The organism is Frigidibacter sp. SD6-1 (assembly GCF_030143255.1).
Classification (GTDB): Bacteria; Pseudomonadota; Alphaproteobacteria; order Rhodobacterales; family Rhodobacteraceae; genus TMP-24.
On record NZ_JARJNR010000001.1, the window covers coordinates 615,073 to 671,715 of the forward strand.

Genomic DNA, 56,643 nt, shown 5'->3' on the forward strand with positions numbered 1-56,643 from the left:
TTCGAAGACGACGATCGACGCCCATGCCCGCGACCTGCTGATCCGGCTGGCAGAAGCTTCGCATGTCGCCTCGAAGCGCGATGCGATGTTTCAGGGCGAGAAGATCAACGAAACCGAGGGCAGGGCGGTCCTGCACACCGCGCTTCGCAACCTCGACGGAGCCGTCACGGTCGACGGCAAGGATGTGATGCCAGAGGTCCGGCAGACCCATGCGCGAATGCGTGCCTTCGCGGGTGATGTGCGGGCGGGCCGGTTTGCGGGGCAGGGCGGACGGATCAAAGATGTTGTGAATATCGGCATCGGCGGATCCGACCTCGGGCCCGCCATGGCCTGCCTCGCGCTGTCGCCCTATGCCGACGGGCCGCGCGCGCATTTCGTCTCGAATGTCGACGGCGCGCATGTGCATGACGTTCTGAAGGGCCTCGATCCGGCGACGACGCTGGTCATCGTCGCCTCGAAAACCTTCACCACCATCGAGACGATGACCAACGCGCAGACCGCGCGCGCCTGGATGGCGGCGAAGGTCGCCGATCCCGGCGCGCAGTTCGTCGCCGTCTCGACCGCCGCCGACAGGACCGCCGCCTTCGGCATCGCGCCTGATCGCGTCTTCGGCTTCGAGGACTGGGTCGGCGGGCGCTATTCGATGTGGGGGCCGATCGGCCTCTCGCTGATGCTCGCCATCGGGCCCGACCGGTTCGACGACTTCCTGAAGGGCGGCGCGGCCATGGACGCGCATTTCCGCGAAGCGCCGTTTGGGGAAAACCTGCCCGTCCTTCTGGCCCTTGTCGGCATCTGGCACAACCAGATCTGCAGTCATGCGACCCGCGCCGTCCTGCCCTACGACCAGCGCCTCGCGCGGCTGCCCGCCTATCTTCAGCAGCTGGAGATGGAGAGTAACGGCAAGCGCGTGGCGATGGACGGAACCGATCTGCCGTTCCATTCCGGTCCCGTCGTCTGGGGCGAGCCGGGGACGAACGGCCAGCATGCCTTCTACCAGCTGATCCATCAGGGCACGCGGGTGGTTCCGTGCGAATTTCTACTGGCGAGGGAAGGGCACGAGCCCGATCTTGCCCACCAGCATCTCCTCCTGATGGCCAATTGCCTTGCGCAGTCCGAGGCGCTGATGAAGGGCCGCTCGCTCGACGAAGCGCGCGCGATCATGGCGAAGAAGGGCCTGACCGGCGCCGAACTGGAACGGCAGGCCCGCCACCGGGTCTTTCCGGGCAACCGGCCCTCGACGACGTTGCTTTACCCCAAGCTCACGCCCTACCTTCTGGGCCAGACCATCGCGCTTTATGAACATCGCGTCTTCGTCGAGGGCGTGATCCTCGGGATCAATTCCTATGACCAGTGGGGGGTCGAACTGGGCAAGGAACTGGCGCTCGCGCTGCAGCCGGTGCTGGAGGGGCGCGTAGGCGACGCGGGCAAGGACGGCTCGACCCGTCAGCTCGTGCGCTATCTGCGGGGCGGCTGAGGCGCCGCCCGTTCTTCCTTAATCGAATCTTCAGCCCGCGCGCGGAAAGTCCCAGGCGGAACCCTGCCCTTGGGACGAGGCTTGAATGCGCGCGCTCGACGATCTGAAGCTTGCGGTGAAGCTACCGCTGATCCTGGGGACGATGGTCGTGGTGGCGATGCTCGCCATCGGTTACACCGGATATCACGCCGCGCGCCAGGCGCTGATGGAGGCGGGCGTCGCGCGGATCAATACGGCGCTCGATTCCAAGCTTCTGGAGTTCGAAGCCTGGTTCGAGGGCGCCGGATCCGATCTCAAGGCGACGGCGGCAAGCCCGCTCACGCTCAGGGCGCTGCGGGATTTCACCTCGGCCTGGGAAAAACTCGGATCAGAGGCGAGGAGCTATGTCCACGACCAGTATATTGACGGCAATCCCAACGCCTTCGGCGAACGATACAAGCTCGACCGGGTCACCAACGTGTCAGACTATTCGGTCGCGCACGCGCGGTATCATCAAGGCTTCGTGTCGATCTTCAGCGAAAAGAACTATCACGATGTGATGCTGGTCGCCGTGGATGGAACGATCCTCTATACCGTCGCGAAGGAAGAGGATATCGGCGAGAACCTCCTGACCGGCTCGCTGCGCACGACAAGTCTCGCGCGGACCGTGCGGCGGGTCCTGCAGGCGGCGGACACGCCGATCCTGTTTTCCGATTTCGCGCCTTATCCGGCATCGGACGGCAAGCCCGCAAGCTTTGCGGCGGCGCCGATCACCTCGGTCGACGGCCGTGTTCTCGGCGCACTGGTCTTTCAGATTTCGACCGACCAGATGAACGCGATCCTCGCGCGGCGGCATGGCGACGGCATCGCCCTGACCTCCTATCTGCTCGGTACCGACCGGCGGTTGCGCTCCGATCTCGGCGCGGCGCCGGACGTGCAGGCCTATACGGGAAAACGAACGCCGGATGCGATGAAGACCGCATTCGATGTAGAGCATGTCGTTTCGCAGGAGCCGGGCATCGATGGTCGTCCCGCCCTTCTGATGACCGGCAGGATCGAACTGCCCGGGTTCAGGATGGCGCTGGTGCTGGAACAGCCGGAGGAGGAGCTTGTAAGCCCCGTTCTGCGGATGGTGCGGTCCATGCTGTTCGGCGCTGCCGTCTCGACTCTTGCGATGGGGTTGATCGTCTTCCTCGTCGCGCGCAGCCTGTCGCGGCCATTGGCGGGGGCGGCGGAAGCGATGGAACGGATCGCTTCGGGCACCTACGACTGTCCGGTCAACGGTACGGCGCGCGGCGACGAGATCGGTGCGATCGCCCGAACGCTGGAGACCTTCCGCAATGCCCTGAGCCTCGCCGCCGTTACTGCGCGCGAGAATGCGGTGAACAGCGCGGCCCTCGCGGGGTCATCCGCCGCCCTGATGGTTCTCGACGAACGGGGGCGCATAACCCATGCCAACAGCGCCTTGACGGCCCTGTTCCGCACGCATGCGGCAGAGATCGGCCAGCGTCTTGCGGACTTTGACGCCGACGGCCTTGTCGGCAGGGGCGTCGGTTCTCTTCTGGAGGGCGAAGGCGGTTTTGCGACCCTCTTTCAGGCTGCAGACCTCTGGCCTGTTGTCGCCGAGTTGCGCTTCGGGCAGGCGCGATTCCGCCTGGAGGCGAACGAAGTGCTGGCCGAAACGGGCGAGCGCATCGGCTTTGTCGCGGAATGGCGCGAGGTCACCGAGGAAAGGATGAACCGCGCGCTGCTCGGCGCCATCGACCGCGATCTCGTGACGCTGGAATGCGGGGGGGACGGATCGGTTCTTGCCCTGAACAGCCAATTTTCCGCGATGGCGGGGCGTGCCGCGGCGGACTGTGTTGGCCAGCCTCTGGGCGCGGTTCTTTCCGATGATACGGGCGTGCCTCTGAACTTCGGGCGGATGGCCGAACAGCTGTCCCGCGGGCAGGCGGTCTATGGCCGGTTCTTCGCGCGATATGGCGAGGGCAGTGGCAGGGTGGTCGAAGGCGGCTTCGCACCGGTCAGCGATAGCGCCGGGGCGCTTCTCAAGGTGGTTTTCATCGGCTCGGACGTAAGCGAGGCCGAGGCCGCGCGCCGCGCCGCCGAGGCGCAGCGCCAGGCCCTGCAGGAGGCGCAGGCTGCGGTGGTGGAGGCCCTGCGCGTCGGCCTCCGACGCCTGTCCGAGGGCGATCTGACCACCCGCTTGACCGACGCATTCGCCGAGGATTACCGGACCTTGCGAGAGGATTTCAACAGGACGCTCGACCGGCTTGAGGATCTGGTGCGGACCGTCGTTTCGAATGCCTCGGCCATCGAGGCAGAGGTCCATGAGATTGCCGCCGCCGCCGACGATCTGTCGGGGCGGACCGAGCGGCAGGCCGCGACGCTCGAACAGACGGCGGTGGCGCTGGACGAGCTGACCGTTTCGGTCCAGTCCGCCGCCGAGGGCGCGGGCGAGGCCAACGCCGTCGTGACGGCGGCCCGCGCCTCGGCAGCTGCCTCGGCACCGGTTGTGCAGCAGGCGGTCGAGGCGATGGGCGCGATTGAGCGTTCGTCGGAGAAGATCGCCAAGATTGCTTCGGTCATCGACGATATCGCCTTCCAGACCAACCTTCTGGCGTTGAACGCGGGCGTCGAGGCCGCGCGCGCGGGCGAGGCGGGGCGCGGCTTTGCGGTGGTGGCGAACGAGGTGCGCGCGCTCGCGCAGCGTTCCTCGGAAGCCGCGCGTGAGATCGACGTGCTCCTGAGCGAGGCGGCGCAGGAGGTCAAGCGCGGGGTGGGCCATGTCAACCAGACCGGCGTCGCCATCGAGGCGATCGTCGGATCGGTCGGCCAGATCTCGCAGCGCATGGCCGATATTGCCGCATCGGCACGCGAACAATCGACGGGCCTTGCCGAGATCAACCAGGCGGTGAATCAGATCGACCATGCGACACAGGAAAACACCGCGCTCTTTGCCGATACGGCCCTTGCAAGCCAGCGCCTGACCGAAAGCGCCAGGGCGCTCAGCGCCACGGTCGAACGGTTCAGCGTGCGCAGCCGTCCGACCGGAGGAGAGGCAGTCGCGCAGGACGGCTGGTCGGTGGCACGTCAACCGCCGCCGCCGCCGGGTCCGGCCAGGCCGCGCAATCCGGTTGCGGGCCGCGCGGCCGGCACCGTCGCCCTGGCAGCGCCCGATACCGCAGCCGAGGGGCAGGCCGATGGCTGGGAGGAATTCTGAAGCGGCAGCGAACGCGCCCGGCGCCGCTCGGGTGCGCGTGATGGTGGTCGACGATTCGCCCACGCAGCGCCGCTTGCTGGCGCATCACCTTTCGGGCGACGGGCGGCTCGCGCTTGTGGCGAGTGCCGCGGACTGCGCCGAGGCGGCTGTCCTTCTGCCAAAGGTGCGCCCCGATGTCCTTCTTCTCGATATCGAAATGCCGGGCTGCGATGGTCTGACCTTCCTCAGGCGGCTCATGGGCGACCGGCCGATGCCGGTGGTGATCCTGTCTTCTCTCGCGGCGGCGGGAAGCGCGGCGGCGGTGGAGGCCCTGGCGCTTGGCGCCGTCGATTGCCTGGAAAAGGTGGCCGGGAGTTATGCGCGCGGGCCGCAGGGACTCGTCCAGCGCCTCATAGCCGCGTCTTCGGCGGCACCGGCACTGGCGACCCGCCGCCTGACGCTGGCGCGTGCCGCCCGGACGGCGGCGCGCAAGGCGCCTGCCGTCGCATCGGCGACGCGGCACTGGGAACGGATCTGCCTTGTCGGTGCATCGACCGGTGGCGTCGCGGCACTGGAAGAGATGCTTGCGGTGCTTCCCGCAGACGGCCCGGCCCTCGTGGTCGCGCTGCACATGCCGCCCGTCTATGTCGACCGGATCGCCGAACGCCTGGAACGTTCGTTCCTGCCGCGCGTGACCATCGCCCGACATGGCGAGCAGATCGTGCCCGGCCGTGTCTATCTCGCGCCCGGCAAGGGATCGCATGTCGAACTGCGGCCCCTGGCGCCATTGACGCTTGCGGTGCTTCCCACAGAGGGCTCGTGCGGCCACAGTCCCTCGGTCGAGCGGCTGTTTGCCTCGGGCCTGCCGCATGCCGGCGCGATCACCGCGGTGCTTCTGAGCGGCATGGGCCGGGACGGCGCCAGGGGGATGCTGGACCTGCGTGCCCGGGGTGCCCGCACGCTGGCGCAGGACGCAGAGACGAGCCTGATCCACGGCATGCCCGGCGCCGCTGCTGCGCTGGGGGCGGCGGAGGAACTGCTGCCACCCGTGCGGATCGGCGAGCGCCTGCTTTCGCTTTGTGCCGTCGGCGCGGGCCCGAGAACCGGCAGCCGACGCACCCAGGCCGACGGCTAGAACCAGGAGACCTCGCCGCTGGGCGCGGGCTCGTTGGTCTGTGTCACGCCGCCCGCGCCCGGTGGTTCGACGGCGGCCACGTCCATCCCGAACAGCCGGTGCGCCAGATCGCGCAGGATCAGCCCGTCCGCGAGCGGGGGCGTCGCGATCGTGGGGGAGGGGGTCAGCTGGCCGGCAAGCGCGGCGAGCAGACGGGAGAGGTCGCCGAGATTCTGGGTGATCCGGTCGATGGCCTGCAGACCGGCCAGGGCCTCGTCCGGCGCCTTCCGGGCGACCCCCGAAGCCGACAAAGCGTCCTGCAGCCCGAGCGCGAGCCCGGCCAGCTGGTGAAGCTCGCCCGCGACCCGCGAAGCAAGGGCGGCGACCGTGATCTCGGCGTCGACCGTGCCCGCGTCGGGTCGGGCGGCGCGTAACTGTGGCGCGCGAAAGGGCTGTGCTGTCCCGGTCATCCCGTCCCTCCGCCACCGCTGCGATAGACGGTCTGGCCAAGCGCCTGCAGGCGCGCGGCGGCGCGGCCGGTCGCCCGCTCGGCATGGCCGAGGAGGAGCCAGCCGCCGTCGGCGAGCGCGTCCGCCAGCCGCGAGATAAGACGCTCGCGCGCCCGCGGCTCGAAATAGATCAGCACATTGCGGCAGAGGATGGCGTCGAAACCCTGTGCGGCTCGCCAGTCGGCATGAAGGTTCTGCGTCCGGCATCGGACCAGCCCGCGCACCGCATCCGAGAGGGTGAACCCGTCGGCTGCGGGCTGGCAGTGGTGCCGGAAGGGGGGCGGGATCTCGTCGAGCGCGGCGGCTGGATAGAGGGCGCGTGCGGCGCGTGCGGTCTGGGTCGCGTCGAGGTCGGTCGCGAGGATTTCGATGTTCAGTCGCGCCGCATCGGGCGCCAGGTCGAGGAGCGTCAGCGCCAGCGAATAGGCTTCCTGCCCGGCGGCGCATCCGGCCGACCAGAAGCGAAGCCTGCGCCCGGCCCGCGCCTCGGCGATCAGGGGCGGCAGCAGGTTTTCGCGCATCATCCGGAAATGGTGCGGCTCGCGGAAGAAATGCGAGACATGCGTGGTCAGCAGGCCCAGAAGCGCCAGACGTTCCGCCGTGCCCTCCGGCCCGTCGATCAGGCGCAGATAGTCGCGGTAGGAACCGAGATCGAGCCGCGCGAGCCGCCGCTTCAGCCGCGCCTCGATCATCGGATAACGCGCGGGCGGCAGAAGAATCCCCGCCTCCTCCTCGACCCGCCGTGCGATGGCGGCGATGTGGAACGGCGCCCGGTCGCCCGGCGCGCCCCTGATCCCGGCGCGCAGCGTCATGTGGTATTTCCCTCCGGCCCGGGGGCGAGGCGGGCAGGGTCGAGCACCCGAAGGACGGTGCCCGCCTCGACGGCAAGCGCCCTGAGGAACGTGCCGCCGGGCCCCGCGGCGCAGGCGGGTGGCGGTTCAAGCGCCCGGTCGGCGATCCGCGTGATGTCGCGCACACGCGCGACTGCGATGCCAAGCGGGCGGCCCTGATCCTCGACCACGACAATCACCGGGCGCGCGCCAAGCGTTCCGGCATCGTCGTCGGCGGCGAGCCCCAAGCGGCGGCCGAGGTCGATGACAGGCAGGATCGTGCCGCGCAGGTTGACGACGCCCAGCACCCAAGCGGGTCGGTGCGGCAAGGGCGTGGCGCGTCCGAAGCTGCGAATCTCGCGGATCGCGCTGAGCGGCAGGACGAAATCCTCGCCGCCTGTCGAAAGGCCGAGATAATCGGTGCTGGTTTCGGTCAGGGCAGCGGTCTGCATGGTCTGGGCGCCGGTCATGAGGCGAGCCTTTCGGGCGGCGGTGCCTGCCGGTCACCGGCAGCGGCGAGATCGATGAGTTCGCCGGGGTCGAGGATCAGGGCAACCGTCCCGTCGCCGAGGATCGTTGCCGCCGCCGCACCGGGGACCCGGCCGAGGCCCGCGCCGAGCGGCTTGACAACGATCTGGCTCTGGCCCGTCAGCTCATCGACGATGAGGGCGAGGCGCCGGTCCGCCTCGTCGGCGAGGATCACGGCGAGTGCTGCGCCCGGGCGGGCGCGTCCGAGGCCGAGAAGCGCCGCGGCATCGAAAAGCGGGGTCTGGCGCTGGCGCAGGCGGATGAGCCGCTCGCCGCGCGCGAAACGGTCAAGATCCGGCGCGCCGAGCCGCGCGGCCTCGAGCGTCGCGGCGAGCGGCAGGGCGAAGACATGGCCGCCCGCGCGGACCAGCATCGCCTCCATCACCGCGAGCGTCAGGGGAAGCGAGAGCGTTATGCGGGTGCCCCGGCCCGGGCCGGACCAGAGCGACAGGCGGCCGCCGAGCGCCGCGACCGCCGTCTGCACCGCATCCATGCCGACACCACGGCCGGAAAGGGCGCCGACCGCGCGCGCGGTGGAAAAACCCGGGCGGAAGAGGAGCGCGTCGGTCTCGGCCTCGGTCAGCGCCGTGTCAGATGTGATCAGCCCCTTGGCAACCGCGGTGGCGCGGACCCGCGCGCGGTCGATCCCGCCGCCGTCATCGGCCAGTTCGATGATCACGCGCCCGGATCGGTGGGCGGCGGAGAGGGTGATCCGGCCTTCGGCGGGCTTTCCTGCTGCCGCGCGCCGCGGAGGCTCCTCCAGCCCGTGGTCGACGGCATTGCGGATCATGTGGGTGAGGGGTTCGACCAGCCGTTCGGCGATCGAGCGGTCGATCTCGGTCGCTTCGCCCTCAAGGCAAAGCCGGGCGGGCTTGCCCGCCCGCGCCGCCGCCTCGCGCAGGATGCGTGCCATGCGCTGGAAGAGCGGCTTGACCGGCTGGGTGCGGAGCGCGAGGACCGAGTCCTGCAGGTCGCGGCCGAGGGTCTGGACCTCCTCAAGTGCGGCTGCGGCCGCCGAGCGCCGGTCAAGTCCCGCATCGGCGAGTCGCCGGGCGAGAATTGCCTCGGCGATCGCCAGTTCGCCCACAAGGTTCAGCAGCCGGTCGAACCGGTCAAGATCGACGCGGACCGTGGGCCGCTCGGGCGTCGCGCCGCGCGCTGCGGGTTCCGGGTCCTTCGGCGAGGCGTCGTCGGGCCCGTGGCCTGCCACTTCCGGCCGTGACGGGGGTGCTTCTTCCAGGCGCCCGATATGCAGGTCGCAGATATCCTCGACGAATTCGAAGGTCTCGCGGATGGCGCTTTCATCGACCGAACCGGCGAGATCGACGGTCCAGGAGAGGTAGCCTTCCTGCGGGTCGAGCATGTCGAGGGATGGCAGCGCGCCTGTGTCGCAGGAAACCGAGGCCTCGCCCAGGTCCATGAGGGCATTGATCAGGTGAAGCGCTTCGTTCCCGGACTGGAAGAGCGCGGCGGCGGGCCGGAAGAGGATGCGCCAGTTGCCAGGCGCCGCTGGATCGGGTTCGCCGCCCCCCGCATCCCCGGTCGGTCCGGCGGTTTTCGCACGCTCGACGGCCTGTGCCAGTTCGTCGGCAAAGGCCTGCATCGCGCCCAGGGTGGCCGCATCCGGCGCTTCATCGGCGCCGCGCAGGCGGTCGAGCTCGCTTTCGAAGACATGTGCCGTTTCGGCGAGCGCCTCATAGGACAGGGAGGCAGCGCCGCCCTTGATCGTATGGACGGCGCGGAAGGCGGCGTGGATCGCCTCCGACCCGGGGAGGGCGATGGAGGGATCGGCGAGCGAGTCATCGAGCCGCCCGAGCAGGTCTTCGCATTCGGCAAAGAAGCCGGCCCTGATCTCGGCGAGGGGATCGGCGGATGCGGCCATCCGTGTGTCCTCAGCCCGCGATCATCTGAAGCGCGCGCACGAGCTTGTCGGCCTCGAACGGCTTGACGATCCAGCCGGTGGCGCCGGCCGCACGGGCCCGCGCCTTCAGTTCCGGCGCGCTTTCGGTGGTCAGCACCAGGATCGGCGTGGCGCGGTGGCGGTCCTGCCGCCTGACCGCCTCGATCAGGCCAAACCCGTCGAGGCGCGGCATGTTGATGTCGGAGATGATCGCGTCGGGCGCGGCCTCCGCCAGCCGGTCGAGCGCCTCCTGCCCGTCCTCGGCCAATGTGACCTGATAGCCCGCGCCGGTCAGCGCCTGTTCCAGAAGATCGCGGATCGTGCGGCTGTCGTCGACGGCAAGCACCCGTATGGCCATCACTGATCCCCCTCAAGCGCTGAGAGCGGCAGGGCGAAGCTGGCAAGAGCCGCATCGAAAGCGGCCGAGCGCGGAGCGATGCGGAAGGGGCGGACGTCACCGCGCCAGGCCGCTGCCGCCGCGAGCAGCACCTGCAGGCAGAGACCGCCCAGAAGCGCCACCTCGCTTGCATCCACGCGCACCGGCTGGCCCCGCAGCGCAAGGAGACGCGCGCGCAGCGGCGCGGCCGCCGTCAGATCGAGCCTGCGGTCGAGCATGACCGGCGCGGCCCCATCTGCTCCCCCGTCAGCATCCTTGTCCGTGTCCATGGCGCATTCGTCCTCTGCTCCGGGAAAAGGACTAAGGCCGCGCGGTTAAGATTGGCTTGACGGAAGAGCTTCAGCCGGCGATCCGGCGGCCGATATGATCGGCGCAGCCTTCAAGGGCGGCATAATCATCCTCGACCACATGTACGGCGAACTCGCCCATGAAGTCGGAAAAGCGCCCCTTGTCGCGGAACGCGTCGGCAAAGCCCTGATCGGCGAGATGGGGCGCGAAGGCGCGCGCTACACCACCCACCAGATAGATGCCGCCGAAAGGCAGATGGTCGAGCGCCAGATCGCTTGCCACCCGCCCCAGAAGGGTGACGAAATGCCTGCAGGTCGCGTTGGCGGCGCCCTCGCCGGGCTTGCCGATCCGCTCCATGATCTCGGCGGCCGACAGGTCGGTCCCTGCGGCGTGGAAGCTGTAGAGCCGTTCGAGACCCCGGCCCGACAGCACATCCTCGACCCCCGCGAACCCGTGCGCCTTCTCGACATGACGGGCAAGGCGCAGGTCTTCCTCGGTGCGAAGGGGCAGGGTGGCATGACCGCTTTCGGCGGCGGCGACGAGGAGGGCGCCGCCAGTCCGGTGGACGGGCGCGGCGTTGAAGCCGGTGCCGACGCCGATCACCAACCGCGCGCCGTCGCGCTGCGCAGGCGGGCCGGCGATGATGGTGCGCAGGCTCTCGCCCGAAAGCCGGTCGAGCGCATGGCCCTGTGCCTGCAGGTCATTGAGGATCGCCACGGTCCGGGCGCCGGTCGCACCCGCCACGTCCTCGCGGGTGATGCGCCAGGCGAGGTTGGTCATTTCGGCGACGCCGTCCTGTACGGGCCCCGCGACCGCGATGCAGGCGCCTGCGCAGGCAGGCGAGCCAAGGGCGCCCAGATAGTCCCTCAGGATGGCTGGCAGATCGACGCTTGTCGCGTTCGCATAGCGGCGGATCGTATCGCGCGCGACCCGGCCGCCACGGGCAAGCGCAACGCGGGTATTGGTGCCGCCGATGTCGGCGAGAACGAGCGTGGCGTCTAAGGGCAGGGGGCGAGAGGTCATCTTGCGGAGAGGGTCCGGGGCAGGAGCATGTGCTGGAAGGCCTGATAGGACCATTTCGGGGTCCGCTTCAAGCTTTCAAAATCGACATGGATCAGACCGAAGCGCTTGTCATAACCGAGCGCCCATTCGTAATTGTCCATGAGCGACCAGTAGAAATAGCCTTTCAGCGGCACGCCCGCCGCGATGGCCGCCCGGCAGGCCGCGAGATGGGCGTCGACATAGGCGATGCGGTCGGGGTCCGCCACTGCGCCGTCCGTTATATGGTCGTCGGCGCTCATGCCGTTTTCGGTCACGCAGAGCGGCAGGCCGGGGAAGAGCCGCGCGAGTTTCACTAGCCGGTCGGACAGGCCGTCCGGGTGGATTTCCCAGCCCATCGTGGTCTTCGGCAAGGGGCCTTCGACCTCTCGCGTCGCGGGCCAGGGCGTGCCGGGGACGGCGGCCTTCAGTGCGCGGCGGTAGTAGTTCACGCCGAGCCAGTCGAGCGGCGCGGCAATGGCGTCGAGATCGGCCTGCCAGCCCTTGGGCAGCCAGCATTCCAGGCCCTGAAGCGCCTTGGCCGGATAGCGGCCAAGCGCCAGCGCCTCGGCGAACCAGCGGTTGAAAAGCGCCTCTTCGGTCGCGGCCGCGCCCTCATCGGCGGGGGAGGCCGGGTCGACATGTTCGAAATTGAGAACGATGCCGAGGTTCTTCGCGCCTTCGGCGCGCAGCGCCGCCAGCGCGCCCGCATGGGCGGTCAGCGTGAAATGCATGGCGCGCGCGGCGGCCGAGATGTCGCGCAGGCCGGGCGCATGTGCCCCGATGAAATGCGAAAGCCAGGCCACGCACCAGGGCTCGTTCAGCGTGGCGGTACTGGCAAGCCGGTCGCCGAACCTTCGTTGCACCGTCAGCGCGTAATCGGTGAACCAGCCGGTTATGTCGCGGTTCGCCCAGCCGCCGCGATGGGCGAGGGCCGTGGGCAGGTCCCAGTGGTAGAGGGTAAGGAAGGGTTGCAGGCCCCGGGCGCACATGCCGTCGATCAGCCGGTCGTAGAAGGCGAGCGCCGCGGGGTTCGGCTTGCCCGTGCCCTCGGGCAGGAGCCGCGCCCAGTTGATCGAGAAGCGGTAGGCATCGAACCCGGCGCCCGCGATCAGATCGAGGTCTTCCTCCCAGCGGTGGTAATGGTCGCAGGCCCGCGCCGCGGTCTCGCCACGGACCACGTTGCCAGGGGTCAGCGCGAACGTGTCCCAGTGCGAGGCGCCCGCGCCGCCGAAAGCCGTGCCTTCGATCTGTGTGGCCGAGGTCGCGGCGCCGAAGAGAAAGTCTTCGGGGAAGTCGGCGCGACGGTGGGAAAAGGCCGGTTGCATCACCGGGGCGCCGGACCGGTCGAGGCGCCGACGATCAGCGCGGCTTCCAGAGGCCGGGTCTGCGGCGTCAGGTCTGGGTCGGCGATCAGCTCGAGAAGCATCGCCGCCGCCTGCCGCCCGGCCTCGCGCACCGAGGATCGGGTGGCGGTGAAGATCGGCACATCCTCGCCATTGCGGAAATAGCTGAGTTCGTCGTCATGGGTGACGATCGAGATGTCGCGGCCGAGCTTCAGGCCGCGTTCCTCGACGGCGCGGCGGGCGCCGATGGCGGAAATGTAGGAGGAGGTCAGAAGCGCCGTCGGCGGTGCCGCGAGGTCGAGCAGGCGGCGGGTCGCCTGATAGCCGTTCGCCTCGGTCATCTCATCCGACACCATCAGCTGCGGGTCGGGCGCGAGCCCGCGCGCGGCAAGTGCGGCCTCGTAGCCCTTGCGGCGGCGGAAGGCGAAGTCCATCGTCTCGAGCCCGTTGACCAGCGCGATCTGGCGGTGGCCGAGATCAAGGAGGAACGACGTGGCACGCTCGAAAGCGCGGCGGTTGTTCACGTCGAGCCAGGAATAGGGCAGCGTCGCCTCGGAGGAGCGGCCATGGACGACGAACGGCAGGCCGATCTCGTGCAGAAGCGCGATGCGTGCGTCGTCGACCTTGGGGCCATGGACGATGATCCCGTCGACCGTGCCCTTCGCGCGCAGTTTGCGGTAGGCATCGGCCTCGTCGGCGTCGGAAACGACGGTCAGCACCATGTCGTAATCGGCGCCGGAATAGGTCTCTCCGGCGCCCGCGATGAAATCGGCGAAGACCGGGTTGACGATCTCGTGCTTCGAGGACACCGGAATGACATGGCCGATTGCCATCGTCCGCCCCGTCGCCAACCCCCGCGCCCGATTGTTCGGCCGGTAGTTGTAGCGCCGCGCCGCCGCCTGCACCTTGGTGCGCGTCGCCTCGCTGACCTCGGGAAAGCCGTTCAGCGCGCGGCTGACGGTCGTCTGCGACAGCCCGAGCCTTTTTGACAGTTCCTTCAGGTTCATCGGTCTTTCCAAAGCGCTTTAGTTTCGTGTGGACTGAACCATGGCGGCGGTGCCCCGTCAATCTCTTCTTTTTTGCATGCACATTCCATTCATCTGCGCAGATTATTGACTCATGGCGCCAGCGGGCGCATGGTGAATAAGTCAAAGCGCTTTGGAAATCTGATTCCGGCGCCTGATGGCTCGGGCGATGGCCCAAACGGGAGGAGATCATGAAAAAACTGCTGGCCGGAACGGCCTTTTTCGCACTTCTGGCGGGCGGTGCGCTCGCGCAGGATCTGAAGTTCGCGCCGGGTGAGGATGCGCGGTTTAACTGGCAAAGCTTCACCGACTTTTCGGAAGAATACAACCTTGACGGGCAGACGCTCACCATCTTCGGACCGTGGCGGGGCGAGGATCAGGTGCTGGTCGAAAGCATGCTGGCCTATTTCACCGCGGCGACCGGCGTGAAGGTCAACTATTCCTCGTCCGAGAACTATGAACAGCAGATCGTCATCGATACCCAGGCGGGCTCTCCCCCGGACATCGCTGTGCTGCCGCAGCCCGGCCTCATCGGCGATCTCGCCTCGAAGGGCCTTCTCGTGCCCCTGGGCGATGAAACCACCCAGTGGCTGAAGGACAATTACGCGGCGGGCGACAGCTGGGTTGGCCTTGGCAGTTACAAGGGCAAGGACGGGGCGTCCGCGCTTTATGCCTTCCCCTACAAGATCGATGTGAAGTCGCTTGTCTGGTATGTGCCCGAGAATTTCGAGGATGCGGGCTATGAAATTCCCCAGACGATGGAGGAGCTGAAGGCCCTGACCGAACAGATCGTGGCCGATGGCGGTACGCCCTGGTGCATCGGGCTTGGATCGGGCGGCGCCACCGGCTGGCCTGCGACCGACTGGGTCGAGGACATGCTCTTGCGCACGGCAACGCCAGACACCTATGACAAGTGGGTCACTAACGAATTGCCCTTCACCGATCCGGCGATCGTCGGCGCCATCGATGAATTCGGCTGGTTCGCGCGCAATGACACGTTCGTCGATGGCGGCGCGGCGGCGGTGGCCACCACCGATTTCCGCGACAGCCCCAAGGGTCTCTTCGCCTCGCCGCCAAAATGCTACATGCACCATCAGGCGTCCTTCATCCCGTCCTTCTTCCCCGAAGGGACCAAGCTCGGTCAGGATGCCGATTTCTTCTACATGCCAGCCTATGCGGGCAAGGATCTGGGCAAGCCGGTCCTCGGTGCGGGCACGCTTGCCATGATCACCAAGGACAGCGAGGCGGCGCGTGCCTTCATCGAATGGCTGAAGACGCCGATCGCGCATGAGGTCTGGATGGCCCAATCGGGCTTCCTGACGCCGTTGAAGTCGGTCAATGTCGAGGCCTACGGCAATGACGCGCTGAAGAAGCAGGGCGAGATCCTTCTGAACGCCACCACCTTTCGCTTCGACGGGTCGGACCTGATGCCCGGCAAGATCGGCGCGGGTGCCTTCTGGACCGGCATGGTCGATTATGCGGGCGGCAAGTCCGCCGCCGATGTCGCCGCACAGGTCCAGAAGGAATGGGACGCGATCAAGTAGGTCGCCTGTCCCTCATCTGAAATGCTGCCCGGGGGCACATGCGGCCCCCGGACCAACCGATGACCGGCCGGGGGAGGGGCGGAGATGGAACAGGTCTGGACGGCGCTTTTCACCATCGTCCTTGGCATCTTCGCGGCGATCAGCTGGTTCTGGGGGGCGAATTTCTGTCTTGACCGGCTCTTGCCCGCGCGCACCGGCGACCCGGCGCAGAACGCGCGCAACATCCACCGCGCGGGCCTGATCCGGCCCTGGCTGTTCCTCGGCCCGGCGATCCTCGCGCTCGGCCTCTATCTCGTCTATCCGGTCTGGGAATCGCTTTTCCTTTCCTTCCACGGCAAGGCGGGTCAGGAGTTCGTCGGCACCGCCAATTACCGCTGGCTGCTGGCCGATGCTGGCTTCCGGGAGTCGATCTTCAACAATTTCCTCTGGCTTCTGGTCGTGCCCGCCGCCTCGACCTTCCTCGGGCTTCTCGCGGCGGCGCTGACCGACCGGATCGCCTGGGGCAATATCGCGAAATCGCTGATCTTCATGCCGATGGCGATTTCCTTCGTCGGCGCGGCGGTGATCTGGAAATTCGTCTATGACTATCGCTCGGGCGATGACGCGCAGATCGGCATCCTGAATGCGCTTGTCACCTGGGCGGGCGGCGATCCGCAGGCCTGGATCGCGCTGCCGTTCTGGAACAACTTCTTCCTGATGGCGATCCTTGTCTGGATCCAGACCGGCTTCGCCATGGTGATCCTGTCGGCCGCGCTGCGCGGTATTCCCGAGGAAACGATCGAGGCGGCAGTGCTCGACGGGGCCAATGGCATCCAGATCTTCTTCAGGATCATGGTGCCGCAGATATGGGGCACGATTGCCGTGGTCTGGACGACGATCACCATCACGGTGCTCAAGGTCTTCGACATCGTGCTGGCAATGACCAACGGCCAGTGGAAATCGAACGTGCTGGCCAACCTGATGTTCGACTGGATGTTCCGCGGCGGCGGCGATTTCGGCCGGGGGGCGGCGATTGCCATCGTGATCATGGCGCTCGTGACGCCGATCATGATCTGGAACATCCGCAATGCCAGGGCCGAGATGGAGGGGCGCTGAGATGGCCAACAATCCCTACCGCTGGGCCGTTCATCTGTCGGTCGTGCTGTTCGTTGTGCTCTGGACGCTGCCGACCTTCGGGCTTTTCGTCACTTCCTTTCGTGACAAGGACCAGATCGCCGTATCCGGCTGGTGGACGGCGCTCGGCTCGGCCACGCGCAACGACATGTTCCGCGCACCTGAAGGCGAGGGAGAGGTCGAGGAAGCGGGGCGTTTCACCCTGACCGGATCGGTCTTTGTGGGCACGAGCGGGCATGTGACGGCCTTCGGCATCTCCTCGAAGGCGCCCGATGCTTTCGCGGCGGGGGAGACCGCCGATCTGGGCGACGGCGAGAGCCTGACGGTGGCGGAGGATGGCAGCTTTACCCTTTCCGGCCCCGAAAGCTTCAAGGACAAGCGGGGCCAGCGCATCTTCTTCACCGCGACCACGCCGCCCAGCTTCACATTCGACAACTACCGTGCGGTCCTCTTCGCCGAGGGGCTTGGCCGGTCGTTCCTGAATTCGGCAACCGTCGCCATCCCTTCGACCGTGATCCCGATCCTGATCGCCGCTTTCGCGGCCTATGCGCTCAGCTGGATGCAGTTTCCCGGCCGCGCGCTTTTGATCGCGGCTATCGTAGGCCTCCTGGTCGTGCCGCTGCAGATGTCGCTCATCCCTTTGCTGCGCATCTACAATGCGGCGGGACAGGCGATGGGGTTCGACCCGAAAAGCTATATCGGCATCTGGCTTGCGCACACCGGCTTCGGCCTGCCGCTCGCCATCTATCTTCTGCGCAATTACATGGTCGGCCTGCCGAAGGAGATCATGGAAAGCGCCCGCGTCGATGGCGCGACCGATTTCCAGATCTTCACCCGCATCGTGCTGCCCCTGTCCTTCCCCGCGCTCGCCAGTTTCGCGATTTTCCAGTTCCTCTGGACCTGGAACGACCTTCTGGTGGCGCTGGTCTTCCTCGGTCCGCAGGACGACAAGCTGGTGCTGACCGGGCGGCTGGTGAACCTTCTGGGCTCCCGCGGCGGCGATTGGGAGATCCTTGCGGCTTCGGCCTTCGTCTCGATCGCGGTGCCGATCCTCGTTTTCTTCGCCCTTCAGAAATATCTCGTGCGCGGCCTCCTGGCCGGCTCGGTCAAGTGAGGCTTGCATGACCATGATGACTCAGGCGGTGAACCGCCAGCTTCCCGGTGACGCCGACTGGTGGCGCGGTGCGGTGATCTATCAGATCTATCCCCGCAGCTTTCAGGATACGAACGGCGACGGGATCGGCGATCTGACGGGGATCACCCGGCGGCTCGACTATGTGGCGGGGCTTGGCGTCGACGCGATCTGGATTTCGCCCTTCTTCACCTCGCCGATGAAGGATTTCGGCTATGACGTGTCGGATTACCGCGATGTCGATCCGATGTTCGGCACGTTGGCCGATTTCGATGCGCTGGTGACGCGGGCGCACGAACTTGGCCTCCGGGTGATGATCGACCTCGTGCTGTCGCATACGTCTGATCAGCATCCGTGGTTTCAGGAAAGCCGCACCGGGCGGAAAGGCGAGAAGGCCGACTGGTATGTCTGGGCGGACCCGAGGCCCGACGGGACGGTGCCGAACAACTGGCTATCGGTCTTTGGTGGTTCCGCCTGGGCCTGGCACGGCGGGCGGATGCAATATTACCTGCATAACTTCCTCTCCTCCCAGCCCGACCTGAACTTCCACAACCCGGATGTGCAGGCGGCGCTTCTGGACGTCGCGCGCTTTTGGCTGGAACGCGGGGTGGACGGGTTCCGGCTCGACACGATCAACTTCTACTTCCATGACCGGCTTCTGCGCGACAATCCGGCGCTGCCCGCCGAGGCGCGCAACGATTCCATCGCGCCCCTGGTCAATCCCTATAACTGGCAAGACCACCTCTACTCGAAGAACCAGCCGGAAAATATTGAATTCCTGAAGAAATTTCGCAGGCTGATGGACTCCTACGGCGCGGCGGCTGTGGGCGAGGTCGGCGATGCCCAGCGGGGGCTGGAGATCATGGGGGAATATACATCCGGCAATGACCGGATGCAGATGTGCTATTCCTTCGATTTCCTCGCCCGCGAGCGGCTGCGGGCCGCCGACGTCGCCGCGATCTTTGCCCGGCTGGAAGAGACGGTGCCCGACGCCTGGCCCTGCTGGGCCTATTCCAACCATGACATGCCGCGCCATATCTCGCGCTGGCAGCTTTCCGACGAGGCGGCAAAGACTTATCTGACGCTTCTCATGTGCCTGCGCGGCTCGGTCTGTCTGTATCAGGGCGAGGAATTGGGCCTCAGCGAGGCCGACATCGGCTTCGACGATTTGCAAGACCCTTACGGCAAGGAATTCTGGCCGGAATTCAAAGGCCGCGACGGCTGCCGCACGCCGATGGTCTGGCAGCGCGACAATGGCACGGGTGGCTTTACCAGCGGCAAGCCCTGGCTCCCGGTGCCCGCCGACCACCTCGCGCGTGCCGTCGATGCGGCAGAGGGCGCGGAGGACGGGCTGTTGCAGCACTACCGCAAGATGCTCGCTTTCCGGCGGGCGCATCCGGTTCTGGCCAAAGGCGCCCAGTCGGCCATGCGGGCCGAGGGCGATGTTCTGTGCTTCGAGCGCTCGCACGAAGGGCAGCGCCTCTTCGTCGCGGTCAACCTTTCGGCGCAGGCGGCGACGGTCAATGTGCGGGGGGCGGTCGATCTCGGTCCCTGGGGTGCGGCAATTCTGGTGGGGGAATAGAGATGGCCGATCTGAAACTGGCCTCGGTCGCGAAAAGCTATGGCGATGTCCATGTGCTGAAGGACATCGACCTCGATATAAAGCGCGGTGAGCTTATCGTCTTCGTCGGCCCCTCGGGCTGCGGCAAATCCACGCTTCTGCGGATGATCGCGGGGCTGGAGACGATCAGCGGCGGTACACTGGAAATCGACGGCGTCCGGATGAACGAGGTGCCCGCCTCGCAGCGCGGCATTGCCATGGTGTTCCAGTCCTATGCGCTCTATCCCCACATGACGGTGCGCGACAACATGGCCTTTGCGCTGAAGATCGCGAAGAAACCGAAGGCGGAGGTCGATGCCGCCATCGAGAAGGCCGCGCGCATCCTGCAGCTGACGCCCTATCTGGACCGCCTGCCCAAAGCCCTGTCGGGCGGCCAACGCCAGCGGGTGGCGATCGGACGGGCGATCGTGCGCGACCCGAAGGTCTATCTCTTCGATGAGCCGCTTTCGAACCTCGATGCCGCGCTCAGGGTCGCCACCCGGATCGAGATCGCGCAACTGAAGGAACAGATGCCCGAATCGACGATGATCTACGTCACCCATGATCAGGTCGAGGCGATGACGCTGGCCAGCCGGATCGTCGTGCTGAACGGGGGCGGCATCGCGCAGGTCGGCTCGCCGCTGGACCTGTACGAGCGGCCCGAGAATGAATTCGTCGCACAATTCATCGGCTCGCCCGCGATGAACCTTCTGGACGGAGAGGTGACCGCCACCGGTTCGGTGACCGAAGTGCGGCTGGCGGGCGGCGGTCTGGTGTGGTCTTCGGTGCCGACGGGGCCGGGCCTGAAGGGCGCGAAGGTAAGGGTGGGCATTCGTCCCGAGCATTTCACCCCGGCTGAGGGGGAGGCCGCCTACCACGGCGAGGTCGAGATTACCGAAGCCTTGGGCGAGGTAACGCTGCTCTATTGCAAGGCTGAAGACGGTGAGGCCCCGGTCATCGCCAAGCTGCCTGGCATCCATGCGGGACTTCGTCACCGGAGTCTGGCGCTGTCGGTGGCACCCGACAAGGTGCATCTGTTCAAGGACGGGCGTTCGCTGCTGCCGCGTTGAGGGTCACGGCATCCAGTAGCTGGAGAGATAGAAGCCCGAGATGATGTACAATGTCGATGAGGTGAGGCCCATCAGCACGAGCCGGGCGGCACCGGCGACGGCGCTTTCAGCGACCGAGCGGGAATGTTGATATGCGGTCATGCGTTTCATAGCCCCGATCAGAAACCAACATGGTTTCTTTCCGGTTAAGTGAAACGCGCATTTCGAACGGGGTCAATATTTTTTGCCCCGATCCCGCCCTTATTCTGCCGCAATCTGAATGACCGGCTCCATGCTGGCAAGTTCCGCCTCGGGCAGATGGCACTTGATCTCGTGCCCGGCGGCCAGCTTGCGCATCGGCGGGACCTCTTTCTCGCAAAGTCCGCCCGCCACCTTCGACTTCCAGCGGCAGCGGGTCTGGAACGGGCAACCGGGCGGCGGGTTCATCGCCGACGGTATCTCGCCTTCCAGCACGATATGCTTCTTGGTCACATGCGTATCGGCGATGGGCACCGCCGACAGAAGCGCCTCGGTATAGGGATGGTAGGGGGGCGAGAACACCTGGTCGGTCGAGCCGATCTCGACCACATGGCCGAGATACATCACCATCACCCGGTCCGAGAGATAGCGCACGATCGATAGGTCGTGCGAGATGAAGAGGAGCGTCGTCCTGTTCTTGCGCTGGATTTCCATCAGGAGGTCGGTGACCGCGGCCTGTACCGAGACATCGAGCGCCGAGACGGGTTCATCCGCGACCACGACTTTGGCGCCGCCCGCGAAGGCACGCGCGATGCCCACACGCTGCTTCTGGCCGCCCGACAGTTGCCGTGGCATCCGGTCTGCAAAGGCGCGCGGCAGTTTCACCAGGTCCAGGAGCTCCAGCATCCGGTCACGCCGTTCGGTATCGTTCGCGCCCTCGCCGAAGATCTCGAGTGCGCGGATGATCTGGCGCCCCACGGTCATCGACGGGTTGAGCGTGTCGAACGGATTCTGGAACACCATCTGCACGCCAGACACGGTTTCAGTGGACCGCTTCTCGATCGGCGTGTTCTGGATATCGCGATCATAGAGCATGATCTTACCATCGGTCGCGGTCTCGAGCCCCATCAGCACCTTGGCGAAGGTCGACTTGCCGCAACCCGATTCGCCGACGATGGCGAGCGTCTCGCCCTCGCGCGCTTCGAAGCTCAGGGTTTCGTTGGCCTTCACCACTTTCTTCAGTCCGCCGCCGAACATGCCGGAGGAAACCTCGTAGTATTTCTTCACATCGTCCATCTTCAGGACGACGCGACCGACTGCCGCCTTTGCGGCGCCGGCCCTGGCCTTTGGCTTCGCCGCCCAGTCGATGTCGCGCACTCTGACGCAGCGGGTGTCGTGGCGGTCGTCGCCCGCGACCGCGATCATCGGAATCTCGCCCGCATCGCACAGACCCGCCTTGAAATAGGAACAGCGCGGGCCGAAGTTGCAGCCCTTGGGCCGCTCGTGAGGCAGGGGGAAGTTGCCCGGGATCGCGACGAGCGGCCGGGCGTTCTTGTCAGCGCCCGGCAGCGGGATCGAACGGAAAAGCGCCTGCGTATAGGGGTGCTGCATCTTGTTGAAGACATCGACGATCGAGCCGGTCTCGACCGCCTCGCCGGAATACATCACGCAAAGCCGGTCGCAGACCTCGAGCACCAGCCCGAGGTTGTGGCTGATGAAGAGCATCGAGGTGCCGTATTTCTCGCCCAAATCCTTCACCAGATCGACGACGGCGGCCTCGACCGTGACGTCAAGCGCCGTCGTCGGTTCGTCGAGAATCAGAAGCGAAGGCTTCGACATCAGCGCCATGGCGATGACGATGCGCTGCTGCTGGCCGCCCGACAGCTGGTGGGGGAAGGAGTTGAGAATGCGTTCGGGGTCGGGCAGGCGCACGTCGCGCACCACCTCGAGCGCGCGCTTGCGCGCCTCGTCGGCCGAGACGCCTTCATGGATCATCGGCACTTCCATCAGTTGCTTGCCGATCTTCATCGCCGGGTTCAGCGAGGCCATCGGCTCCTGATAGATCATGGCGATTTCCTTGCCGCGGATGTGGCGCAGCTCCTCGTCGCTCATGGTTGTCAGATCGCGGCCCTTGAACTTGATCGTGCCGCCGACGATCTTTCCGTTCTTGCCAAGGTCGCGCATCACGGCGAGCGCGACGGTCGACTTGCCGCAGCCAGACTCGCCCACCAGCCCCATCGCCTCGCCCGCCATCACCTTGCAGGAGAAATCCATCACGGCGGGTATTTCGCGCAGTCGCGTGAAGAAGGAGATCGACAGATGGTCGATCTCGAGGATCGGCTGCGACGGGTCCCATTTGGTGGCGGTCATGATCGGCTCCCGGGTCTGGTTCTGGCGGGGAGGCCGGGGGCTCTGCCCCCGGACCCCCGGGATATTTCGAAACGGAAGAGGGGCAGGGGCCTCTCTTCCCTAGTCTTTCAGGCTTTCCTCACGCAGGCCGTCGGCGAGAAGATTGAGGCCGAGGACGAGGCTCATCAGCGCGATGGCGGGTACGAGCGCGGGCCAGGGCGCGATGGTGAGGAGCTTGCGGCCGGCGTTGATGGTCGAGCCCCAGTCGGGGCTTTCGGGGCTGAGGCCAAGGCCGAAGAAGCCGAGCGTGCCGAGGAGGATCGTAGTGTAACCGATCCGGAGGCAGAAATCCACGATGAGCGGCCCGCGCGCATTGGGGAGGATTTCCCACAGCATGATGTACCAGGGCCGTTCGCCCCGCGTCTGGGCGGCGGAGACATAATCGCGCGTCTTGATGTCGAGGACGATGCCCCGGACGATGCGGAAGACGGTGGGCGCGTTGACGAAGACGACCGAGACGAAGACGATCAGGATGTTCGCCGGCACATGGATGATGTCGAGCGCTTGCGGCAGGACCGCGATCTTTGTTCCGGCTTCGCTGACGAGGCTGAGATAGGCCCAGCCGCCGATCACCAGCACGACCGCGATCACGATGTTGCGGAAGCCCGGCGTCACGTAATAGCGCGAGTTGATCAGCAGAACGAGGAACAGGAGCGGCAGGATGAACAACACGACCGCGATATATTGCGGCAGGCCGGTCTCGACTATCTCGGGCGTCACGAGAAGGTAGAAGAGCAGAATGACCGGGAAGGCGAGGACGAGGTTTGCCAGGAACGAAAGCCCGGTGTCGAAGACGCCGCCGTAGTAGCCCGCAGGCAGGCCGAGTGTTACGCCCACCATGAAAGCGAACATGGTGGCCAAGGGCGCGATCTGGATGACGATGCGGCTGCCCGCGACCATGCGCGAGAAGACATCGCGCCCGAGGTTGTCGCCGCCGAAGAGATAGTGACCCGATCCGTCGGGGATCGGCGTACCTGGCAACACGTTCTTCATCTGGCTGATCTGGCTGAGGACGTCGCGGGTTTCGATCAGCGGCGCGAAGAGCGCGGTGAAGACCCAGAACATCACGAAGCCGAAGCCGATCATGCCGACGGTCGAATCGAAGAGCTTTCCGTAAAGGCCGAGGCGGCGCTTGAAGACGATCGACAGCGCGAAGGTTGCGACGAGCGCGATCCAGACCGGCAGGAAGAGGCGAAGGACGGAGGCGAGGATGGCGCCCCAGGCAAGCGGTTCCATGGCACTTTCCATCTCAGCTGATCCTGATGCGGGGATTTAGGAAGACATAGCCGATGTCGGAAATCAGCTGGGTGACGAGAACGACGAGGACGGCGACGACCGAGCAGCCGAGGAGGAGCTGGATGTCGTTGTTCCCGGCGGCTGACACGAGCGTCCAGCCGAAGCCCTTGTAGTTGAACAAGGTCTCGACGATGACGACGCCGTTCAGAAGCCAGGGGAATTGCAGCATGATCACCGTGAAGGGCGCGATCAGCGCGTTCCTAAGCGCGTGCTTCATCACGACATTGGCAAAGCTCACGCCCTTCAGGCGCGCGGTGCGGATATATTGCGCGGTCATCACCTCGGTCATCGAGGCGCGGGTCATGCGGGCGATATAGCCGGTGCCGTAAAGGACGATGGTCGCGACGGGCAGGGCGAAGTTTTCGAACGTGATCCCGTCCATCGCGCTGTTGGCGGTGCCCTTGAACCATTGGAGCCCCACGAGCTTGGACGCAAAGACGACGATCAGGATCACGCCCGAGACATATTCCGGCGTCGCGGTCGAGGCGATCGAGAAGGTCGAGAGCGAGCGGTCGAGCTTCGAGCCTTCGCGCATGCCCGCCAGAACACCGATCAGGAGCGAGAGCGGCACCATCGTGACCATGACCCAGAACATCAGAATGCCGGTCAGGGAGAGCCGCGTCGCGAGGATTTTGGACACATCGCTCTTGAACACGGTCGACTGGCCCCAGTCGCCCTGAAGGATTCCGCAATAGGTCCGGGTGGTCGCGGGATCTTCGCCCTTGCGGATGCAGCGGCCGGTGACGGTGCCCGCGTCGTCGGTGCGCGTCCAGCCCGGCATCACGCCCAGCCACTCACCGTAGCGCTTCAGCAGCGGCTGCGCATGGCCGTTCTTTTCCAGCCAGGAGGCGACCTCCTCGTCCGAGATGCGCGACCCGGCTTCGGATTTCGCGACCTTTTCGAGGTTCGGCGGCAGGTTGGTCAGGTAGAACACCACGAATGTGACGCACAATGCCGTAAAGATCATCGTCGCAACACGACGGACCAGAAACTTGAGCATATACTCCCCCCCGGGACGGGCCTGTGTGTCAGGCCCGGTTTCGACCCCGGAGTGTGCGGGGTCTGTTCTTGGTCGTGGGGCGCGGCGGGAGCCGCGCCCCGGATTCGAGCTTACGCGGCGTCCATCCACCACTTGTAGTGGTGATGCTCGAAGGTCGCGTGCGCGTCGATGCCATGGACGGACGGGCGGGCGTGGCGGTAGATCGCACGCCAGAAGGGCTGGATGACCACACCCTCGTCCTGCATGATCTTCTCGATCCGCGCCATGACCTCGCGCCGCTTGTCGGCGTCGGCGATGCCGAGGGCCTCGTCAAGCGCCGCGTCGAAGTCGGCGTTGGCAAAGGCGGTCTCGTTCCAGGCGACGCCCGACTTGTAGGCAAGCGCCATGATCTGGACGCCGAGCGGACGCATGTTCCATTCGGTGGCCGAGAACGGATATTTCAGCCAGTCGTTCCAGAAGGTCGAGCCCGGCAGGATCGTGCGCTTGATGTTGACGCCCGCGTCGCGGATCTGCGCGGCGACGGCATCGCAGGTCGCCGCCTGCCAGCCATCGTCGAGCGAGATCAGCTCGAACTCGGTCGCGCCATGGCCCGCTTCCTCGATCATCGCCTTGCCTGCCGCCGGATCGACGACGAGCGGATCGAGCTGGGCATATTCCGGGTGGATCGGGCAGACGTGGTGGTTTTCCGCCACCTTTCCGAGGTTGTTGTAGCCGAGTTCGAGGACGGTCGCATTGTTGACCATCGTCTGCAGGCCCTTGCGGACCTTCACATCCTTGTAGATGTCGGACAGCTGGTTGAAACGTACCGCAAGCGTCGCTGCGGTGATCGCCTCGGACTTGGACCAGCCAAGGCTGTCGAAGACCGAAACGAAATCGCCTTCGGTGCGATGGACCGCATCAATCTCGTCGGCTTCGATCGCGGCCTGATGGGCGGCCGGGTCGGTGCCAAGGTCGATATATTCGATCCGGTCGAGGTAGGGGCCGCCATAGACCGCCGTGCCCCACCAGGTGTGGTTGGGGTTGCGCGCCAGCACCTGCTTCACGCCGACCTCGTTCGTCTCGGGAAGGTAGGGACCGGTGCCGATCGGATTGGCGACCGGATCGCCCTGGGCGAGCGAAGAATGATAGACGGCGGCCGGGTAGTCGGCCATGCCGACGATGATGGTGATGTCGGGCGCGGGCAGAGTCAGCTTCACCGTATGGTCGTCGACCTTGGTGATGGCGCCGTCGGCGGCTTTCTTGGTGTCGGGATTGACCAGGCCGCCCATGCGCGCCGCCATCGAATTGCCTTCGACATTGGCGTCGCACCAGTCGGTGATCACGCGCACCACATCGTCGGCGGTGAAGGCGTCGCCGTTGTTCCAGGTCACGCCCTGACGGACGTTCAGCGTGTATTCGGTCGCGTTGTCGTTGGCGGTCCAGCTTTCGATCAGCATGCCGCGCAGACTGCCGTCATTGTTGTACTCGACCATGTAGTCGAGCCAGCCACGGCCGAAGTTGGCAAGTTCCGACCAGTCCCAGGTCGGCGGGTATTTGCTTGCCTTGGTGTCCATCTGGAAGCGCAGCGTTCCGCCCATGACCGGTTCCTGGGCGCGCGCTTCGGGCGCGGCAAGGCCGAGGAGGCCGTAGGCGGCGACGGCCGACAGGCCGATGCCCGTGGTCTGGGCCAGGAATTCGCGGCGGCTGATCTTGCCGTCCTGATAGTCGCGGGCAAAAGTTTCGACGGCCGGATGAAGTTTTTCCGGCGCGGTATGTTCGGTCATCTGTTTTCTCCCTGTGCGATGGACCAAGTCTGTGCACACGTATGACCCGCGTCTGGCGGCGGGTTCACGCGACGTTAAAGTGATGTTCGCACGCGTATTGCGCACCCTTTTTGACGACACGTCAACGTGCAAATGCGACGCTTTGTGTCGCCTTCAGCCGATTTGCCACGCATCGGGCGATTTTTTCCGTCATTGCGGAAATCGGCGTGGGTGGAGTGGCGCGCCTCACGATCCCTTGCGGAAGCCTGAAGGCGTCTTGCCTGTCCGGTGCTGGAAGGCGCGGGTGAAGTAGGCGGGCGAGGTGAAGCCAAGCGTCTCGGCGATATCGCGGATCGGAACGCGGGTTTCGGTCAGCAACCTGCGCGCCTCGAAGATCAGCCGGTCGTGCAACAGGTCCGAGGCCGGCCGTCCGCAGGTCTTCTTGCAGACGCGGCTGAGATGGGTGGGCGTGACGCCAAGTTTGCGCGCGAAGTCGGCCACGCCAAGGCCCGAGCGGAAATTGCGTTCCAGAAGATCGGAATAGGCGCGGGCGATTCGGCGCGCAGCGTCCGGTTCGCGGGCGGCATCGGCCGAGAGGTCCGCCTGCCGTTCCAGCCAGACCGACAGAAGGCCGAGGTGATGGCGGGCGGCACGTTCTTTGGCCGGGCGGGTGCTGTCGAGCTCGCGCTGGATATTCTCGATGATTCCGGACAGCTCCGCCTGCGGCCCGACATCGCGGATGCGCAGATGCAGCGGGTCTTCGGGCAGGTCGAGCCCGTGATCCTCGCCGAAGAACAGCGCGGTGCCCGAGGACTGGGCGCCCAGTTCAAACCCGTGCATGACGCCAGCGGGGATGTAGATCGCATTATGGGCGCCGTAGCCGCGGGTGACGCCGCCGATGGTGATCCGGCCCTGGCCGCGCGTGAACCAAAGAAGCAAGGGTTCGCTGTAAGAGCGCATCGCCTCGACCCGCCAGCGCCCGCCCTGCGCGAGCCGCGCGATCGGCACCAGGCGCAGCGTCGCGGGGGCGGCCCTGGGAACCTCGGCTACCCGGCGTCTGGCGCGCGGCGCTGGCGCCTGCGCGGCGACCGGGTCGGAGAACTGGGAAAGCGGTGTGGCAGAGAAAAGCTTGGCCAAGGTCGGGTCCGCGTCCTGATTTCACACTCTTGATCATACGGGCCTCCGCATTCTTGGGAGGCACCGGACCTAAATACGGGAAGCCGGGCGTTCGGCCAAGAAAAATCCGGACGATTCAAGGAGATCGGCGAAGCGATGCCGAAAAGACTCACCCCGCGCGGACCGCTTGCCAGCCCGCCATCCGGCGGCGGAGCCAGGTGCGCTGCCGCTTGGCATATTGACGGCTTTGGGCCTTGGCGGCAGATATTGCGTCTGCAAGCGGGGTCACCCCCCGCAGGTAGTCGATCAGCTCCGGCGCGCCGATGGCCTTGGCCCAGAGCGCCGTCGGGTCCCAGACGGGCAGGACGGCCCGGACTTCCTCCAGCGCGCCCTCGGCGATCATCCGCTCGAATCTTGTGTCGATGCGCTCGGCAAGCCAGTCGCGGTCGCAGTCGAGCCTGAGGAGCGTGGCCGATCCGGGGGGCAGAAGGGCCGGGCCGGTCTCCGCCTGCCAGGCGGCGAGGCCGCGCCCGGTGGCGCGCAGGACCTCCCAGGCGCGCTGGATGCGGGCGGGGTTCTGCCGGTCGATCCTTCGCGCGGTTTCGGGGTCGAGCTCGGCCAGCAGCGCCTCGGCGCCTTCGGTCGCCATCCGGCGGTCGGCCTCGGCCCGGACGGGCGCGGGCGTCGGCGCTATGTCGGCCAGCCCCTCGATCAGCGCGGTCAGATAAAGGCCGGTGCCCCCGACGATCACCGGGGCAGGGTCGGAGGACAGAAGCCCCTCGACCTCGCGCAGCCAGTGGCCGACGGAATAGTCTGCGCCCGGCTCCAGATGGCCGAACAGCCGGTGCGGCGCCTCCGCCTCCTCTGCCGGGCTGGGGCGGGCGGACAGGAGGCGCCAGCAGGACCAGACCTGAAGCGCGTCGGCGTTGATGATCGTGCGGCCCTGACGGCGCGCGATGGCGAGCGCCAGCGCCGACTTGCCGCTGGCGGTCGGACCGGCGATGACGACCGGTCTTTCGGGCGGCAGGTCGCCGGGAATGCCGGACAGGTCATCCATAATTTGTCCCGCTTGCCCCCATTATACGCAATCTGTCGTGTTCTCGGCCGCGATCTGCCGTTGAACCTCGTGCCGTTTTCCGTCATTTTGCGCGCCAGTGACAAGGGCCCGGTTCTGGGGCATCGGCGACGGCCCGCAAATCAGATTATGAGAGAGCATATGACCGGGGCGACAGAACCCACCGTAACCTACAAACGTGTCCTTCTGAAAATCTCCGGCGAGGCGCTGATGGGCGACCAGGGCTTCGGCCTGCATCCGCCGACCGTCCAGCGGATCGCGAATGAAGTGAAATCGGTCCATGATCTCGGCGTCGAGATCTGCATGGTGATCGGCGGCGGCAATATCTTCCGCGGCCTGCAGGGCTCGGCCCAGGGGATGGAGCGGACGACCGCAGACTATATGGGGATGCTGGCCACGGTGATGAACGCGCTGGCCATGCAGGCGGCGCTCGAAAGCCTCGGGGTCTTCACCCGCGTGATCTCGGCCATTCCGATGGATCAGGTGTGCGAGCCCTATATCCGCCGCCGTGCCGTGCGCCACCTCGAAAAGAAACGGGTCTGCATCTTTGCCGCCGGGACCGGCAATCCCTATTTCACCACCGATACGGCGGCGACATTGCGCGCCAACGAAATGGGCTGCGAGGCGATCTTCAAGGGCACCAAGGTCGACGGGGTCTATGACAAGGACCCCAAGAAGCACGCCGACGCCAAGCGCTATGACCATGTGACCTATGACGAGGTGCTGCAGAAGCATCTGGGCGTGATGGATGCTTCGGCGATCGCGCTTGCCCGCGACAACAGCCTGCCGATCGTGGTCTTCTCGCTGGACGAACCGGGCGGCTTCCGCGGCATCCTGTCGGGCCGGGGCACCTACACGATCGTCAAGGACTGACGCGGCGATCTGCGCCGCAGGCGGGCCTCCTCGTCGGCCTGCGGCCGCTCGTCGGGCCGCCCGACGAGAAGCGAAGCGCCCGAGGAGGGGTCCGGTGCAACACGCTCCGGCCCTATACAGAACCGCCCATCTCGCCTATAGAAACCCAAAGACACGACCCGGAAAGACCCATGTCCGACGATATCGAAATTGACATCGACGACCTCGACCGCCGCATGGACGGCGCCATTGCCGCCCTTCGCCACGAGTTCTCGTCGCTGCGCACCGGGCGGGCCTCGGCCTCGATGGTGGAACCGATCCATGTCGATGCCTATGGCCAGATGACGCCGATCAACCAGCTTGGCACGGTGAACGTGCCGGAACCGCGCATGGTCACGATCAATGTCTGGGACAAGGGCATGGTCGGCAAGGTCGAGAAGGCGATCCGCGAAAGCGGCCTTGGCATCAACCCTCAGCTCAACGGCACGATCATCATGCTGCCGATCCCCGAGCTGAACGAGGAGCGCCGCCGCGAGCTGACCAAGGTCGCGGCGCAATATGCCGAACATGCGCGCGTCGCGATCCGCAATGTGCGCCGCGACGGCATGGACCAGATCAAGAAGGCCAAGGGCGCAGGCATGCCCGAGGACGACCAGAAGATGTGGCACGACGAAGTGCAGGAACTGACCGACAAGGCCATCGCCACCGTGGACAAGACGCTGGAGGCCAAGCAGGCGGAGATCATGCAGGTCTGACCCTGTCGGGCGGACCTGGCGGGGCAGACGGGCAAGGCTGGGCAGAAGGGCACGCGCAGGCGGAATGGCGGCCAAGGACATCACGACGCGCACGGCAAGCCACGTGGCCATCATCATGGATGGCAACGGCCGCTGGGCCACGAGCCGGGGCTGGCCGCGCCTTGTCGGTCACCGGCGCGGCGCCAACAAGGTGCGCGCCATCGTGCGGGCGGCGCCGGGGCTTGGCATCAAGCATCTGACCATCTTCGCCTTCTCGACCGAGAACTGGAAACGGTCTACCGAAGAGGTCCTGGGCCTCATGGCGCTTTTCGCCCGCTATATCCGCAACGAGGCGGAAAAGCTGCGCGAGGCGGGGGTCAGGGTGCGGTTCATCGGTTCGCGCGACCGGCTCGATCCGGTGATCCAGGAGCTGATGGCGGGGATCGAGGCCAAGACGCGTGACTGCGAGCGGCTGACGCTGACGGTCGCGATCAACTACGGCGGCAGGGACGAGATTGCGCGGGCGGCCAAGAAGCTGGCCGAGGATGTGGCGGCGGGGCGGCTGAAGCCGGAAGAGGCCGGAGAAGACGCGCTGGCCGCGCGGCTCGATACCGCCGACATGCCCGACCCCGACCTGATCATCCGCACCTCGGGCGAGACGCGGACCTCGAATTTCCTTCTGTGGCAATCGGCCTATGCCGAGTATGAATTCACGCCGACCCTCTGGCCCGATTTCACGCCAGAGGAACTGGCGGCGATCATCGACCGCTTTTCCCGCCGCGAGCGGCGCTTCGGCGGTGTCGTCAGCGCATGAGCGAGCCCTCAAAATGGGCTGACCTCAAAGTCCGCGTCCTGTCGGGCCTGATCGTGTCGGCCGTCGGCCTCGCGGCGGTGGCTGCGGGGGGCTGGCCGCTCGCGCTGCTCGCTATCGCGGCAGCGGGCCTCGGGCTTTGGGAGCTGGCGCGCCTGACCGCGCCGGACCGGCCGACGCAGGCGCTTCTCGTTGGTCTTCTGGCGGCCCTGTCGATGGCGGTCATCCTTTTCGAACATGGGCCCTACTGGCTGGCGACGCTGGCGCTGCCGTCGATCATCGGTCTAGCGGTCCCGCGCAAGGACCGGCTGGTCTATGCGATCTACGGTTTCCTGATCATGCTCGCGGTCTATGCGTTCGTGGCATTCCGCGAGGGCTACGGGCTTGCCTTCGCGGCCTGGCTGGTGCTGATCGTCATTGCCTCCGACATCCTTGGCTATTTCGGTGGACGGATGATCGGCGGGCCGAAATTCTGGCCGCGTGTCTCGCCGAAGAAGACCTGGTCGGGGACCGCGGCGGGCTGGTTCGGTGCGGCGCTCGTGGGCCTCGGTTTCGCGGCCTGGTTCAGCCATCCGCTGGTGCTCGTTCCCTTCTCGGCCCTCACTGCCTTCGCGGCGCAGATGGGCGACATCGCCGAAAGCGCGATCAAGCGGCGGGCGGGGGTGAAGGACAGTTCCAACCTCATCCCCGGCCACGGCGGGCTGCTCGACCGGTTCGACGCGCTGATCGGTGCTGCGGTCTTCGTGCTTGTCTGGGAGCTCGTGCGCCTGCCGGTGCCGGTCTTCGAGGGCTGAGCGATGCGGTCCGTCACCGTCTTCGGCGCCACGGGGTCGATTGGCGAGAGCACCTTCGATCTTTTGATGCGGCAGGGGGGGCCTGAGGCCTATCGGACCCGTGCCCTGACCGGCGGGCGCAATGTGGCGCGGCTGGCCGAACAGGCGCGCGCGCTTGATGCGGAGATTGCCGTCACCGCTTATGACGAGTGCCTGCCCGCGCTGCGCGAAGCACTCGCCGGCAGCGGCATCGAGGCGGCGGCGGGGTCGCAGGCGCTGGCCGAGGCCGCCGACCGGCCTGCTGACTGGGTCATGTCGGGCATCGTTGGCGCGGCGGCGCTGGTACCCGGGTTCCGGGCGCTCAAGCGGGGTGCGACGCTCGCGCTCGCCAACAAGGAAAGCCTTGTCACCGCCGGACCGCTGATCATGCAGACGGCGCGCGAGAGTGGCGCACGCATCCTGCCGGTCGACAGCGAGCATTCGGCGATCTTCCAGGCGCTTTTGTCCGAAGACATGCATTCGGTCGAGCGGATCATCATCACCGCCTCGGGCGGCGCCTTCCGCGACTGGCCGCTTGAAAGGCTGGCGCAGGCGACCGTGGCCGAGGCCTCGACCCATCCGAACTGGGCGATGGGCCAGCGCATCACCATCGACAGCGCGTCGATGTTCAACAAGGCGCTGGAACTGATCGAGACGCACGAGTTTTTCGGCATTGCGCCAGAGAAGATCGAGGTGCTCGTCCATCCCGAAAGCCTTGTCCATGCGCTTGTTGGCTTCCGCGACGGCGGCATGATCGGCCATCTGGGTGCGCCGGACATGCGCCATGCCATCGGTTATGCGCTGAACTGGCCCGACCGGGTGCATCTGCCGGTCGAGCGGCTGGACCTTGCCGCGGTCGGCAGCCTGACCTTCCGTGCCCCCGATCCGGCGCGCTATCCGGCGCTGCGGCTGGCGCGCGAGGTGATGGAGACGGGTGGGCTGGCGGGGGCGGCCTTCAATGCGGCGAAGGAAGTCGCGCTTGACGCCTTCATCGTGGGCCGGATCGGCTTTCTCGACATGGCGGGGGTCGTCGAGACGGTTCTCGACCGGATGGCGGGGCAGGGAGCCCTTGGCAAAGGCGCCCTCAGCCTCGATATGATACTGGAAGGCGACGGCGAAGCGCGCCGCGTGGCGCGGGCAGTCGTCGACAAGACCGGAAGGACATGACGTGGACGCAGTCGGCCTGATCCCAAGCTTCGGCAATGTCGCGCTGAATGTCGCGGCCTTCATCGTCGCGCTGTCGATCATCGTCGCTGTGCATGAATATGGCCATTACATCGTCGGTCGCCTGACCGGCATTCATGCCGAGGTATTTTCCATCGGCTTCGGCAAGGTGCTGTTGAGCCGGATGGACAAGCGCGGCACCCGCTGGCAGGTGGCGGCAATCCCGCTGGGCGGCTACGTGAAGTTTCTCGGCGATGCCAATGCGGCTTCGGCAGGGACCGATGGCGAGGTGGTGTCGAAGCTTTCCGCCGAAGAGATGCGCCATACGATGCACGGCGCCCCCCTTTGGGCGCGGGCCGCGACGGTCGCGGCAGGGCCGTTTTTCAATTTCGCGCTGACGATTCTTCTTGGCGCGGGGCTGCTGCTGGCAACGGGCATACCGAAGGAACAGCCGGTCATTGCGGAGCTTTATGCGCTGCCCGGCGGCGCGGGCGATCTGCGGCCGGGCGACGAGATCGTGTCGGTCAACGGAAAGCCGGTCGCCGACTGGAACGCGCTGAATGCCGCTGCGGACGCGGTGTCGCGTGAAGCGCGCCTGACCTACGAGGTCAAGCGGGACGGCGCGACGATCACGGTGAACGGCCCCGCGCTCTATCCGCCGCGCATCTCAAACGTGTCGCCGGGGACTGCGGCAGCGGCGGCGGGGCTGAAGCCGGGCGACGTGATCGAAACGATCAACGGCGCTTCGATCAGCACGTTCGACGAGATCGGGCCGCGCGTCAAGGAAGGCGCGGGCGCGGCCATGAAACTCGGCGTCTGGCGGGACGGACAGCGCCTCGACATAGCGCTGACCCCCAAGATCACCGACGTGCCTGCGGAGGGCGGCGGGTTCGAGACCCGCTACCTGATCGGTATCGGGGGCGATTTCTTCTTTGCGCCAGCGACCCGCGCTACGGGCCCGTGGGAAGCAGTGTCGACCGCCGCAAGGCAGGGCTGGTTCGTCGCCAAGACCTCGCTCTCGACACTTGGCAATGTGGTGACGGGGGCGATTTCAAGCTGCAATGTCCGGGGCGCTATTACGATCGCCGAGACGTCGGCCCATGCGGTTTCGCTCGGCCCTGTCGATTTCATCTGGTACATCGCCGCCCTGTCGACCGCGATCGGCCTCATCAACCTCTTTCCGGTTCCGATGCTCGATGGCGGGCATCTGGTCTTCTATGCGTTCGAGGCGCTGACCGGACGTCCGCTGCCCGAACGCGTGCTGAACTTCGCGGTCTCCGTCGGCCTCGTGATCGTCCTCGGTTTCATGATGTTCGGGCTCAGCAACGATCTCTTCTGCCCATAGCCGGCCCGGGACAATGACCCCGGACCGGCACGATCCCGCCGCAATCCGGACACAATCCGCCGATAGAATTGTGGCAAGACCGTCGTGGCGGAGGTGGCGATGCAAACGATTTCGCGGGACTACAGGGGCCTGAGCCTCATGGTGGATCTGGTTGCGGACCGTCTGCTCGTGCCGCTTGCGATCGGGATGAGCCTGCTTCTGGCGACGGGGGTCATATACCGGATCCTCAATGCCGAGGTTCCTCTCTCGCCCACCTTCTTCTGACGGTCGGGACCGGCGCCTTCTCCCTGCCGGTTTCCGCTTCTGCACAACGGCGCGGCACTCGTTCGGGTTGCCGCGCCGTTCCTTTGACAAGCCCCCCCAATCCCGCTAGTCAGGAACCGTAAAAAACTGATTTCACCGGCGGGGAAAATGATGAGACGTCAGGTCGGGCTTCTGAGCCGCACAGCCCTTTGCACCGTGCTTTTCCTGACCGCCGCGGGCCTGCCAGCCTCGGCGGCGAGCTACACGTTCTCGGACGTCCGAATCGAGGGGAACGCGCTGATCGATCCGGCGACGATTCTTTCCTTCGCCGCCGTGCCGAAGGGCCAGTCGATCAGCGACGGCGCCCTGAACGATGTGGTCCAGCGCCTGAACGATTCCGGCCTCTTCGCCTCGGTCGACGTGATCCCCTCGGGCGGCACGCTGATCATCCGCGTGGTCGAGAACCCGACGATCAACATCATCAATTTCGAGGGCAACAAGAAGATCAAGGACGAGGACCTCGCCAAGGTCATCAAGTCGCAGTCGCGCCGGGTCTATTCGGCCGCTCAGGCCGAGGCGGATGCCCAGGCGCTGATCGAAGCCTATACCGAGACCGGACGGCTTGCCGCGCGGATCGAGCCGCGGGTGATCGACCGCGGTGACAACAAGGTCGACCTCGTCTTCGAGATTCGCGAAGGCAAGGTGACCGAGGTCGAGCGGCTGTCCTTCACCGGCAACCGCGCCTTCTCGGACCGGCGTCTGCGGCAGGTTCTGGAAACCAAGCAGGCGGGCATCTTCCGACAGATCATCCAGCGCGACACGTTCGTGGCCGACCGGGTGGATGTGGACAAGCAGCTTCTAGTCGATTTCTACCGCTCGCGCGGCTATATCGATGCGTCCGTCACCAGCGTCTCGTCGGAATTCTCGACCGAGCGCGACGGCTTCTTCCTGACCTTCGCGATCCGCGAGGGCCTGAAATATTCCTTCGACGATATCCGCGTGGTGAGCGAGGTCGAGGGTGTGGACGCGACCGAGTTCGACAAGCTGGTGCGCATCCGCAAGGGCGTGGCCTATTCGCCGACCGCGATCGACACCACGATCACCCGGCTCGAGAATCTGGCGGTGAAGAAGGGGTTGAATTTCCTCTCGGTCGAGCCGCGCATCACCCGCGACGAAGCGTCCCAGACGCTCGATGTCACCTTCGTCCTGACCAAGGGGCCCAAGGTCTTCGTCGAACGGATCGATATCGAGGGCAATGCGACGACGCTCGACAAGGTTGTGCGGCGCCAGTTCCGCACAGTCGAAGGCGACCCCTTCAGCCCGCGCGAAATCCGCCAGAGCGCGGAACGGGTCCGGGCGCTTGGCTATTTCAAGGATGCCCAGGTCAATGCGCGCGGCGGCTCGTCCGAGGATCAGGTCATCGTCGACGTGAATGTCGAGGAAAAGCCCACCGGGTCCTTGAACTTCGGCGCCTCCTATTCCGTCAGCGACGGGCTTGGCTTCAATATCGGCCTGACCGAGGCGAACTTCCTTGGCCGCGGCCAGTATGTGAATGTGAAGATCGGCACGACCGCCGACCAGAAGGACAGCGGCATCACCTTCATCGAGCCGAGCCTTCTCGACCGCGATCTGAAGCTGAAGCTTTCTGCCTGGTACCGGACGTCGGAGAATTCGAATTCGCGCTATTCGACCAAGCGCCTCGGTTTCTCGCCGTCGCTTGAATTCCCGCTGGCAGACCGGACGAGGCTGGAGCTTCGCTATTCGGTGTCGAGCGACGAAATCTTCAAGGTGGATACCAATTCCTCTTCGATCCTGAAAGCGGAAGAGGCGCGTGGCTCGGAAGTAACAAGCGCGCTTGGCTATACGCTCAGCTTCGATACGGAACGGTCCGAGACCGATCCTACATCGCGGCTTCTGCTGACCTTCGGGCAGGATTTCGCGGGGGTGGGCGGCGATATCGAATCGATCACTACGACCGGTCTGGCGAAGTACCAGAAGAAGGTCTTCAACGAAGAAGTGACCCTGCGCGCCGAGTTTGAGGCGGGCGCCGTCGTGTCGCGCAGCGCAGATACGCGCCTCGTTGATCGTTTCACCGGCAACGGCAAGATCAGGGGCTTCGAGGCCAACGGCATCGGCCCGCGCGATCTGAGCGTGACGAACCAGGATGCGCTCGGCGGCAACATGTTCGCGGCACTGCGCCTTGACGCCGAATTCCCGCTCGGCCTGCCCGAGGAATATGGCATCAGCGGCGGCGTCTTCGCCGATATCGGCTCGGTCTGGGGGCTCGACAGCCCCGGAGGTGTCGATGACGGACTGCATCTGAGGTCGGCTGTCGGTGTCTCGATCCTGTGGGATTCGACGCTCGGGCCGCTGCGCTTCAACTTCTCGCGGGCGATCCAGAAGGAAAGCTACGACAAGGAGCAGACCTTCGACTTCACCATTTCCACGCAGTTCTGATGCGTGCCGCGCTCGCCGGTCTTGCGGGCCTCGCGCTTGTGGCGGGCGCGATGCCCGCCAGCGCGCAGGAGGCCCGGCTAAAGAGCCCGGTGGTGACCGTCGATCAGGAGCGGCTCTTCACACAGTCTGCCTGGGGAAAGCGCGCGCTGGCCGAGATCGACAAGGATTCACGCGAGCTGCAGGCGGAAAACCGCAGGATCGAAGCGGCGCTGACTGCCGAGGAAAAGGACCTGACGGACCGCCGCCCGACCTTGCCGGCGGCCGAGTTCCGCAAGCTCGCGGACGCTTTCGACGAGAAGGTGACAGGAATTCGCAAGGCACAGGACACCAAGCTGCGCGACCTGACCGCGCGGCATGATACGGCCCGCAAGGAATTCTTCGACGCGGTCCTGCCGGTCATGGGCAAGGTGATGGAGGCTCAGGGCGCCTTTGCCATTCTCGACAATCGCGCGGTCTTCATGTCGGTCCGCTCCATCGACATCACCGATGAGGTGATCGCCGCGGCGGACGCGGAGCTTGGCGACGGAACCGGGACTGTTACAGCGCCGTGAGGCGCGCGCGCTTGCCAGCCTTCCCCCATGTTGCTAGCAAGGCCCGAAGAGGCACACTGCCCGGGGGACGATTTTCATGACCAGCACCACAGTGACCGAGGCGGATATCCATCTGATCCAGCGGATCATTCCGCATCGCTATCCGTTCCTTCTGATCGACAAGGTCAGGGACATCGTCCCGAACGTCAGCTGTGTCGGCATCAAGAACGTCACCTTCAACGAACCGCATTTCCAGGGCCATTTCCCGGCCAAGCCGATCATGCCCGGCGTCACGATCATCGAGGCGATGGCGCAGGCGGCGGCCGTTCTCGTCGGCATTTCGATGGATGTGGTCGGGCGCGATCTTCTGACCTATTTCCTGTCGATCGACGCCTGCAAGTTCCGCCGCATGGTGGTGCCGGGTGACGTTCTGGAACTGCACATGACGGTCAAGCGCGGCGGCGGCAAGATCTGGAAGTTCCACGGCAAGGGCATGGTCGACGGCCAGATCGCCGCCGAGGCCGATATTGCCGCGATGATGGACCTTCGGGACTGAGCTTTCATGGCGATTGACCCCACAGCCACCGTCCACCCGTCGGCGGTCATCGCCCCGGAGGCCGGGATCGGCCCGGGCTGCCTCATCGGCCCCTTCTGCGTCATCGGGCCGGAGGTGACACTCGGGCCGGGGGTGGAGCTGAAGTCGCATGTGGTGATCGAGGGGCTGACCGAGATCGGCGAAGGCACGGTCGTCTATCCCTTCGCCTCGCTCGGCCATGCGCCGCAGGACCTGAAATTCCGGGGCGAGCCTACGCGCCTTGTGATCGGCGCCCGCAACCGAATCCGCGAGGGGGTGACGATGAACCCCGGTACCGATGGCGGCGGCGGCGTGACGCGCATCGGCGACGACGGGCTTTTCATGGCCAATTCCCATGTGGCGCACGATTGCCAGATCGGCGACCGGGTGATTCTGGTGAACAATGTCGCCATTGCCGGGCACTGCATTCTGGAAGATGACGTGATCGTCGGCGGCCTGTCGGGCGTGCATCAGTTCGTCCGCATCGGGCGCGGCGCGATGATCGGCGCGGTGACGATGGTCACCGCCGACGTGATCCCGCATGGTCTGGTACAGGGGCCGCGCGGCGTCCTGGACGGGCTGAACCTTGTCGGGCTGAAGCGGCGTGGCGCGGGCAAGGCCGACATCCTCGCGCTGCGCGACCTCCTGGGCGACCTCGGGCACGGGTCCTTCCGCGACAGCGCGCGCGAGCGGGCGAACGAAGGCACCGACAATGACTATGTCCGCGAAGTGCTGGACTTCATCCTCGGCCCCTCTGACCGTTCCTTCCTCGCGCCCAGATGACGAAGACCGCGCTCATCGCCGGTCAGGGGCAGTTGCCTGCCCTGCTCGCCGCCGGATTTCGTGCCCGGGGCGAGGATCTTCTGATCGCAGAGATGGATGGCTTTCCAGCCTCCATCGACGGTGTCGAACCATTGCGCTTCCGCATCGAGAGGCTGGTGCCCTTCCTTGACCATCTCACCGCGGCCGGCGTGACCCGCGTCTGTTTCGCGGGCGCGGTCCGCCGCCCGAAGATCGAGCCGGAGCTGTTCGACGCGCAGACCGCAACGCTGGTGCCTCGTCTCCTGGGTGCCATCCAGTCCGGCGATGATGCCGCGCTCCGCGCGGTGATCGCGATCTTCGAGGAATGGGATCTTTCCGTCGTCGGCGCCGATCAGATCGCCCCCGATCTCGTCCCGGGCGCAGGCATTCTGACCGGCCAGCCCTCGGAGCAAGACCGGACGGACGCGGCGCGCGCGGCTGAGATTGTCACCGCCACCGGCGCGCTCGACATCGGGCAGGGGGCGGTTCTGGCGCGCGGCCTCTGCCTTGCGGTCGAGACCCTGCCCGGCACAGACGCGATGCTCGACTTCACCGCCCGCCATCATCCCTTCCCGCGCGCGGGCCTTCTCTACAAAGCGCCGAAACCCGGGCAGGACCGCCGCGTCGATCTGCCCGCCATCGGCCCCGAGACCGTGGCCCGCGCCCATGCCGCCGGGCTGAACGGCATCGCCTGGGAGGCGGGCGGCGCCATCCTCCTCGACCGCGCCGCGACCGTCGCCGCGGCGGAGGCGGCGGGTCTATTCCTCTGGTCGCGGGCGCCATGAAACTGTTCCTCACCGCCGGAGAGGCCTCGGGCGACGCGCTCGGTGCCGCGCTGATGGCGGGGCTGAAGGCCTTGTGTCTCGATGTGAGGTTCGAGGGCGTGGGCGGGCCCTTGATGGCAGCCGAGGGGCTGGAGAGCCTTTTCCCGATGGAAGACCTTGCGGTCATGGGCCTTCTGGAAGTTCTGCCGAAATACCGGTTCCTGAAGGCCCGCATCGCCGAGACCGCCGCCGCCGTGACGGCGGCCGAACCGGATGCGCTGATCACCATCGACAGCCCGGATTTCTCGCTGCGTGTCGCCAGGCTGGTGCGCGAGGCACATCCGGGTCAGCGCACCATCCATTACGTCGCCCCCACCGTCTGGGCCTGGCGCCCGGGGCGCGCGGCAAAGATGGCACCGCTCATCGACCATGTGCTGGCACTTTTCCCGTTCGAGCCGCCCTATATGGAAGCGGCGGGCATGACATGCGATTTCGTCGGCCACCCGGTCGTCTCGATGCCGCGCGCGACCGAGGCCGAGGCACGCGCCTTCCGCGATGCCCACTCCATCGACGAAGGCCAGCCGCTCCTCCTCTGCCTGCCGGGCAGCCGCAAAGGCGAGGTCACGCGCCTTATGCCGCGGTTCGAGCAGGCGCTTGAGCGGCTGCAAGCAGGCCATCCCGGCCTGCGCGTCGCCATCCCCACGGTCCGGGGCGTGGCAGGCCTCGTCGGCGACGCCGCCGCGCGCTGGCGGACCCCGCCGCTGGTCCTGACCGATGCGGCCGACAAACGCGCCGCCTTCGCCGCCGCCGACCTGGCGCTCGCGGCCTCCGGCACCGTCAGTCTCGAACTGGCTGCGAACCGCGTTCCTATGGTCATCGCGCATGACTTCAACCGGCTCACCTGGTGGATGATGAAACGCGCGGCGCTGATCGACACGGTGACCTTGGTCAACATCGTCGCCGAAACCCGCGCGATCCCCGAATTCCTCGGCCCCGCCTGCCGCCCCGGCCCGATCGCCGGGGCGCTTGGCACCCTCTTGCGCGACGAGACGGCGCGCGAAACACAACAAGCGGCGATGGAGGTGACGATGGACCGCCTCGGCCGCGGCACCGAGCCTCCGGGCCTGCGCGCGGCAAGGTCGGTCCTCGCCCGCCTGTCTCAGCCCGGCTGAGGCCCGAGTGCCGCCAACAGCGCGGCCCCTTCGACCTCCGGCAGGCCGGACGGTCGCACCAGAAGCACGATATCTCCAACGATCTGGCGCACCATCGCCTTCTGCGGTGACCCTTCAAGCGCCAGCACACCCGCGCCGACAAGGGACGCGACGCCCGCCCGCGACAAGCCAAGTTCGCGCGCAAGGAGCCGGTCGAGTCGGCACGGGGCTTTGGCCGCGCCGACGATCCGCACCCGCGCCCCGCTCGTGGCAGCTCCGGCGGCGACGTCGCATCGCTTCGCCACCAATGGCAGACCGCCCTCGATACGCCCGCTTAACTTGCCGAGCGCCGTCATATCGCGCTCAAGCCGCGCCACAAGATGTGGATCGCTCATTTCGCAGGCGGCGATCATCGTGGCAGGCACCTTATCCCGCGCCATCCGTTCGAAGATCGGCCGGTTCCAGGTCCGCTCGCAGATGGTGCAGCGGTAGATGAGCCAGGCATCCAGCCGACGACCATTCGCATTCAGCCGGATGCGGCCCGAGGATCGGAAGGCGCGGGCGGTGCCGCAACCCGGGCAATGACGCCGGGGGCAGGGGGTATCGGCGGGGTGAAGGGTCCAGAGGATGCGGGCGGCATGGGCCATGGGACGGATCTTTCCGGGGAAAGTCCGGGGGCCTCTATGGTCCCAAGGCACGGTCGGCGGCGGCAGAGGAGGGTCGCGGCCCGAAATGAAGAGGCGCGCGAGGAGAGGCACGGGCCGATCCGGTCTCAGTCCACTTGCCCCCGAACGCATGAGCGAACCGACGGCGCGGCGCGCCGTCGCACGGGTGAAGCGCTAAGACCGGACTTTATGACGGCAAGACGGGGCCTCTGATCTGTCGAGCATTGCAAGCATGGCCGAGGCAAACGTCAGGATCAAGCCGTCCCTTGCTCCACTTTCTGTCCTGAAATACTCCGGGGAGAGCGCGAGAGGGGCAGCGCCCCTCTCGCACGGGTCGGCGCCGAAGGCGACGATATCAGCGGCCCTTCCAGATCCAGCCGCCGCCGAGGATGCGGCCAGTCGGACCGGCGGGCCCGGTCTGATAGAAGACGCAGGCCTGGCCGGGGCTCACCCCGTCCTCGGGGTCGAGAAGCTCGACCTCCGCCTCGGTCGCCGACAACGGCCGGATCACCGCCGGCCGGGGCGGACGGGTCGAGCGGATCTTGACGGCGACCTGCCATTCGGCGGCACTGTCGAAGGGCTGACCGCCCAGCCAGTTCACCTCGCGCACCGGCACCACCCGGGTCGCCAGCGCCTCTTTCGGACCGACGATCACCCGCCGGCTGTCGGGATCGAGCCGCACCACATAGAGCGGGTCGCCCGTGCCGCCGACGCCCAGGCCGCGGCGCTGGCCGATCGTGTAATGGATCACGCCGCGATGCTCGCCCATCACGCGCCCGTCGAGATGCACGATCTCGCCCGGGTCGGCGGCGCCGGGGCGCAGTTTCTCGATCACCGACGCATAATTGCCGTTCGGCACGAAGCAGATGTCCTGGCTGTCGGGCTTGTCGGCGACCGACAGCCCGTATTTCGCGGCCAGTGCGCGCGTCTCGGCCTTCGAGGCGAGGTGCCCGAGCGGGAAACGCAGGAAGGAAAGCTGCTCGGGCGTCGTCGAGAAGAGAAAATAGGACTGGTCGCGATTGGCATCGGCGGCGCAATGCAGTTCCGGCCCCACGGCCCCCATCTTGCGCTGGATATAATGGCCGGTCGCCATGCAGTCTGCATCAAGCTCCTTCGCGGTGGCGAGGAGGTCCTTGAACTTGACCCGTTCGTTGCAGCGGATGCAGGGCACCGGCGTCGCCCCCGCCAGATAGGCATCTGCGAATTCCTCGATCACCGCCTCGCGGAACATGTTCTCGTAATCGAGCACATAGTGGGGAAAGCCCATGGCCTCGGCGACGCGGCGGGCATCATGAATATCCTGACCCGCACAGCAGGCGCCCTTCTTGGCCAGCGCCGCGCCATGGTCGTAAAGCTGCAGCGTCACGCCCACCACATCGTAACCCTCGTCCTTCAGCATCGCGGCCACCACCGAACTGTCGACGCCGCCCGACATGGCGACGACGACACGGGTATCGGCGGGGGCCTTCGCAAAGCCCAGGGAATTCAGCGGCAGGTCTTTCATCGGAACGCTCATCAGGGTCCGACGGAATATAGGAAAATTCGAAACACTCACAAGGCCGGGTTTCACCCGTCATTAAGCGAGCTTTGGGAGGCTTGTTGCCGGTGAAGAGCTGGTTTTCAGGGGGTGCCCAATGTTTCTAAAGAAGATCGACGGTCCAAGGGCCGTGACGCTGCCGGATGGAACGGTGATGACGCGCGCCGACCTGCCGCCGTCCGAGACAAGGCGCTGGGTGGCAAGCCGCAAGGCGCGCGTGGTGCGCGCGGTCCAGTACGGCCTGTTGCCGCTGAAAGAGGCGCTCGACCGTTACGGGCTGTCGGAAGAGGAATTCGATCTCTGGCGCGTCGCGGTGGAGCAATATGGCGAAAAAGCCCTGAAGGTCACGGCCTTGCAAAAGTATCGCCAACTTTAGGTTGCATTTTCATATTTGAATGCGTCGGTAACGTGTGATTAACCATTTATGCCCATGGTTAAGGTAATGAAGGCTTTAACGCGGAGTGCGGCGCATGAGAATTTTGCTGGTAGAAGACGATCCCACCACTTCCCGCAGCATCGAATTGATGCTGACGCATGCGAACCTGAACGTCTATTGTACCGATCTGGGCGAGGAAGGGATCGATCTCGCAAAGCTTTATGACTACGATCTGATCCTTCTCGATCTGAACCTGCCCGACATGAACGGGCACGAGGTTCTGCGCCAGCTCCGCCTGTCGAAGATCGCCACGCCCATCCTGATTCTGTCGGGCGCCGACGACACGGAAAACAAGATCCGCGGCTTCGGCTTCGGCGCCGACGATTATCTGACCAAGCCTTTCCACCGGGAGGAACTGGTGGCGCGCATCCATGCGATCATCCGCCGCTCGAAAGGTCACGCCCAGTCGATCATCCGCACCGGCCATATCAATGTGAACCTCGATGCCAAGACCGTGGATGTCGACGGGCTGCCGGTGCATCTGACCGGCAAGGAATATCAGATGCTGGAGCTTCTGAGCCTGCGCAAGGGCACGACGCTCACCAAGGAGATGTTCCTAAACCACCTCTATGGCGGCATGGACGAGCCGGAACTGAAGATCATCGACGTGTTCATCTGCAAGCTCAGAAAGAAGCTCGCCGAGGCCACGGGAGGCGAGAATTATATCGAGACGGTTTGGGGGCGGGGCTATGTGCTGCGCGAGCCCCATCCGCATGACATGGACCGGCGGGTCGCCGTCGGCGCCTGAGAGATCGGAGCGGTTCAGCACGGCGGCAGGCACCAGCCGAGGCAAAGGGCGGTTCCCTAGGCGTCGGGGGCCGCCCATGTCCCGTGCACGACGTAGCGTGGACCGCTCGCTATGGCCAGGGATCAAACGGGCCAACCAGCCCGCCTCGCGGCAGAACGGCCAGGTCTTGGCTGCGGGAAAAGCGAGAACCGATCCGTTGCATCGATCGCACCACGATCTCGGGTCGGACGTCCGTCCCCGGGCCTGACGCCCAAGATCCATCCTCGCGTGTGACGCGCCCCGAGATCATGGATCGCGACGGGCGCCTGTCGGCATGTCGGGCCGCTGCGCGCTGGCCGAAGACCGGCTCCCGAACCGATGTTTCAATGCCTCGCGCGTGTTTTATGTCGGGTTGCGGGCGCTTGCCCCTCGGTCACAGTCCGCGCGCCACGCGTTCACTTCGCGCAGGCAGGCAGCAAAGGTGGCATGGCCGATCAGGCCCGCGGTTCCCGCGAGAGAGTAGGCACCCACTGCCACCAGAAAACCTTGCCCGAACAGGAGACAGATCGCGCCGGCGACCATACCCACGACCGAACCTGCGAGAACCGAACCCATGATCATCTGAGCACCTTCATAGCAATGACACAGCCAGTCGGATAGCGCCGGTCATCGGCCGACGCGCGCACACGGGCCCTGGTGAGGACGCGCCGCTTCCTGCCCTGCAGCTTTCCAAGTGCGGCGAGGCGGCCGAGGCGGGCTTTCTCAAGAAGTTGCGCCATTTTTGTCTCCGACGTTCGCACCATGTTTGATGGGATGAGAATGCGCGCTGACCGGGGCCAAGTCATTTTTCCTTAGGGATAAATGCCTGACCAATCAGACCGCGCGCTATCCATTCGGCTAGCTGTGACTGTCGTTTGGCATCGATCGCGGGGTAACAAGGACGGATCGGTCGCGCTGGCTTGCGCGACAGGCGCCCGCTACGGCCTCCATGCCCATGTCGCCAGGGCGCCGGTCTGGTTTGCCGGGAGAGACTGGGCAGGGGCTGGACCAGGCGGCGGCTTGATCCTAACAGTGGGACAAGGCGGGAGGAAACCATGGCGGAACGGGCGGTAGAGCGCATGACGGAGGCGGAGGCACGGGCCGACTGGGCGCGGACCGCCGAAGAGGTTCGCCGCGCCGACCGCGCCTATCATGCCGAGGATGCGCCGGAAATCTCGGATGCGGCCTATGATGCGCTGAAGGCCAGGCTTCGCGCCATCGAGGCGCGTTTTCCCGATCTGGCGGCGCAGAGCCCGACGGGCGAGGTCGGCGCCGCGCCGTCGGAGACTTTCGCCAAGGTCAGCCATGCCGTGCGGATGCTGTCGCTCGAGAATGCGTTCTCGGAGGAGGATGCCGCCGATTTCGTCGATCGCGTCCGGTCATTCCTGAACCTCGGGGCGGATGGTGAGCTTGTCGTCACGGCGGAGCCGAAGATCGACGGGCTGTCTCTTTCCTTGCGCTATGAGAATGGTAGGCTGGTGCAGGCCGCGACGCGCGGCGACGGGGCGGTGGGCGAGAATGTCACCGACAATGCCCGCACCATTGCCGACATCCCCGGGCGGCTTACAGGGGCGCCAGAGCTGCTTGAGGTGAGGGGCGAGGTCTACATGAGCCACGCCGATTTTGCCGCGCTGAACGCGCGTCAGGCGGCGGCGGGGGAGAAGACCTTCGCCAATCCGCGAAATGCGGCGGCGGGATCCTTGCGCCAGCTCGACGCGGGGATCACCGCCGCTCGCCCGCTGCGCTTCTTCGCCTACGGCTGGGGCGCATTGTCAGAGCCGCTGGCCGCGACACAAGCGGGCGCGGTCGAACGGCTGGCCTCGCTCGGGTTTCAGACCAATCCGAGGACGAGGACCTGCCACTCGCTGGCCGAGATGATGGCAGCCTATCGCGAGATCGAGCAGGCGCGTGCGACCCTGGGCTATGATATCGACGGCGTGGTCTACAAGGTCGATGATCTGGCTCTGCAGGCGCGGCTCGGCTTCCGCTCCACCACGCCGCGCTGGGCGATCGCCCACAAGTTCCCCGCCGAACTCGCCTGGACGCGGCTTGAGGCGATCGACATTCAGGTCGGTCGCACCGGGGCGCTCTCGCCGGTGGCGCGGCTGAAGCCGGTGACGGTGGGCGGGGTCGTCGTTTCGAACGCGACGCTGCACAACGAGGATTACATCGCCGGGCGCGATGCCAAGGGCAACCCGATCCGCGAGGGCAAGGATATAAGGGTGGGCGACTGGGTGCAGGTCTACCGTGCGGGCGATGTGATCCCGAAGATCGCCGATGTCGATCTGTCGCAGCGGCCCGAGGGCGCGGAACCTTATGTGTTTCCGCACCGCTGCCCCGAATGCGGTTCGGACGCGGTGCGGGAGGAGGGGGACGCGGTGCGCCGCTGCACCGGTGGCCTCATCTGCCCGGCGCAGGCGGTCGAGAAGCTGAAGCATTTCGTCTCGCGCGGCGCCTTCGATATCGAAGGGCTGGGGGCCAAGCAGATCGAGATGTTCTTTGCCGACGATCAGCTGCCGATCCGAGAGCCCGCCGACATATTCACCCTTGCCGCCCGCGATGCGGCGAATCTGACGAAACTGAGAAACCGCGACGGGTTCGGGGAACGCTCGGCCGCGAATCTCTTTGCTGCCATCGAGGAGCGGCGGGCGATCCCGCTCAACCGCGTGATCTTCGCCCTTGGCATCCGCCATGTCGGTGAAAGTGCAGCGAACCTTCTGGCGCGGAATTACGGGACCTGGGAGGCGTTCGAGGCGGCGATGACCGGGGCGCGGATCGGCGAGGGGCCGGACTGGCAGGCACTGACCGCGATCGACGGGGTTGGTGATGTGCTGGCGGCCTCGGTGGTGAACGCCTTTCATCAGGAGGCCGAGCGCGCGTCCATCGACCGGCTTGCCGCCCTGCTCGACATTCAGGAGGTGGCGCGCCGGGTCACCGACGGCAGCCCGGTCGCGGGCAAGACCGTGGTCTTCACCGGGACGCTCGAAAGGATGACACGGGCCGAGGCGAAGGCCCGGGCCGAGGCGCTGGGGGCCAAGGTCGCCGGATCGGTCAGCGCCAAGACCGATCTCCTGGTCGCGGGGCCGGGGGCGGGGTCGAAGGCCAAGGAAGCGGAGCGGCTGGGGATCGAGACGATTGACGAGGACGCCTGGCTGAGGCTGATCGGCGGATGAGCCGCCCATCCGTCCTCTTTCCGCTGTTTGCGGATATCGAGACGCTCGAGGGGATCGGGCCCAAGGCCGCGAAACTTCTGCCCGCTCTCGGGATCGAACGGCCGAGGGATTTCCTCTTCACCTTGCCCTATGCGGTCATCGACCGGCGGCTGCGCGCCTCGATCCGCGATGTGGCGCTGCCCGCGACCGTGACGGTCGAGGTCGAGGTCGGCGCGCATGTGCCCGCGCGCCGCAAGGGCGGGCCGGTCAGGGTCTTCGTTCGGGATGCAGGCACAGAATTCCAGCTCGTCTTCTTCCATCTGAAGGGCGACTATCTCGCCAAGCAGCTGCCGACCGGCCAGCGGCGGATTGTCTCGGGCAAGGTCGAGATCTTCGACGGGCTGGCGCAGATGGTCCACCCTGACCATATCCTGCGCCCCGAGGAGGCGCGCGATCTGGCGGAATTTGAGCCGGTCTATCCTTTGACTGCGGGCGTCACGCAAAAACAGATGGCGCGCGCGGCGGCGGGGGCGCTGGCGCGCGCGCCAGCCTTGGCCGAATGGATAGACCCCGCGCTTCTGGCGCGCGAGGGCTGGCCGGGCTGGCAGGCAGCGCTTGAGGCCGCCCATCAGCCGAAAGCAGCCGCTGATTGCGCGCCCGAGGCCCCGGCGCGGCAGCGGCTCGCCTATGACGAGATGTTCGCCCATCAGTTGACGCTGTCGCTCGCCCGCACCGCCTTTCGGCGCGGAAAGGGGCGGGCATCGGCCGGGGACGGGCGGTTGCAGAAGAGGGTGAGGGAGGCGTTGCCCTACAAGCCGACGGCGGCGCAGGAGCGGGCGATTGCCGAGATCGCTGCCGACATGGGCGCCGACAAGCGGATGAGCCGACTGCTGCAGGGCGATGTCGGATCGGGCAAGACGCTTGTGGCCTTCATGGCGCTTCTGAACGCGGTCGAGGCGGGCGGGCAGGGGGTGATGATGGCCCCCACGGAAATTCTAGCGCGCCAGCATTTCGACGGGCTGAAACCGCTTGCGGACAGCGCGGGCGTCGCGCTGGATATCCTGTCGGGCCGCGACCGGGGGACGGAGCGGGCGGCGAAGCTGAAGGCGCTCGCGTCCGGCGATCTGCAGGTGCTGGTCGGCACGCATGCGGTTTTTCAAAAGGATGTGGACTTTCACGACCTGCGCCTGGCGATCATCGACGAACAGCACAGGTTCGGGGTCGAGCAGCGCAAGGAACTGGGCGCCAAAGGTATCGCGGCGGACGTTCTGGTGATGACGGCGACGCCGATCCCGCGGTCGCTGGCACTGGCGCAATATGGCGACATGGATGTCTCGATCCTGGATGAAAAGCCGCCCGGGCGGACGCCGGTGAAGACGGCACTCATTTCCTCGGGCCGTTATGAGGAGGTGGTGGCGCATCTGAGGCAGGCGGTGGCGGAGGGGCGGCAGGCCTATTGGGTCTGCCCGCTGGTCGAGGAAAGCGAGCTGGTCGACCTGATCGCGGCCGAGGATCGGTTCAAGACGCTTCGGGCGACATTGGGCGAGGGGCTCGTCGGCCTCGTCCACGGCCAGATGGCGCCCGCCGACAAGGACGCCGCGATGGCCGATTTCGTTGCGGGGCGCACCAAGGTTCTGGTGGCGACGACGGTGATCGAGGTGGGTGTGAACGTGCCCAATGCCTCGATCATGGTGATCGAGCGGGCAGAGACTTTCGGGCTGGCCCAGCTGCACCAGCTGCGCGGACGGGTCGGGCGGGGGGCGGCCGAATCGACTTGCCTGATGATGTATCAGCCGCCGCTGTCCGAGGCGGCGGAGCGACGCTTGCAGATACTCCGCGAAAGCGAGGACGGGTTCCGCATCGCCGAGGAGGATCTGGCGATGCGCGGCGCGGGCGACCTGGTGGGTACGGCGCAATCCGGCCTGCCGCGTTTCCGCATCGCCGATCTTGACCGGCAGGCTTGGCTGATGGCGGTGGCGCAAAGCGATGCGCGGGCGCTTCTGGCGACCGATCCGGGCCTGACCGGCCCGCGCGGGCAGGCGGCGCGGGTGCTTCTGTGGCTGATGGGCAAGGACGAGGCGATCCGCCTGATCGCCGTCGGTTAAGGTTTGTTCGCGAATGTTCTTAAAAAGTTCTTTACACCGGTCGATCTATGTGAGAACAAAAGAGCAACAAGGATGGAGGAACCGATGCGAGACCTGAAAGCCGCCTTTTCCCGCTCTCACGGAACCATGCTGGTGGATGCGGCGGGCCTCGTCTCGCTGGTCGCCATGCTGATCGTCGGCCTTCATCTGCCTGACCTGATCTGACCCTGCCCAAGCGGTCTTTCCGTGGGTCTGCCTGTCCCGCAGTGATACCCCCGGGTCGATCCCCAGTCGGCCCTGTCCCCGGTAACCGCAGACTGCCGCCGTGTCCCCGTCGGGACACGGCGGTTTTTTTCATGAAGAGCGGGAGGGCGCCGCCCTCCCGCACCCTCCCGGAGTATTTCGGGACAGAAAGTGGATCAGTGGGTTTTCGATAAGGCGTCGGCGGTTGCCTCCAGCACCAGCAGGATCGAGGCGTGGCGATTGGCATAGTCGCGGGCGGGTGTCAGCACCTCGTAGCCGTCGAAGGGAGGGGACGGGATGGGGCCGTTCTCCTTCAGCATCGCCTTCAACTCGTCGCGGGCCTTCAGGACCTCGGCCTCGCTTCGCCCGATCATTTCTGCCCCGGCGATCGCCGCCGAAGCCTGGCCAAGCGCGCAGGCCTTCACATCCTGTCCGAAACGCGTGATGCGTCCGTCCTTCAGCGACAGATCGACGGTGACGGTGGAGCCGCAGAGAGGCGAGCGGCGCATGGCGGTCGCGTCGGGGAGGTCGAGCCGCTCGGCATGGGGAATGTCGGCGGCCAGTGCCAGGATGCGCTGCGAATAGAGTTTGATGAGATCGGTTTCGCTCATTTGCCCCGCCCGTGGTTTGGCCCTAAAGATAGAGACCGCCACCGGGAAATCAACGAGACCAAGATGCAATTTGACGCGACCACACTTCGCTACGATGCGGCCGGGCTTCTGCCGGTGATCGCGCAGGATCACGCGTCGGGCGAGGTCTTGATGCTGGCCTGGATGAACGCGGACGCGGTCGCGCGCACGCTTCAGACCGGCCGCGTCACCTATTGGTCGCGCTCGCGCCAGTCCTTCTGGGTGAAGGGCGAAAGTTCCGGCCATGTCCAGAAACTGGTCGAGATGCGCCTCGATTGCGACCGCGATTGCCTGCTTGTGCTGGTCGAACAGACTGGTCCGGCCTGCCATACCGACCGGCGGACCTGTTTCTACACGGCGCTGCGGGACGGGGCAGAGGTGGAGCTGATGGCGCCGGAGGCGGGGTAACCGGCATCAGTTCAGGTAGAACTCGCCCGTGACATTCCGCCAGTCGCCGGGGCGGATCAGCTTGCGATGGGTGAAGCGCACGGAATGCAAGGGCCCTTCGATCTTTTCCTGCCAGAATTCGATGAACTGGAAGAGTTCCGGATAGTCGGGCGCCAGATCATATTCCTGCCAGATGAAGCTGTTGAGCACATGGCGATGGTCCGGCATTCGGTAGAAAAGCTCTGCCGTGGTCAGGCCGTAGCCCCTGAGCATCAGTTCGGTTTCCGCCGCCGGTCCCGCTGCACGCATCGAACCCTCCTTCGCGCGCTTTTCCGAAAGGATAATTGCCGAAGGTTACTTTCAAATAAAATCAAAACCTTGACAGGAATCCGGCAGGATGGCGCCTCGCGCGCGCCCGCGCGCCTTGCACCCCAGAGATGGGATGAAGTATAGTGCCGGACAACAATATCTAGTCAATAAAAAGGCCTGGGCAGTCACGTGACCGACGAACCGGAAGTTCCTGAAAACGCTGAAGATTCTCATCCCCGCATGTTCCATGCCGGGCCCTCGGTCGCCATCGAGGAGGAGATGAAGACCGCCTATCTCGATTACGCGATGAGCGTGATCGTAAGCCGCGCGATCCCCGACCTGCGCGACGGGCTGAAGCCGGTGCACCGCCGCATCCTTTATGCGATGTACGAGACGGGCAATACCCACGACAAGCCCTACCGCAAGTCGGCGCGTCCGGTAGGCGACGTGATGGGGAAATATCACCCCCATGGCGATGCGGCGATCTATGATGCGCTGGTGCGGATGGCGCAGGATTTTTCCATGTCCGTGCCGCTTCTGGACGGGCAGGGCAACTTCGGCTCGATGGACGGCGATAACGCCGCCGCCATGCGCTATACCGAGGTCCGGATGGAGAAGGTGGCAGCCTCGCTTCTCGATGATATCGAGAAGGAGACGGTCGACTTTCAGGACAATTACGACGGCAAGGACCGCGAGCCGACCGTTCTGCCGGCCCGCTTCCCGAACATGCTGGTCAATGGCGCGGGTGGCATCGCCGTCGGCATGGCGACGAACATACCGCCCCATAACCTCGGCGAGGTCATCGACGGCACGCTCGCGCTGATCGAGAACCCCGATCTGTCCATGGAAGCGCTGATGGAGATCATCCCCGCGCCGGATTTCCCGACGGGCGGGCTGATCCTCGGCCGGTCGGGCGCGCGCAAGGCCTATCTGGAGGGTCGCGGTTCGGTGATCATCCGCGCCAAGACCCGGGTCGAGGAGATCCGCAAGGACCGCTTCGCCATCGTCGTCGACGAGATCCCCTATCAGGTGAACAAGGCCACGATGATCGAAAAGATCGCGGAACTGGTGCGCGACAAGAAGATCGAGGGCATCGCCCATGTGCAGGACGAATCTGACCGCGTCGGCGTGCGGGTCGTCGTCGAACTGAAACGCGATGCGACGGCAGAGGTGGTGCTGAACCAGCTTTTCCGCTTCACGCCGCTGCAGACCTCGTTCGGCTGCAACATGCTGGCCCTGAACGGCGGACGGCCGGAGCAGCTGACGCTGAGGGATTTCCTCACCAATTTCATCAGCTTCCGCGAGGAGGTTGTCGCGCGCCGCACCGCGTTCGAGCTGAAGAAGGCCCGCGAGCGCAGCCATATCCTGTGCGGTCTGGCCGTGGCCGTCTCGAACGTCGACGAGGTGGTGCAGACCATCCGCTCCTCCGCCGACCCGGCCGAAGCGCGCGAACGGCTGATGACCCGGCGCTGGCCCGCCCATGACATCGCGCCCTATATCCGGCTGATCGACGATCCGACCCACAAGATGAACGAGGACGGGACCTACAATCTGTCGGAAACCCAGGCCCGTGCCATCCTCGACTTGCGCCTGCAGCGCCTGACGGCGATCGGCGTCAAGGAAGTGACGGACGAGCTGGAAGAACTGGCAGCCAAGATCAAGGACTACCTCGCCATCCTCGGCTCGCGCGAGCGGATCATGGAGATCATCGGCAACGAGCTTCGCGAGGTGCGCGCCGCCTTCGCCGAGCCGCGCCGTACCGAGATCGTCGATTGGGCGGGCGATCTGGAAGACGAGGACCTGATCGAGCGCGAGGATATGGTCGTCACCATCACCAGCGGAGGCTATATCAAGCGCACGCCGCTCGCCGAATTCCGCGCGCAGCGCCGGGGCGGCAAGGGCCTTGCCTCGATGCAGACCAAGGAAGACGATGTGGTCACATCGCTTTTCGTCGCGAACACCCATACCCAGCTTCTGTTCTTCACCACCGATGGCATGGTCTACAAGCTGAAGACCTGGCGCCTGCCGCTCGCTGGGCGCAATGCCAAGGGCAAGGCGATCGTCAATATCCTGCCGATCGTGCAGGGCGTGACAATCGCCGCGATCATGCCCGTGGACGTGCCGGAGGAGGAGTGGGACGATCTGCAGATTTTCTTCGCTACTTCCGAAGGCGACGTGCGCCGCAATGCGCTTTCGGATTTCACCAATGTCATGCGCAACGGCAAGATCGCGATGAAGTTGCCCGAAGGCGTGAGCCTCGTGAATGCGCGCATCTGCGACGAAAATGACGATGTGATGCTTGTGACAGAGATGGGTCGCGCGATCCGCTTCCCGACGACCGAGGTGCGTGTCTTCAAGGGGCGCGATTCGACCGGGGTGCGCGGCATCCGACTGGCGGCCGGTGACTCTGTCGTCTCGATGTCGGTCATCCGCCACTTCGAGGCCGACCCGGCCGAACGCGCGGCCTATCTCAAACAGCGCCGCCTGATGGCGGGGGCTTTGGAGGATGAGGTCGAGGATGACGAGGAAGAGGCGGTCGAAGGCGGCCAGCTGTCGCCCGAACGCTATGCCGAAATGTCGGCGGCCGAGGATCTGATCCTGACCGTCACCGCCTCGGGCCTCGGCAAGCTTTCCTCCTCGCACGATTATCCGGTGCGCGGGCGCGGCGGCCAGGGGGTGAAGGCAATCAGCCAGGGCTCGCGCGGCGGGCGGCTCATCGCCTGCTTCCCGGTAGAGGGCGACGATCAGGTGATGCTCGTCACCTCCACGGGCCAGTCGATCCGCTGCCCGGTCGAGGGGATTTCCTTCCGCTCGCGCTCGGCGGGCGGGGTGAAGGTCTTCGACACCGGCGCGGATGAGGAAGTGGTGTCGGTCGCCCATGTCGCGGGCGAGGGCGCGGAGGAAGAGGCGGAGTGATCCGCCCTTTTCCGGCCCGGTTGCGCGTCATGAAGAGATGCCGATTTTGACACATTCTTAACCTACTGCCGCCAGACTCACCTTCAAGACTGGGCATAACGGGCGGCGGTCTTGGGAAGGGCGCCGTCCCCGGGCAACAAGGGGAAGGTCATGGCATATACCGATCTCGCGGGTCGCATCGGCGAAACCAAACGGGAAGAGGGCGCGCTGCGCCGGTTCCTGGCGACGTTTTTCGCGGCGCGGTCGGACCGGACGGTGACCGGCCCGGAACCTCGCAAGCTTGCAGGCCCGGTGCCCGGCGATGCCCGCGCCCGGGGCTACCTTGACGACCTCGACATCGAAGTCGGCTTCTGAGGCTTTTCTTCGCCGCCGTCATCGTCTAATCCGCGCGCATGGACGCGCAACTCAATATCGTCGGCGGCGGCATGGCCGGCTCCGAGGCCGCCTGGCAGGCGGCCAATCTGGGAATACGGGTCTGCATCCACGAGATGCGCCCGAAAGTCGCGACCTTCGCCCACCGTACCGGCCATTTCGCCGAGATGGTCTGTTCCAACTCCTTCCGCTCCGACGATGATGAACGCAATGCGGTCGGTCTTCTGCATTGGGAAATGCGGGCGGCAGGTGGTCTCATCATGGAAATGGCGACGCGCCACCGGCTGCCTGCGGGCGGCGCTCTGGCGGTGGACCGCGATCCGTTTGCCGAAAGCGTGACGGAACGGCTGCGCTCTCATCCCAACATTTCCGTTTCAGATGAAGAGATTACAGAACTTCCCTCGAGTGGAAGCTGGATCATCGCCACCGGCCCGCTGACCTCCTCGCGCCTTGGCGAGGCAATCGCGGCCGAGACAGGCACTGAAGCGCTCGCCTTTTTCGACGCGATCGCCCCCATCGTCTATGCCGAAACGGTCGACATGTCGGTCGCCTGGATGCAGTCGCGCTATGACAAGGGCGAGACGGTCGAGGAGCAGACCGCCTACATGAACTGCCCGATGGACAAGGCTCAGTACGAGGCCTTCATCGACGCGCTGCTGGCCGCCGACAAGACCCTGTTCCACGAAGGCGAAACGGCGGGCTATTTCGACGGCTGCCTGCCCATCGAGGTGATGGCCGAACGCGGACGCGAAACCCTGCGCCATGGGCCGATGAAGCCGGTGGGGCTGACCAATGCGCACCGGCCGGAACAGAAACCCTATGCGGTCGTGCAGCTCCGCCGCGACAATGCGCTTGGCACGCTCTACAATATCGTGGGCTTCCAGACCAAGATGAAGTACGGCGCGCAAGTGGATGTTTTCCGCAAGATTCCGGCGCTGGAAAATGCCTCCTTCGCCCGCCTCGGCGGCATTCACCGCAATACGTTCATCAACTCGCCGACGCTGCTCGATGAAAGGATGCGGCTGAAGTCGCGCCCCAATATCCGCTTCGCTGGCCAGATCACCGGCGTCGAAGGCTATGTGGAGAGCGCCGCCATGGGCCTTCTGGCGGGCCGGATGGCGGCGGCGGAGATTCTGGGGCAGGACCTGGCGCCACCGCCACCGGAAACCGCAATGGGGTCGCTGATCCATCATATTGCCGGCGGGGCGGAGGCGAAGACCTTCCAGCCGATGAACGTGAATTTCGGCCTCTTCCCGCCCATCGACGCGAAGGGCGGCCGCAAGGGCCGCAAGGACCGCTACAAGGCCTATACCGACAGGGCAAAGGCGGCTTTCACCCAATGGCTGTCGTAACCCGCTTCGCACCGTCGCCCACCGGACCCCTGCACCTCGGCCATGCCTATTCCGCGATCGTCGCCCATGACATGGCACGGGCGGCGGGCGGGCGGTTCCTCCTCCGGATCGAGGATATAGACCGGTCGCGCGCGCGCCCCGAATGGGAACAGGCGATCTTCGACGATCTTGCCTGGCTCGGGCTCGTGTGGGAGCAGCCGGTCATGCGCCAGTCGGACCGGCAGCCCGCCTATCGCGCGGCACTCGAAGAACTCTGGCGCGCCGGGTTCCTCTATGAATGTCACTGCTCGCGCCGCGACATCGAGGCGGCAGCAAGCGCCCCGCAGGAGGGCGCCAGCCCGCGCGTCGGCCCGGACGGGCCGATCTATCCGGGTACGTGCCGAAACCATGCGCGCAGAGGTGCCTTGCCCGCGGGCGCGCTTCGCCTAGACATGGCGCTTGCCGCGACGGCGCCGGTCGCGTTCCGCGAGGAAGGTGCCGGGAAGCGCGGCCGGATCACCGTGGTGCCCGATGACCTGGTCGGGACCGTCGGCGACGTGGTGCTTGCCCGCCGCGACATGGGCACTTCCTACCACCTGTCGGTCGTGGTCGACGATGCCGCGCAGGGCATCACCCATGTGACGCGCGGCGAAGACCTGTTCGAGGCGACGGCGATCCATGTGCTCTTGCAGCGCCTTCTCGGCCTGCCGACGCCCGTCTATGACCACCACCGCCTGATCCGCGACGCAGCGGGCAAGCGCCTGGCCAAGCGCGACGATGCCCGCGCGATCCGCAACTATCGCGAGGAGGGCGCGACGCCCGCAGACATCCGGCGGATGGTCGGCCTTGCCTGATCCTTTCACGCTGGATCAAATATCCCGGGAGCGCGAGGG

At 66.0% G+C, this 56,643-nt stretch carries 52 protein-coding genes (1 of these 52 only partly in view); 30 read left to right on the top strand and 22 right to left on the bottom strand.

Features of this window, described 5'->3' with window-relative positions:
• From pgi to P0645_RS03010, 3 genes are all read left to right on the top strand, one after another.
• Positions 1 to 1,474: the 3' portion of a glucose-6-phosphate isomerase gene (gene pgi, locus P0645_RS03000; protein WP_284163073.1), read on the top strand. It extends 128 nt beyond the left edge of the window; 1,474 of the gene's 1,602 nt are visible here — the last part of the coding sequence; its start codon lies beyond the left edge, outside the window; its stop codon occupies positions 1,472 to 1,474.
• An 85-nt stretch (positions 1,475 to 1,559) separates the two neighbouring features.
• Positions 1,560 to 4,676 carry a methyl-accepting chemotaxis protein gene (locus P0645_RS03005; RefSeq protein ID WP_284163074.1) on the top strand — a complete coding sequence of 1,039 codons (3,117 nt, stop codon included), beginning with the start codon at positions 1,560 to 1,562 and terminating at the stop codon, positions 4,674 to 4,676.
• Complete coding sequence (locus P0645_RS03010) at positions 4,657 to 5,790, top strand: chemotaxis protein CheB (protein ID WP_284163075.1); 1,134 nt, start codon at positions 4,657 to 4,659, stop codon at positions 5,788 to 5,790. Before P0645_RS03005 ends, P0645_RS03010 begins: the two co-directional genes overlap by 20 nt.
• Here P0645_RS03010 and P0645_RS03015 read toward each other — a convergent pair.
• From P0645_RS03015 to P0645_RS03055, 9 genes are all read right to left on the bottom strand, one after another.
• On the bottom strand, positions 5,787 to 6,239 hold the full coding sequence (locus P0645_RS03015; protein ID WP_284163076.1) for a DUF8776 family protein: 453 nt from the start codon (positions 6,237 to 6,239) through the stop codon (positions 5,787 to 5,789). The genes P0645_RS03010 and P0645_RS03015 overlap by 4 nt on opposite strands.
• Complete coding sequence (locus P0645_RS03020) at positions 6,236 to 7,090, bottom strand: CheR family methyltransferase (protein WP_284163077.1); 855 nt, start codon at positions 7,088 to 7,090, stop codon at positions 6,236 to 6,238. Before P0645_RS03020 ends, P0645_RS03015 begins: the two co-directional genes overlap by 4 nt.
• Positions 7,087 to 7,578, bottom strand: a complete 492-nt coding sequence (locus P0645_RS03025; RefSeq protein WP_284163078.1) for a chemotaxis protein CheW — start codon at positions 7,576 to 7,578, stop codon at positions 7,087 to 7,089. The genes P0645_RS03020 and P0645_RS03025 overlap by 4 nt, the downstream gene beginning before the upstream one ends.
• The gene (locus tag P0645_RS03030; protein ID WP_284163079.1) at positions 7,575 to 9,518 is read right to left on the bottom strand and encodes a chemotaxis protein CheA; all 1,944 of its coding nucleotides are present in this window, start codon (positions 9,516 to 9,518) and stop codon (positions 7,575 to 7,577) included. The genes P0645_RS03025 and P0645_RS03030 overlap by 4 nt, the downstream gene beginning before the upstream one ends.
• Positions 9,519 to 9,528: 10 nt before the next feature.
• Entirely contained in the window at positions 9,529 to 9,894 is a 366-nt protein-coding gene (locus tag P0645_RS03035) for a response regulator (RefSeq protein ID WP_284163080.1), read from the bottom strand.
• Complete coding sequence (locus P0645_RS03040) at positions 9,894 to 10,202, bottom strand: STAS domain-containing protein (RefSeq protein WP_284163081.1); 309 nt, start codon at positions 10,200 to 10,202, stop codon at positions 9,894 to 9,896. Before P0645_RS03040 ends, P0645_RS03035 begins: the two co-directional genes overlap by 1 nt.
• A 70-nt stretch (positions 10,203 to 10,272) precedes the next feature.
• The gene (locus P0645_RS03045) at positions 10,273 to 11,244 is read right to left on the bottom strand and encodes a glucokinase (protein ID WP_284163082.1); all 972 of its coding nucleotides are present in this window, start codon (positions 11,242 to 11,244) and stop codon (positions 10,273 to 10,275) included.
• Entirely contained in the window at positions 11,241 to 12,587 is a 1,347-nt protein-coding gene (locus tag P0645_RS03050) for a GH1 family beta-glucosidase (protein WP_284163083.1), read from the bottom strand. Before P0645_RS03050 ends, P0645_RS03045 begins: the two co-directional genes overlap by 4 nt.
• Positions 12,587 to 13,612, bottom strand: a complete 1,026-nt coding sequence (locus P0645_RS03055) for a LacI family DNA-binding transcriptional regulator (protein ID WP_284163084.1) — start codon at positions 13,610 to 13,612, stop codon at positions 12,587 to 12,589. The genes P0645_RS03050 and P0645_RS03055 overlap by 1 nt, the downstream gene beginning before the upstream one ends.
• 209 nt (positions 13,613 to 13,821) lie before the next feature.
• Between P0645_RS03055 and P0645_RS03060 the strand changes: the two genes are divergently transcribed.
• From P0645_RS03060 to P0645_RS03080, 5 genes are all read left to right on the top strand, one after another.
• Positions 13,822 to 15,174 carry an ABC transporter substrate-binding protein gene (locus P0645_RS03060; RefSeq protein WP_284163085.1) on the top strand — a complete coding sequence of 451 codons (1,353 nt, stop codon included), beginning with the start codon at positions 13,822 to 13,824 and terminating at the stop codon, positions 15,172 to 15,174.
• Positions 15,175 to 15,258: 84 nt separating this feature from the next.
• Entirely contained in the window at positions 15,259 to 16,269 is a 1,011-nt protein-coding gene (locus tag P0645_RS03065; RefSeq protein ID WP_284163086.1) for a carbohydrate ABC transporter permease, read from the top strand.
• 1 nt (position 16,270) lies between these two features.
• Positions 16,271 to 17,401, top strand: a complete 1,131-nt coding sequence (locus P0645_RS03070; RefSeq protein ID WP_284163087.1) for a carbohydrate ABC transporter permease — start codon at positions 16,271 to 16,273, stop codon at positions 17,399 to 17,401.
• 16 nt (positions 17,402 to 17,417) lie between these two features.
• On the top strand, positions 17,418 to 19,001 hold the full coding sequence (locus P0645_RS03075) for an alpha-amylase family glycosyl hydrolase (RefSeq protein WP_284163366.1): 1,584 nt from the start codon (positions 17,418 to 17,420) through the stop codon (positions 18,999 to 19,001).
• 2 nt (positions 19,002 to 19,003) lie between these two features.
• The gene (locus P0645_RS03080; protein ID WP_284163088.1) at positions 19,004 to 20,089 is read left to right on the top strand and encodes an ABC transporter ATP-binding protein; all 1,086 of its coding nucleotides are present in this window, start codon (positions 19,004 to 19,006) and stop codon (positions 20,087 to 20,089) included.
• 3 nt (positions 20,090 to 20,092) lie between these two features.
• Here P0645_RS03080 and P0645_RS03085 read toward each other — a convergent pair whose 3' ends face one another.
• From P0645_RS03085 to miaA, 7 genes are all read right to left on the bottom strand, one after another.
• On the bottom strand, positions 20,093 to 20,230 hold the full coding sequence (locus P0645_RS03085; protein ID WP_284163089.1) for a hypothetical protein: 138 nt from the start codon (positions 20,228 to 20,230) through the stop codon (positions 20,093 to 20,095).
• A 99-nt stretch (positions 20,231 to 20,329) separates the two neighbouring features.
• Entirely contained in the window at positions 20,330 to 22,417 is a 2,088-nt protein-coding gene (locus tag P0645_RS03090; RefSeq protein ID WP_284163090.1) for a dipeptide ABC transporter ATP-binding protein, read from the bottom strand.
• A gap of 99 nt (positions 22,418 to 22,516) precedes the next feature.
• Positions 22,517 to 23,692 carry an ABC transporter permease gene (locus P0645_RS03095; RefSeq protein WP_284163091.1) on the bottom strand — a complete coding sequence of 392 codons (1,176 nt, stop codon included), beginning with the start codon at positions 23,690 to 23,692 and terminating at the stop codon, positions 22,517 to 22,519.
• Positions 23,693 to 23,705: 13 nt separating this feature from the next.
• Entirely contained in the window at positions 23,706 to 24,752 is a 1,047-nt protein-coding gene (locus tag P0645_RS03100; protein WP_284163092.1) for an ABC transporter permease, read from the bottom strand.
• 110 nt (positions 24,753 to 24,862) lie between these two features.
• On the bottom strand, positions 24,863 to 26,515 hold the full coding sequence (locus P0645_RS03105; RefSeq protein WP_284163093.1) for an ABC transporter substrate-binding protein: 1,653 nt from the start codon (positions 26,513 to 26,515) through the stop codon (positions 24,863 to 24,865).
• Positions 26,516 to 26,740: 225 nt separating this feature from the next.
• Complete coding sequence (locus tag P0645_RS03110; RefSeq protein WP_284163094.1) at positions 26,741 to 27,631, bottom strand: AraC family transcriptional regulator; 891 nt, start codon at positions 27,629 to 27,631, stop codon at positions 26,741 to 26,743.
• 148 nt (positions 27,632 to 27,779) lie between these two features.
• The gene (miaA, locus tag P0645_RS03115; protein ID WP_284163095.1) at positions 27,780 to 28,667 is read right to left on the bottom strand and encodes a tRNA (adenosine(37)-N6)-dimethylallyltransferase MiaA; all 888 of its coding nucleotides are present in this window, start codon (positions 28,665 to 28,667) and stop codon (positions 27,780 to 27,782) included.
• A gap of 159 nt (positions 28,668 to 28,826) precedes the next feature.
• Here miaA and pyrH point away from each other — a divergent pair, with 159 nt between their 5' ends.
• The 13 genes from pyrH to lpxB all read left to right on the top strand — a co-directional run bounded on the left by pyrH (position 28,827) and on the right by lpxB (position 40,944).
• The gene (gene pyrH / locus P0645_RS03120) at positions 28,827 to 29,558 is read left to right on the top strand and encodes a UMP kinase (RefSeq protein ID WP_267631938.1); all 732 of its coding nucleotides are present in this window, start codon (positions 28,827 to 28,829) and stop codon (positions 29,556 to 29,558) included.
• Between the two features lie 170 nt (positions 29,559 to 29,728).
• On the top strand, positions 29,729 to 30,292 hold the full coding sequence (gene frr, locus P0645_RS03125; RefSeq protein WP_284163096.1) for a ribosome recycling factor: 564 nt from the start codon (positions 29,729 to 29,731) through the stop codon (positions 30,290 to 30,292).
• A 64-nt stretch (positions 30,293 to 30,356) separates the two neighbouring features.
• Positions 30,357 to 31,085: a polyprenyl diphosphate synthase gene (gene uppS, locus P0645_RS03130; protein ID WP_284163097.1), complete on the top strand. Its 729-nt coding sequence runs from the start codon at positions 30,357 to 30,359 to the stop codon at positions 31,083 to 31,085.
• Positions 31,082 to 31,876 carry a phosphatidate cytidylyltransferase gene (locus tag P0645_RS03135; protein ID WP_284163098.1) on the top strand — a complete coding sequence of 265 codons (795 nt, stop codon included), beginning with the start codon at positions 31,082 to 31,084 and terminating at the stop codon, positions 31,874 to 31,876. Before uppS ends, P0645_RS03135 begins: the two co-directional genes overlap by 4 nt.
• Positions 31,877 to 31,879: 3 nt before the next feature.
• Complete coding sequence (dxr, locus tag P0645_RS03140) at positions 31,880 to 33,061, top strand: 1-deoxy-D-xylulose-5-phosphate reductoisomerase (protein ID WP_284163099.1); 1,182 nt, start codon at positions 31,880 to 31,882, stop codon at positions 33,059 to 33,061.
• Between the two features lies 1 nt (position 33,062).
• The gene (rseP, locus tag P0645_RS03145; protein ID WP_284163100.1) at positions 33,063 to 34,403 is read left to right on the top strand and encodes an RIP metalloprotease RseP; all 1,341 of its coding nucleotides are present in this window, start codon (positions 33,063 to 33,065) and stop codon (positions 34,401 to 34,403) included.
• Between the two features lie 99 nt (positions 34,404 to 34,502).
• The gene (locus tag P0645_RS03150) at positions 34,503 to 34,667 is read left to right on the top strand and encodes a hypothetical protein (protein WP_284163101.1); all 165 of its coding nucleotides are present in this window, start codon (positions 34,503 to 34,505) and stop codon (positions 34,665 to 34,667) included.
• Positions 34,668 to 34,814: 147 nt separating this feature from the next.
• A complete protein-coding gene (gene bamA / locus P0645_RS03155) occupies positions 34,815 to 37,103 on the top strand; it encodes an outer membrane protein assembly factor BamA (RefSeq protein WP_502854191.1) in 2,289 nt (762 codons plus the stop codon).
• Positions 37,103 to 37,654 carry an OmpH/Skp family outer membrane protein gene (locus P0645_RS03160; protein ID WP_284163103.1) on the top strand — a complete coding sequence of 184 codons (552 nt, stop codon included), beginning with the start codon at positions 37,103 to 37,105 and terminating at the stop codon, positions 37,652 to 37,654. Before bamA ends, P0645_RS03160 begins: the two co-directional genes overlap by 1 nt.
• 76 nt (positions 37,655 to 37,730) lie before the next feature.
• Entirely contained in the window at positions 37,731 to 38,189 is a 459-nt protein-coding gene (fabZ, locus tag P0645_RS03165) for a 3-hydroxyacyl-ACP dehydratase FabZ (protein ID WP_284163104.1), read from the top strand.
• A 6-nt stretch (positions 38,190 to 38,195) separates the two neighbouring features.
• A complete protein-coding gene (lpxA, locus tag P0645_RS03170) occupies positions 38,196 to 38,990 on the top strand; it encodes an acyl-ACP--UDP-N-acetylglucosamine O-acyltransferase (protein WP_284163105.1) in 795 nt (264 codons plus the stop codon).
• The gene (locus P0645_RS03175; RefSeq protein WP_284163106.1) at positions 38,987 to 39,793 is read left to right on the top strand and encodes an LpxI family protein; all 807 of its coding nucleotides are present in this window, start codon (positions 38,987 to 38,989) and stop codon (positions 39,791 to 39,793) included. Before lpxA ends, P0645_RS03175 begins: the two co-directional genes overlap by 4 nt.
• Complete coding sequence (lpxB, locus tag P0645_RS03180) at positions 39,790 to 40,944, top strand: lipid-A-disaccharide synthase (RefSeq protein ID WP_284163107.1); 1,155 nt, start codon at positions 39,790 to 39,792, stop codon at positions 40,942 to 40,944. The genes P0645_RS03175 and lpxB overlap by 4 nt, the downstream gene beginning before the upstream one ends.
• On the opposite strand, the gene P0645_RS03185 is transcribed toward lpxB, so the two are convergent.
• Complete coding sequence (locus P0645_RS03185) at positions 40,932 to 41,570, bottom strand: DUF1062 domain-containing protein (RefSeq protein WP_284163108.1); 639 nt, start codon at positions 41,568 to 41,570, stop codon at positions 40,932 to 40,934. The genes lpxB and P0645_RS03185 overlap by 13 nt on opposite strands.
• 373 nt (positions 41,571 to 41,943) lie before the next feature.
• Entirely contained in the window at positions 41,944 to 43,092 is a 1,149-nt protein-coding gene (mnmA, locus tag P0645_RS03190) for a tRNA 2-thiouridine(34) synthase MnmA (protein ID WP_284163109.1), read from the bottom strand.
• Between the two features lie 130 nt (positions 43,093 to 43,222).
• Here mnmA and sciP point away from each other — a divergent pair, with 130 nt between their 5' ends.
• Positions 43,223 to 43,501 (top strand): CtrA inhibitor SciP, encoded by a 279-nt coding sequence (sciP, locus tag P0645_RS03195; RefSeq protein WP_284163110.1) that lies wholly within the window; start codon positions 43,223 to 43,225, stop codon positions 43,499 to 43,501.
• 94 nt (positions 43,502 to 43,595) lie between these two features.
• Positions 43,596 to 44,309, top strand: a complete 714-nt coding sequence (ctrA, locus tag P0645_RS03200; RefSeq protein ID WP_284163111.1) for a response regulator transcription factor CtrA — start codon at positions 43,596 to 43,598, stop codon at positions 44,307 to 44,309.
• A gap of 381 nt (positions 44,310 to 44,690) precedes the next feature.
• On the opposite strand, the gene P0645_RS03205 is transcribed toward ctrA, so the two are convergent.
• Both P0645_RS03205 and P0645_RS03210 read right to left on the bottom strand, forming a co-directional pair.
• Entirely contained in the window at positions 44,691 to 44,909 is a 219-nt protein-coding gene (locus P0645_RS03205) for a hypothetical protein (protein ID WP_284163112.1), read from the bottom strand.
• A complete protein-coding gene (locus P0645_RS03210; protein WP_284163113.1) occupies positions 44,906 to 45,067 on the bottom strand; it encodes a hypothetical protein in 162 nt (53 codons plus the stop codon). The genes P0645_RS03205 and P0645_RS03210 overlap by 4 nt, the downstream gene beginning before the upstream one ends.
• A gap of 315 nt (positions 45,068 to 45,382) precedes the next feature.
• Between P0645_RS03210 and ligA the strand changes: the two genes are divergently transcribed.
• Entirely contained in the window at positions 45,383 to 47,500 is a 2,118-nt protein-coding gene (gene ligA, locus P0645_RS03215; protein WP_284163114.1) for an NAD-dependent DNA ligase LigA, read from the top strand.
• Entirely contained in the window at positions 47,497 to 49,584 is a 2,088-nt protein-coding gene (gene recG, locus P0645_RS03220) for an ATP-dependent DNA helicase RecG (protein WP_284163115.1), read from the top strand. Before ligA ends, recG begins: the two co-directional genes overlap by 4 nt.
• A gap of 398 nt (positions 49,585 to 49,982) precedes the next feature.
• Here the strand turns inward: recG and P0645_RS03225 are convergent, their stop codons facing one another.
• Complete coding sequence (locus P0645_RS03225; protein ID WP_284163116.1) at positions 49,983 to 50,417, bottom strand: iron-sulfur cluster assembly scaffold protein; 435 nt, start codon at positions 50,415 to 50,417, stop codon at positions 49,983 to 49,985.
• Positions 50,418 to 50,480: 63 nt separating this feature from the next.
• Between P0645_RS03225 and hisI the strand changes: the two genes are divergently transcribed.
• Positions 50,481 to 50,843 (top strand): phosphoribosyl-AMP cyclohydrolase, encoded by a 363-nt coding sequence (gene hisI / locus P0645_RS03230; protein WP_284163117.1) that lies wholly within the window; start codon positions 50,481 to 50,483, stop codon positions 50,841 to 50,843.
• 6 nt (positions 50,844 to 50,849) lie between these two features.
• Here the strand turns inward: hisI and P0645_RS03235 are convergent, their stop codons facing one another.
• Complete coding sequence (locus tag P0645_RS03235) at positions 50,850 to 51,131, bottom strand: usg protein (RefSeq protein WP_284163118.1); 282 nt, start codon at positions 51,129 to 51,131, stop codon at positions 50,850 to 50,852.
• A 189-nt stretch (positions 51,132 to 51,320) separates the two neighbouring features.
• Between P0645_RS03235 and gyrA the strand changes: the two genes are divergently transcribed.
• The 4 genes from gyrA (at position 51,321) to gluQRS (ending at position 56,604) form a co-directional block, all read left to right on the top strand.
• On the top strand, positions 51,321 to 54,047 hold the full coding sequence (gene gyrA, locus P0645_RS03240; protein ID WP_502854190.1) for a DNA gyrase subunit A: 2,727 nt from the start codon (positions 51,321 to 51,323) through the stop codon (positions 54,045 to 54,047).
• 150 nt (positions 54,048 to 54,197) lie between these two features.
• Positions 54,198 to 54,401, top strand: coding sequence for a hypothetical protein (locus P0645_RS03245; protein ID WP_284163120.1), 204 nt, complete (start codon positions 54,198 to 54,200; stop codon positions 54,399 to 54,401).
• A gap of 38 nt (positions 54,402 to 54,439) precedes the next feature.
• A complete protein-coding gene (trmFO, locus tag P0645_RS03250) occupies positions 54,440 to 55,771 on the top strand; it encodes a methylenetetrahydrofolate--tRNA-(uracil(54)-C(5))-methyltransferase (FADH(2)-oxidizing) TrmFO (protein ID WP_284163121.1) in 1,332 nt (443 codons plus the stop codon).
• Positions 55,759 to 56,604 (top strand): tRNA glutamyl-Q(34) synthetase GluQRS, encoded by an 846-nt coding sequence (gene gluQRS / locus P0645_RS03255; RefSeq protein WP_284163122.1) that lies wholly within the window; start codon positions 55,759 to 55,761, stop codon positions 56,602 to 56,604. Before trmFO ends, gluQRS begins: the two co-directional genes overlap by 13 nt.
• Positions 56,605 to 56,643 lie beyond the last annotated feature (39 nt).

Bases quoted from the DNA above. Each gene is read 5' to 3' on its own strand.
- P0645_RS03005 (WP_284163074.1), top strand. From the start codon at position 1,560: ATGCGCGCGCTCGACGATCTGAAGCTTGCGGTGAAGCTACCGCTGATC.
- P0645_RS03010 (WP_284163075.1), top strand. From the start codon at position 4,657: ATGGCTGGGAGGAATTCTGAAGCGGCAGCGAACGCGCCCGGCGCCGCT.
- P0645_RS03015 (WP_284163076.1), bottom strand. From the start codon at position 6,239: ATGACCGGGACAGCACAGCCCTTTCGCGCGCCACAGTTACGCGCCGCC.
- P0645_RS03020 (WP_284163077.1), bottom strand. From the start codon at position 7,090: ATGACGCTGCGCGCCGGGATCAGGGGCGCGCCGGGCGACCGGGCGCCG.
- P0645_RS03025 (WP_284163078.1), bottom strand. From the start codon at position 7,578: ATGACCGGCGCCCAGACCATGCAGACCGCTGCCCTGACCGAAACCAGC.
- P0645_RS03030 (WP_284163079.1), bottom strand. From the start codon at position 9,518: ATGGCCGCATCCGCCGATCCCCTCGCCGAGATCAGGGCCGGCTTCTTT.
- P0645_RS03035 (WP_284163080.1), bottom strand. From the start codon at position 9,894: ATGGCCATACGGGTGCTTGCCGTCGACGACAGCCGCACGATCCGCGAT.
- P0645_RS03040 (WP_284163081.1), bottom strand. From the start codon at position 10,202: ATGGACACGGACAAGGATGCTGACGGGGGAGCAGATGGGGCCGCGCCG.
- P0645_RS03045 (WP_284163082.1), bottom strand. From the start codon at position 11,244: ATGACCTCTCGCCCCCTGCCCTTAGACGCCACGCTCGTTCTCGCCGAC.
- P0645_RS03050 (WP_284163083.1), bottom strand. From the start codon at position 12,587: ATGCAACCGGCCTTTTCCCACCGTCGCGCCGACTTCCCCGAAGACTTT.
- P0645_RS03055 (WP_284163084.1), bottom strand. From the start codon at position 13,612: ATGAACCTGAAGGAACTGTCAAAAAGGCTCGGGCTGTCGCAGACGACC.
- P0645_RS03060 (WP_284163085.1), top strand. From the start codon at position 13,822: ATGAAAAAACTGCTGGCCGGAACGGCCTTTTTCGCACTTCTGGCGGGC.
- P0645_RS03065 (WP_284163086.1), top strand. From the start codon at position 15,259: ATGGAACAGGTCTGGACGGCGCTTTTCACCATCGTCCTTGGCATCTTC.
- P0645_RS03070 (WP_284163087.1), top strand. From the start codon at position 16,271: ATGGCCAACAATCCCTACCGCTGGGCCGTTCATCTGTCGGTCGTGCTG.
- P0645_RS03075 (WP_284163366.1), top strand. From the start codon at position 17,418: ATGACTCAGGCGGTGAACCGCCAGCTTCCCGGTGACGCCGACTGGTGG.
- P0645_RS03080 (WP_284163088.1), top strand. From the start codon at position 19,004: ATGGCCGATCTGAAACTGGCCTCGGTCGCGAAAAGCTATGGCGATGTC.
- P0645_RS03085 (WP_284163089.1), bottom strand. From the start codon at position 20,230: ATGACCGCATATCAACATTCCCGCTCGGTCGCTGAAAGCGCCGTCGCC.
- P0645_RS03090 (WP_284163090.1), bottom strand. From the start codon at position 22,417: ATGACCGCCACCAAATGGGACCCGTCGCAGCCGATCCTCGAGATCGAC.
- P0645_RS03095 (WP_284163091.1), bottom strand. From the start codon at position 23,692: ATGGAACCGCTTGCCTGGGGCGCCATCCTCGCCTCCGTCCTTCGCCTC.
- P0645_RS03100 (WP_284163092.1), bottom strand. From the start codon at position 24,752: ATGCTCAAGTTTCTGGTCCGTCGTGTTGCGACGATGATCTTTACGGCA.
- P0645_RS03105 (WP_284163093.1), bottom strand. From the start codon at position 26,515: ATGACCGAACATACCGCGCCGGAAAAACTTCATCCGGCCGTCGAAACT.
- miaA (WP_284163095.1), bottom strand. From the start codon at position 28,667: ATGGATGACCTGTCCGGCATTCCCGGCGACCTGCCGCCCGAAAGACCG.
- pyrH (WP_267631938.1), top strand. From the start codon at position 28,827: ATGACCGGGGCGACAGAACCCACCGTAACCTACAAACGTGTCCTTCTG.
- frr (WP_284163096.1), top strand. From the start codon at position 29,729: ATGTCCGACGATATCGAAATTGACATCGACGACCTCGACCGCCGCATG.
- uppS (WP_284163097.1), top strand. From the start codon at position 30,357: ATGGCGGCCAAGGACATCACGACGCGCACGGCAAGCCACGTGGCCATC.
- P0645_RS03135 (WP_284163098.1), top strand. From the start codon at position 31,082: ATGAGCGAGCCCTCAAAATGGGCTGACCTCAAAGTCCGCGTCCTGTCG.
- dxr (WP_284163099.1), top strand. From the start codon at position 31,880: ATGCGGTCCGTCACCGTCTTCGGCGCCACGGGGTCGATTGGCGAGAGC.
- P0645_RS03150 (WP_284163101.1), top strand. From the start codon at position 34,503: ATGCAAACGATTTCGCGGGACTACAGGGGCCTGAGCCTCATGGTGGAT.
- bamA (WP_502854191.1), top strand. From the start codon at position 34,815: ATGATGAGACGTCAGGTCGGGCTTCTGAGCCGCACAGCCCTTTGCACC.
- P0645_RS03160 (WP_284163103.1), top strand. From the start codon at position 37,103: ATGCGTGCCGCGCTCGCCGGTCTTGCGGGCCTCGCGCTTGTGGCGGGC.
- fabZ (WP_284163104.1), top strand. From the start codon at position 37,731: ATGACCAGCACCACAGTGACCGAGGCGGATATCCATCTGATCCAGCGG.
- lpxA (WP_284163105.1), top strand. From the start codon at position 38,196: ATGGCGATTGACCCCACAGCCACCGTCCACCCGTCGGCGGTCATCGCC.
- P0645_RS03175 (WP_284163106.1), top strand. From the start codon at position 38,987: ATGACGAAGACCGCGCTCATCGCCGGTCAGGGGCAGTTGCCTGCCCTG.
- lpxB (WP_284163107.1), top strand. From the start codon at position 39,790: ATGAAACTGTTCCTCACCGCCGGAGAGGCCTCGGGCGACGCGCTCGGT.
- P0645_RS03185 (WP_284163108.1), bottom strand. From the start codon at position 41,570: ATGGCCCATGCCGCCCGCATCCTCTGGACCCTTCACCCCGCCGATACC.
- mnmA (WP_284163109.1), bottom strand. From the start codon at position 43,092: ATGAAAGACCTGCCGCTGAATTCCCTGGGCTTTGCGAAGGCCCCCGCC.
- sciP (WP_284163110.1), top strand. From the start codon at position 43,223: ATGTTTCTAAAGAAGATCGACGGTCCAAGGGCCGTGACGCTGCCGGAT.
- ctrA (WP_284163111.1), top strand. From the start codon at position 43,596: ATGAGAATTTTGCTGGTAGAAGACGATCCCACCACTTCCCGCAGCATC.
- P0645_RS03205 (WP_284163112.1), bottom strand. From the start codon at position 44,909: ATGATCATGGGTTCGGTTCTCGCAGGTTCGGTCGTGGGTATGGTCGCC.
- P0645_RS03210 (WP_284163113.1), bottom strand. From the start codon at position 45,067: ATGGCGCAACTTCTTGAGAAAGCCCGCCTCGGCCGCCTCGCCGCACTT.
- ligA (WP_284163114.1), top strand. From the start codon at position 45,383: ATGGCGGAACGGGCGGTAGAGCGCATGACGGAGGCGGAGGCACGGGCC.
- recG (WP_284163115.1), top strand. From the start codon at position 47,497: ATGAGCCGCCCATCCGTCCTCTTTCCGCTGTTTGCGGATATCGAGACG.
- P0645_RS03225 (WP_284163116.1), bottom strand. From the start codon at position 50,417: ATGAGCGAAACCGATCTCATCAAACTCTATTCGCAGCGCATCCTGGCA.
- hisI (WP_284163117.1), top strand. From the start codon at position 50,481: ATGCAATTTGACGCGACCACACTTCGCTACGATGCGGCCGGGCTTCTG.
- P0645_RS03235 (WP_284163118.1), bottom strand. From the start codon at position 51,131: ATGCGTGCAGCGGGACCGGCGGCGGAAACCGAACTGATGCTCAGGGGC.
- P0645_RS03245 (WP_284163120.1), top strand. From the start codon at position 54,198: ATGGCATATACCGATCTCGCGGGTCGCATCGGCGAAACCAAACGGGAA.
- trmFO (WP_284163121.1), top strand. From the start codon at position 54,440: ATGGACGCGCAACTCAATATCGTCGGCGGCGGCATGGCCGGCTCCGAG.
- gluQRS (WP_284163122.1), top strand. From the start codon at position 55,759: ATGGCTGTCGTAACCCGCTTCGCACCGTCGCCCACCGGACCCCTGCAC.